This window comes from Uliginosibacterium sangjuense, from assembly GCF_059132465.1.
This window is the reverse complement of the sequence record NZ_CP101132.1, coordinates 2605153-2662823: the sequence shown is the minus strand read 5'-3', so window position 1 is coordinate 2662823 and position 57671 is coordinate 2605153. Positions and strand designations below refer to the sequence as shown.

The 57671-nt window shown below is 65.2% G+C and carries 45 protein-coding genes (1 of these 45 running past the window's edge); 26 read left to right on the top strand and 19 right to left on the bottom strand.

The features are described 5' to 3' along the window. Window positions 1-167: 167 nt before the first annotated feature. From NMB43_RS12355 to NMB43_RS12330, 6 genes are all read right to left on the bottom strand, one after another. Window positions 168-1337 carry an ABC transporter permease gene (locus NMB43_RS12355; RefSeq protein WP_494348465.1) on the bottom strand — a complete coding sequence of 390 codons (1170 nt, stop codon included), beginning with the start codon at window positions 1335-1337 and terminating at the stop codon, window positions 168-170. A gap of 154 nt (window positions 1338-1491) precedes the next feature. Beyond that, entirely contained in the window at window positions 1492-2655 is a 1164-nt protein-coding gene (locus tag NMB43_RS12350; RefSeq protein ID WP_494348464.1) for an ABC transporter permease, read from the bottom strand. A gap of 96 nt (window positions 2656-2751) precedes the next feature. Beyond that, window positions 2752-3402 (bottom strand): class I SAM-dependent methyltransferase, encoded by a 651-nt coding sequence (locus tag NMB43_RS12345; RefSeq protein ID WP_494348463.1) that lies wholly within the window; start codon window positions 3400-3402, stop codon window positions 2752-2754. Window positions 3403-3486: 84 nt separating this feature from the next. Next, window positions 3487-4869 carry a class II fumarate hydratase gene (fumC, locus tag NMB43_RS12340; RefSeq protein ID WP_494348462.1) on the bottom strand — a complete coding sequence of 461 codons (1383 nt, stop codon included), beginning with the start codon at window positions 4867-4869 and terminating at the stop codon, window positions 3487-3489. Window positions 4870-4886: 17 nt separating this feature from the next. Further along, the gene (locus NMB43_RS12335; protein ID WP_494348461.1) at window positions 4887-5660 is read right to left on the bottom strand and encodes an ABC transporter ATP-binding protein; all 774 of its coding nucleotides are present in this window, start codon (window positions 5658-5660) and stop codon (window positions 4887-4889) included. Next, window positions 5657-6850, bottom strand: coding sequence for an efflux RND transporter periplasmic adaptor subunit (locus NMB43_RS12330; protein WP_494348460.1), 1194 nt, complete (start codon window positions 6848-6850; stop codon window positions 5657-5659). The genes NMB43_RS12335 and NMB43_RS12330 overlap by 4 nt, the downstream gene beginning before the upstream one ends. Before the next feature lie 82 nt (window positions 6851-6932). On the opposite strand from NMB43_RS12330, the gene NMB43_RS12325 reads away from it, so the two are divergent. Both NMB43_RS12325 and NMB43_RS12320 read left to right on the top strand, forming a co-directional pair. Then, entirely contained in the window at window positions 6933-7880 is a 948-nt protein-coding gene (locus NMB43_RS12325; RefSeq protein WP_494348459.1) for an alpha/beta hydrolase, read from the top strand. A gap of 129 nt (window positions 7881-8009) precedes the next feature. Further along, a complete protein-coding gene (locus NMB43_RS12320; protein WP_494348458.1) occupies window positions 8010-10304 on the top strand; it encodes an ATP-binding protein in 2295 nt (764 codons plus the stop codon). On the opposite strand, the gene cobA is transcribed toward NMB43_RS12320, so the two are convergent. Beyond that, window positions 10298-11068 (bottom strand): uroporphyrinogen-III C-methyltransferase, encoded by a 771-nt coding sequence (gene cobA / locus NMB43_RS12315; RefSeq protein ID WP_494348457.1) that lies wholly within the window; start codon window positions 11066-11068, stop codon window positions 10298-10300. The genes NMB43_RS12320 and cobA overlap by 7 nt on opposite strands. Window positions 11069-11160: 92 nt before the next feature. Between cobA and NMB43_RS12310 the strand changes: the two genes are divergently transcribed. The 17 genes from NMB43_RS12310 (at window position 11161) to pbpG (ending at window position 38159) form a co-directional block, all read left to right on the top strand. After that, window positions 11161-13053: a potassium transporter Kup gene (locus NMB43_RS12310; RefSeq protein WP_494348456.1), complete on the top strand. Its 1893-nt coding sequence runs from the start codon at window positions 11161-11163 to the stop codon at window positions 13051-13053. A 342-nt stretch (window positions 13054-13395) separates the two neighbouring features. Next, entirely contained in the window at window positions 13396-14778 is a 1383-nt protein-coding gene (locus NMB43_RS12305; protein WP_494348455.1) for a TIGR03013 family XrtA/PEP-CTERM system glycosyltransferase, read from the top strand. A 130-nt stretch (window positions 14779-14908) separates the two neighbouring features. Further along, a complete protein-coding gene (prsK, locus tag NMB43_RS12300) occupies window positions 14909-16981 on the top strand; it encodes an XrtA/PEP-CTERM system histidine kinase PrsK (protein WP_494348454.1) in 2073 nt (690 codons plus the stop codon). A gap of 8 nt (window positions 16982-16989) precedes the next feature. Then, complete coding sequence (gene prsR, locus NMB43_RS12295; RefSeq protein ID WP_494348453.1) at window positions 16990-18384, top strand: PEP-CTERM-box response regulator transcription factor; 1395 nt, start codon at window positions 16990-16992, stop codon at window positions 18382-18384. Between the two features lie 44 nt (window positions 18385-18428). Next, complete coding sequence (gene prsT, locus NMB43_RS12290) at window positions 18429-21212, top strand: XrtA/PEP-CTERM system TPR-repeat protein PrsT (RefSeq protein WP_494348452.1); 2784 nt, start codon at window positions 18429-18431, stop codon at window positions 21210-21212. A 21-nt stretch (window positions 21213-21233) separates the two neighbouring features. Further along, window positions 21234-22514, top strand: coding sequence for a nucleotide sugar dehydrogenase (locus NMB43_RS12285; protein ID WP_494348451.1), 1281 nt, complete (start codon window positions 21234-21236; stop codon window positions 22512-22514). Window positions 22515-22529: 15 nt separating this feature from the next. Continuing rightward, window positions 22530-23447 (top strand): transglycosylase SLT domain-containing protein, encoded by a 918-nt coding sequence (locus tag NMB43_RS12280; protein WP_494348450.1) that lies wholly within the window; start codon window positions 22530-22532, stop codon window positions 23445-23447. Between the two features lie 3 nt (window positions 23448-23450). Further along, the gene (locus tag NMB43_RS12275; protein WP_494348449.1) at window positions 23451-24233 is read left to right on the top strand and encodes a S1 family peptidase; all 783 of its coding nucleotides are present in this window, start codon (window positions 23451-23453) and stop codon (window positions 24231-24233) included. Further along, complete coding sequence (locus NMB43_RS12270) at window positions 24230-25762, top strand: NAD(P)H-hydrate dehydratase (RefSeq protein WP_494348448.1); 1533 nt, start codon at window positions 24230-24232, stop codon at window positions 25760-25762. Before NMB43_RS12275 ends, NMB43_RS12270 begins: the two co-directional genes overlap by 4 nt. After that, window positions 25746-26297, top strand: a complete 552-nt coding sequence (gene ampD, locus NMB43_RS12265) for a 1,6-anhydro-N-acetylmuramyl-L-alanine amidase AmpD (RefSeq protein WP_494348447.1) — start codon at window positions 25746-25748, stop codon at window positions 26295-26297. Before NMB43_RS12270 ends, ampD begins: the two co-directional genes overlap by 17 nt. A gap of 234 nt (window positions 26298-26531) precedes the next feature. Next, window positions 26532-29396: a ribonucleoside-diphosphate reductase subunit alpha gene (locus NMB43_RS12260; protein ID WP_494348446.1), complete on the top strand. Its 2865-nt coding sequence runs from the start codon at window positions 26532-26534 to the stop codon at window positions 29394-29396. A 373-nt stretch (window positions 29397-29769) separates the two neighbouring features. Next, window positions 29770-30915, top strand: a complete 1146-nt coding sequence (locus tag NMB43_RS12255) for a ribonucleotide-diphosphate reductase subunit beta (protein ID WP_494348445.1) — start codon at window positions 29770-29772, stop codon at window positions 30913-30915. 192 nt (window positions 30916-31107) lie between these two features. Continuing rightward, on the top strand, window positions 31108-32043 hold the full coding sequence (locus NMB43_RS12250; RefSeq protein ID WP_494348444.1) for a hypothetical protein: 936 nt from the start codon (window positions 31108-31110) through the stop codon (window positions 32041-32043). A gap of 507 nt (window positions 32044-32550) precedes the next feature. After that, complete coding sequence (locus NMB43_RS12245; RefSeq protein ID WP_494348443.1) at window positions 32551-33324, top strand: transglycosylase SLT domain-containing protein; 774 nt, start codon at window positions 32551-32553, stop codon at window positions 33322-33324. Window positions 33325-33537: 213 nt separating this feature from the next. Continuing rightward, complete coding sequence (locus tag NMB43_RS12240; protein ID WP_494348442.1) at window positions 33538-35814, top strand: NADP-dependent malic enzyme; 2277 nt, start codon at window positions 33538-33540, stop codon at window positions 35812-35814. Window positions 35815-35872: 58 nt separating this feature from the next. After that, entirely contained in the window at window positions 35873-37063 is a 1191-nt protein-coding gene (locus NMB43_RS12235; RefSeq protein ID WP_494348441.1) for a patatin-like phospholipase family protein, read from the top strand. A gap of 73 nt (window positions 37064-37136) precedes the next feature. After that, the gene (gene pbpG, locus NMB43_RS12230) at window positions 37137-38159 is read left to right on the top strand and encodes a D-alanyl-D-alanine endopeptidase (protein ID WP_494348440.1); all 1023 of its coding nucleotides are present in this window, start codon (window positions 37137-37139) and stop codon (window positions 38157-38159) included. A gap of 53 nt (window positions 38160-38212) precedes the next feature. Here pbpG and NMB43_RS12225 read toward each other — a convergent pair whose 3' ends face one another. After that, complete coding sequence (locus NMB43_RS12225) at window positions 38213-38938, bottom strand: IclR family transcriptional regulator (RefSeq protein ID WP_494352143.1); 726 nt, start codon at window positions 38936-38938, stop codon at window positions 38213-38215. A 169-nt stretch (window positions 38939-39107) separates the two neighbouring features. Then, window positions 39108-39860, bottom strand: coding sequence for a spermine/spermidine synthase domain-containing protein (locus tag NMB43_RS12220; protein ID WP_494348439.1), 753 nt, complete (start codon window positions 39858-39860; stop codon window positions 39108-39110). A gap of 154 nt (window positions 39861-40014) precedes the next feature. Here NMB43_RS12220 and mobB point away from each other — a divergent pair, with 154 nt between their 5' ends. From mobB to moaE, 4 genes are read left to right on the top strand one after another with little or no spacing between them, the layout of a single operon-like run. Further along, window positions 40015-40536 carry a molybdopterin-guanine dinucleotide biosynthesis protein B gene (gene mobB, locus NMB43_RS12215; RefSeq protein WP_494348438.1) on the top strand — a complete coding sequence of 174 codons (522 nt, stop codon included), beginning with the start codon at window positions 40015-40017 and terminating at the stop codon, window positions 40534-40536. Then, the gene (locus tag NMB43_RS12210; protein WP_494348437.1) at window positions 40530-41714 is read left to right on the top strand and encodes a molybdopterin molybdotransferase MoeA; all 1185 of its coding nucleotides are present in this window, start codon (window positions 40530-40532) and stop codon (window positions 41712-41714) included. Before mobB ends, NMB43_RS12210 begins: the two co-directional genes overlap by 7 nt. A gap of 3 nt (window positions 41715-41717) precedes the next feature. Beyond that, a complete protein-coding gene (gene moaD, locus NMB43_RS12205; RefSeq protein WP_494348436.1) occupies window positions 41718-41972 on the top strand; it encodes a molybdopterin converting factor subunit 1 in 255 nt (84 codons plus the stop codon). 1 nt (window position 41973) lies between these two features. Continuing rightward, entirely contained in the window at window positions 41974-42420 is a 447-nt protein-coding gene (gene moaE / locus NMB43_RS12200) for a molybdopterin synthase catalytic subunit MoaE (protein WP_494348435.1), read from the top strand. A 4-nt stretch (window positions 42421-42424) separates the two neighbouring features. Here the strand turns inward: moaE and NMB43_RS12195 are convergent, their stop codons facing one another. Next, complete coding sequence (locus NMB43_RS12195; RefSeq protein ID WP_494348434.1) at window positions 42425-42973, bottom strand: type II secretion system protein; 549 nt, start codon at window positions 42971-42973, stop codon at window positions 42425-42427. Further along, complete coding sequence (locus tag NMB43_RS12190; protein ID WP_494348433.1) at window positions 42967-43488, bottom strand: type II secretion system protein; 522 nt, start codon at window positions 43486-43488, stop codon at window positions 42967-42969. Before NMB43_RS12190 ends, NMB43_RS12195 begins: the two co-directional genes overlap by 7 nt. Before the next feature lie 190 nt (window positions 43489-43678). Here NMB43_RS12190 and NMB43_RS12185 point away from each other — a divergent pair, with 190 nt between their 5' ends. Both NMB43_RS12185 and NMB43_RS12180 read left to right on the top strand, forming a co-directional pair. Continuing rightward, window positions 43679-45883 carry a WD40/YVTN/BNR-like repeat-containing protein gene (locus NMB43_RS12185; protein ID WP_494348432.1) on the top strand — a complete coding sequence of 735 codons (2205 nt, stop codon included), beginning with the start codon at window positions 43679-43681 and terminating at the stop codon, window positions 45881-45883. 128 nt (window positions 45884-46011) lie between these two features. Next, a complete protein-coding gene (locus NMB43_RS12180) occupies window positions 46012-48387 on the top strand; it encodes a heparinase II/III domain-containing protein (protein ID WP_494348431.1) in 2376 nt (791 codons plus the stop codon). Window positions 48388-48531: 144 nt separating this feature from the next. On the opposite strand, the gene NMB43_RS12175 is transcribed toward NMB43_RS12180, so the two are convergent. From NMB43_RS12175 to uxuA, 6 genes are all read right to left on the bottom strand, one after another. Continuing rightward, complete coding sequence (locus NMB43_RS12175) at window positions 48532-49923, bottom strand: pectate lyase family protein (RefSeq protein WP_494348430.1); 1392 nt, start codon at window positions 49921-49923, stop codon at window positions 48532-48534. Between the two features lie 179 nt (window positions 49924-50102). Then, the gene (locus NMB43_RS12170; protein ID WP_494348429.1) at window positions 50103-51092 is read right to left on the bottom strand and encodes a serine/threonine protein kinase; all 990 of its coding nucleotides are present in this window, start codon (window positions 51090-51092) and stop codon (window positions 50103-50105) included. Between the two features lie 171 nt (window positions 51093-51263). Continuing rightward, window positions 51264-51542 (bottom strand): hypothetical protein, encoded by a 279-nt coding sequence (locus NMB43_RS12165; RefSeq protein WP_494348428.1) that lies wholly within the window; start codon window positions 51540-51542, stop codon window positions 51264-51266. 125 nt (window positions 51543-51667) lie between these two features. Beyond that, window positions 51668-53068 carry a glucuronate isomerase gene (uxaC, locus tag NMB43_RS12160; protein ID WP_494348427.1) on the bottom strand — a complete coding sequence of 467 codons (1401 nt, stop codon included), beginning with the start codon at window positions 53066-53068 and terminating at the stop codon, window positions 51668-51670. Between the two features lie 85 nt (window positions 53069-53153). Then, window positions 53154-54008 carry an SDR family oxidoreductase gene (locus tag NMB43_RS12155; RefSeq protein WP_494348426.1) on the bottom strand — a complete coding sequence of 285 codons (855 nt, stop codon included), beginning with the start codon at window positions 54006-54008 and terminating at the stop codon, window positions 53154-53156. Next, the gene (uxuA, locus tag NMB43_RS12150; protein ID WP_494348425.1) at window positions 54005-55078 is read right to left on the bottom strand and encodes a mannonate dehydratase; all 1074 of its coding nucleotides are present in this window, start codon (window positions 55076-55078) and stop codon (window positions 54005-54007) included. Before uxuA ends, NMB43_RS12155 begins: the two co-directional genes overlap by 4 nt. Before the next feature lie 137 nt (window positions 55079-55215). On the opposite strand from uxuA, the gene NMB43_RS12145 reads away from it, so the two are divergent. Next, window positions 55216-55920, top strand: coding sequence for a GntR family transcriptional regulator (locus tag NMB43_RS12145; RefSeq protein ID WP_494348424.1), 705 nt, complete (start codon window positions 55216-55218; stop codon window positions 55918-55920). A gap of 84 nt (window positions 55921-56004) precedes the next feature. Here NMB43_RS12145 and NMB43_RS12140 read toward each other — a convergent pair whose 3' ends face one another. Beyond that, window positions 56005-56856 carry a flagellin N-terminal helical domain-containing protein gene (locus tag NMB43_RS12140; protein WP_494348423.1) on the bottom strand — a complete coding sequence of 284 codons (852 nt, stop codon included), beginning with the start codon at window positions 56854-56856 and terminating at the stop codon, window positions 56005-56007. Window positions 56857-56963: 107 nt separating this feature from the next. Next, window positions 56964-57671: the 3' portion of a flagellin N-terminal helical domain-containing protein gene (locus NMB43_RS12135; RefSeq protein WP_494348422.1), read on the bottom strand. Its footprint extends 123 nt past the window's final position; the window shows 708 of its 831 coding nt (coding positions 124-831); the start codon falls outside the window, past its right edge; it ends in the stop codon at window positions 56964-56966.

The following is a 57671-nucleotide window of genomic DNA, read 5'->3' as shown; positions in this document are numbered from 1 at the left end:
GGATCACTGCCTGCGCAGGGATGACGACATTGGACGCGTTCGTCGCGCACATCGTCATTCCCGCGCAAGCGGGAATCCAGCGCCGTGGCCGTTGAGCATGGGATGCGAAGTCTGAATTCGCGCGTGCGCGGGGACGACGGTGCAGGAGGCGCTGCGTGCGTGCTGTTTCAAGCCGAGCGTACCGCCGTCACGATGTTGAGTCGGGCTGCGCGCCAGGCTGGCAGCACGCCGCCCAGCAAACCCATGAACAGCGAGAAGATCAGGCTGGAGACGACGATGTCGCCGGTCAGCTTGAAGCTGAAGGCCAGCTCGGAGAAGGTCTGCCAGTTCATCGTCGATACCGACACGGTCTGCATCAGCGAGGCGCAGGCCAGGCCCACGATGCCGCCCAGCAGGGCCAGCAGCATTGATTCGGCGAGGAAGGCGAGCAGGATGTTGCCGCGCGAGAAACCGATGGCGCGTAGGGTGCCGATCTCGGCTGTGCGGCTGGCGACTGCCGCGTACATGGTGATCATGGCGCCGATCACCGCGCCGATCGAGAAGATGATCGACAGCACCATGCCCAGTATCTTGATGAAGCCCGCCAGCATCTTCGACTGGTCGGCGTAGAACTGCGTCTCGCGCTTGGCTTCCACGTTGAGGCGGCGGTCGGCCTTGATGCGCGTGGTCAACGCTTCGAGCCCGTCGCTGCGCGCGAGGCGGAACACCATCGAGGAATAGATCGTGCGGCGGAAGCTCTGCATCATCTGCTCCGCGTCGCCCCATATCTCGGAGTTGAAGGCGGTCTTGCCCGCTTCGAACTGGCCTACGACCAGCCAGTCGCGGCGCGCGAAGCGCAGCGTCTGGCCCAGCGCGACACCCTCGAAATCGCGGGCCAGGCTGGCGCCGACGATGATCTCGTTGCTGCCAGGGCGGAACATGCGGCCGGCCGTGAGCGTCACCTGTGGGCGCAGCGCGACACCCAGCTCGCGCGTGCCACGGATCGTGATGTTCGACGGGCCGCCGGTCGACTTCTTGATCAGCGAGATCAGCACCAGGCATTCCTTGCTCAGCATGGGCTGCCCGTCCTCGCCGCGCGCGATGTCGGGCAAGGTCTCCAGCACGCCCGCCTGGTCGGTGTCGATCGCGCTTTGCACCTCGGTCTCTGAGCCGGCGCGGATGACCACCACGTTGTCTTCCCGACCGGTCTCGACCAGCGTGGACTTCAGCCCCGCCTCCAGCATCAGCACGGTGGCGAACACGAACACCACCAGGCCCATGCCGCCCGCGGTCAGCGCGGTGGTCAAGCGGCGCGTCAGCAGGTTGCGCCAGATGTAGTTGAGGGGGATTTTGTTCATGGACGTACCCCAAAACCTGTCGTCCCTGCGCAGGCAGGGACCCAGCGACTTTCACCACCCACGCAAAACCTCAACGACACTGGATTCCTGCCCCCGATCGGGTCGAGGGCAGGCTCTGCGCAGGAATGACGGAGCTGGTGTGATGTAAGTGCGCTCATTGCACCTGCCTCAGCCCTTCGACGATCTTCACCGTGGCCGCGCGGCGGGCGGGCAGGGCCGCTGCGACGAGGCCGATCACCAGGGCCGCCAGCCACTGCTGCTGGACGGTGTCTGGCGCCACGTTGAACACTGGGAAGATGTTGTCGAGCTGGCTGCCCACGCCGCGTGCGAGCGGGCCGGTCAGCGCGATGGCCAGCCCACCGGCGACGAGTGCCAGCGTCAAGGATTCGGCGAACACCAGCGCGCTGCCAACCCAGGGGCGGAAGCCCACCGCCTTGAGCGTGGCGTACTCGCGCGTGCGCTCGCGTGCTGACATGGCCATGGTGTTGGCCATCACCGCCATGATGATAAGGATGATCACGTAGGAGACCAACTGGATCGCCTGCACGATGGTCTCGGTCATCGCCACGAAGCTCAACTGAAATGCCTTCTCGGTCTCGGTCAGCGTTTCCGCCAGTGAATTGCGGAAGGTGTTGTCGACGCGCTCCGAGATGGCGGCGGCCTCGCGTCCCTCGGCGATGCCGACGACGTAGACACCGATCTGGTTCTCGTAACCCGGAAAGAGCTGCTTCGCGCGTTCGTTCAGATAATTCCAGTGGAAGAAGAACTGGTTTTCGTCGGTGTTGGGTCGCGCGCCGGTGTAGATGCCACGCAGCACGAACTCGTAGTCGCCGGCGAAGATAGTGCCGCGGATCGGGATCACGTCGCCCACTTTCCAGCCGTAGCGCTGGGCCAATTTGCGCCCGGCCACGGCACCACGCCGGTCGCGTACGAAAGCGAGCCTGGCCTCCTCGTCGAGGCGAAACTCCGGATACAGCCGCAGGTAACTCTCCGGCTCGATGGCGAACTGGGGGAAGAAATTGCTCTGGTCGATGTAGATGCCGCCAAACCAGTTGGCCCAGGACACATCCGTCACGCCTTGCACGCCCCGGATGCGCTCGGCGTAAGCCAGCGGCATGGTGAAGGTCAGCGAGATCGCGTTTCGGGTGATCAGGCGCTTGTCCGAGGCCGCGTCCGCACCGGCATACCAGGCTGACACCACCGTCTTCAGCAGCCCGAAAGCCAGCACCGCCACCACGATGCCGGCCAGCGTCAGCGTGCTGCGCAGCTTGTGGCGCAGCGGGTTGCGCAGGGCGAAGCGGAGGATGAGACTCAGCATGGATGCGGGATGAGATAGGCCGGATGAAGCGTAGCGGAATCCGGGGGCAAACGGGGCGGACAGGGCGTGAGTCGCGCAGCCCGGCGCTGGCGTGCTTTAGTTGAGTTGTGCGCGGACCAGGATCTGCATGTGGCGCATGTCGCGGGTGAAATGCGGCATCAGGCGAAAGGCGAGCCGGCGTAGCAGCTTGTCCTTCTCCCACCAGTCCTCGTGGATGCCGTGCGTGTCCAGCACCTGATAACCACAATTGCGGAACAGATCGACGATGCTCTTTTCGGTGAAGAAGCGCAGGTGCGTGCGGTCGCGGATGCCGACGTCCTCGTAGTGCCAGTCCTTCTGCAGGATCAGGTGTTCCAGGTTCTTGATATTGCGCACGTTCGGCACACAGCAGTTGATGCGCCCGCCGGGCTTGAGGAGGCGTTTGCACAGCTCGAGCGCGGCTACAGGGTCGGCCATGTGCTCCAGTGAATCGTTGAAGGTGATGAGGTCGAAGTAGGCCGGTGGCAAGGGGTTGTCCGGGCGGAACACGTCGTGGATGACGTGGTCGAGGCGGGTTTGCGCAATCTGCGCGGCCTCGTCGTCCGGTTCGACGCCCCACACCTCGCAGGGACGCAGCTCCTTCAAGGCCATGCCGAAGGTGCCGTAGTTGCAGCCGACGTCCAGGACCGTCACGGCGTCCTCGGGCACGAGGCTGATCAGATCCAATCGCTTGGTGTCACCGTAGTCCGGGCGTGCCCTGTTCAGCATCCGAGTCTCCCTGTCAGTGGGCATTGCTTGTGCCTGTCACTATAGTGTGTGACTTGCGCTGTTTCGGTGCTCCATCGGGTGGGGTCAGCCCACCATTTTGCCCGCCACCACCCAGCGGTCGAAATCCTCCGCGCTCACATAACCCAGTGCCAGCGCAGCCTCGCGCAGCGTGCTGCCTTCCTGGTGTGCCTTCTTGGCGATCTGCGCGGCCTTGTCGTAGCCGATGTGGGGGTTCAGCGCGGTCACCAGCATCAGCGAGCGGGCGACCAGTTCCTCGATGCGCGTGCGGTTGGGCGCGATGCCGACCGCGCAGTGCTCGTTGAAGCTCGTCATGCCGTCGGCCAGCAGGCGCACGCTCTGCAGGAAGTTGTGGGCGATCATCGGGCGGAACACGTTGAGTTCGAAGTTTCCCGAGGCGCCGCCGATGTTGATGGCGACGTCGTTGCCCATGACTTGCGCGGCGAGCATGGTGAGGGCCTCGCTCTGCGTCGGGTTCACCTTGCCGGGCATGATGGAGGAGCCCGGCTCGTTCTCCGGGATGCTGATCTCGCCGATGCCGCTGCGCGGGCCGCTGGCGAGCCAGCGTACGTCATTGGCGATCTTCATCAGACTGGCGGCGAGCGTCTTGAGCGCACCATGGGCGTGCACCAGGGCGTCGCAGGCGGCCATGGCCTCGAACTTGTTGGGCGCGGTGACGAAGGGCAGACCGGTCAGGCGTGCCAGCTCGGCCGCCACCTGTTCGGCATAGCCCTTGGGCGCGTTCAAACCGGTGCCGACGGCGGTGCCGCCCAGCGCGAGTTCGCACAGGTGGGGCAGGGCCGCGCGTACATGGCGCTCGCCTTGGGTGAGCTGGGCGACCCAGCCGGAAATCTCCTGCCCCAGCGTGAGCGGTGTGGCGTCCTGCAGGTGGGTGCGGCCGATCTTCACGATGTCGTCGAAGTCGCGTGCTTTCTGTTCCAGCGTGCCGCGCAGCTTGGCGAGGGCCGGCAGCAGGCGCTGCGTCAGCGCATCGACGGCCGCCACGTGCATGGCGGTCGGGAACACGTCGTTGCTCGACTGGCTGCGATTGACGTCGTCATTCGGATGCACTAGGCGGCCTTCGCCGCGTGGGCCACCCAACAGCTCGCTGGCACGGTTGGCCAGCACCTCGTTGACGTTCATGTTGGTCTGCGTGCCGGAGCCGGTTTGCCACACCACCAGCGGGAACTCGTCCGGATGCTGGCCGGCGATCACCTCGTCGGCGGCGGCGATGATGGCCTCGGTCTTCTGCGCCTCGAGCAGGCCCAGGGCGTGGTTCACCCGGGCCGAGGCGCGCTTGACCTGGGCCAGCGCGCGGATGATCTCGCGCGGCTGCTGCTCGCCCGAGATGTCGAAGTTGTGCAGCGAGCGCTGCGTCTGCGCACCCCAAAGGCGGTCAGAAGGGACTTCGATGGGGCCGAAGCTGTCGTGTTCGGTACGCGTGCTCATGCTGCCCTCCGTGTGGCTCAGGCTCGGTTTGTGCCGGTTCCGGTGGTGCTCCCGTTGATCACCATCGCCGACAGTTCGCCCTTTTCGAGGTGGCGCACCGCATGCGCGGCGTCGGCCGCCTTCTGGTCGTGGGTGACCATGACGATGGTCTTGCCCAGTTCGCGGTTGAGGCGCTGCAGCAGGTGCAGCACTTCCTCGCCGGACTTGCGGTCGAGGTCGCCGGTGGGTTCGTCGGCGACGATCACCGTGGGGTCGCTGACGATGGCGCGCGCAATGGCCACGCGCTGCAACTGGCCGCCGGAAAGCTCGCTGGGGTAGTGCTTCACGCGATCCGCCAGGCCCACCAGCGACAGCGCGGTGAAGGCGCGCTCGCGGCGCTCGCTGCGCGACAGGCGGGTCAGTTGCAGTGGCAGCTCGACGTTCTCCAGCGCGCTGAGCACCGGCATCAGGTTGTAGAACTGGAAGATGAAGCCGATGTTGGCAGCGCGCCAGTCGGCCAGCCCGGCGTCGTCGAGCTGGGCGATGTCCACGCCGTCGACGACGATGGCACCGGCATTCGGCTGGTCCAGGCCGGCGATCAGGTTCAGCAGGGTGGACTTGCCCGAGCCCGACGGGCCCATGAGGGCGAGGAAGTCGCCGCGCGCGATGTCGAAGTCGATGTCGCTGAGCACCGGCACGACCTCGCCGCCGCGTACGTAGTGTTTGCTCACGTGCTGGACGCGGATGACGGCGTCTGCAACGCGCGGGGGCTCGCCTGCGCCAGGAGCGAGCGTGGTCGCGGCGTCGCTCACGACTTCTTCTCCACCACCTTGGCGCCATCCTTGAGCTTGTCGTCCGGTTTGAGGACGACGATGTCGTCGTTCTTGAGGCCACTCTTCACTTCGATCAGATCGCCCAGCTTGCCGCCGGTCTCGATCTTGCGCGCCTGGGCGAGGCCGTTCTCCACGACGAACACGGTGTCGCCGCGCAGCGCATCGCCGTGCACCGCGAGGCGCGGCTGGCGCTCGTCCGGCCTCAGCGCGCGCTCCAGGAAGGCGACCTTGGCGCTCATGTCGGGCAGTACGCGCGGGTCGCGCTCGTCGAAGCGGATCTTGAACTTGACCGTAGCCTTGCTGCGGTCGACGGTGGGCACGATGCGCGCCACGCGGCCGGCCAGGCGCAGCTCGGGCAGGGCGTCGAGCTGGATCTCGCAGGGCTGGTCCAGCTTGGCCTTGGCGAGATTGGTCTCCGACACGTCGGCCTCGACTTCCAGCGTCTCCAGGTCGGCCATGGTCACCACCGCCCCCTTCGAGGCGGTACTGGCGGCGAAGGGCGCGACCACGTCCCCCACGTCGGCCTGCTTGGTCAGCACGACGCCGGCGAAGGGGGCGCGGATGATGGTGTTGTCCATCGCCACGCGCGCCTCGGTCAGACCGGCTTCGGTCGCACGCACCAGCGCGGCCTGCGCGGCGACGTTGGCGACAGCCTGGCGGGCGCGGTTCTGTGCGGCGTCGACGGCCGACTGCGCGACGAAGCCCTGTGCCTTGAGGTCGCTCTGGCGCTTCAGGTTGAACTCGGCGTCCACCAGCTCGGCCTCGGCCTGTTTCTGGCGCGCCTTGGCGGCTTCCATATTGGCCACCGCTTGGGCGATCTGCGCCTTGATGTCGGAGTTCTCCAGCCTCGCCAACACCTCGCCGGCCTTGACCCGGCTGCCTTCGCGCACGCCGATCCATTCCAGGCGGCCGGTGCCCTTGGAGGCGACCGAGGCCTTGGTGTCGGCCACCACATAGCCGGTAGCGTTGACCAGGGTGATCGCCTGTGCCGGCCAGGCTTGTGTGACGCGCGCGGTCTGCACTTCCTGTGGCTTGCCTTGCAGGCCCAGGATGCCAAGCCCGCCCAGCAGGACGAGACCGGCGGCCAGCCAGGCGAGGGTGCGTCTGCGCCGGCGCGGGGCGACGGGCTTGCGGTCGATGCGGAGGGAGTCGAGCGGGTTCTGGTCCATGCGGTATCCTCGGAATGCCACGGGGATTCTAGCCGTCCCGCTCCCCGCTGGCGTGATCCTGCCTTGATTGTCACCGAAACACATGCCCGTCGATTCCCGTACCCGCGCGCTGCTGGACATGCTCAACCGCATCGAGGCGCCGCGCCTGCATGATCAGCCGCTCGACATCGCGCGCCACAATTACCAGAAGCTGATGTTCGCCTATCGGGGGGAAGCACCGCCCGGAGTAGAGTCTGTCGAACTGAGTCTGCCGCGTCGCGAGCTGGAAGGTGGCCCACTGGCGGCGCGCCTGTACCGCCCCGAAGACGCCACAAGCGAGTTACCGGTGCTGTTGTGGTTGCATGGCGGCGGGTGGACGTTGGGGGATCTGGCCGGTTATGACGTTCTGTGCCGGATGCTCGCCAAGGGAGCGGACTGCGCCGTGCTGGCGCTGGACTATCGCTTGGCGCCGGAGCATCCCTTCCCGGCGGCACTGGACGACACCTGGTTCGCCCTGCGCTGGCTGGCACGCCATGCCCGCACGCATGGCCTGGACGGCGAGTGCCTGGCCATTGGCGGTGACTCCGCTGGCGGCAATCTCGCCGCAGTGGCGGCGCACCTGGCGCGCGATGCCGGCGCGCCGCCACTGCGCCTGCAACTGCTGGTCTATCCGGCGACCGATCAGGACAGCACGCGCCTGAGTCACGAGACCTATGGCGAAGGCTACTTCCTCGATCGCGACGCGATTGCCTGGTTCCACCGCAACTACCTGCCGGCCGAGGCCGACCGCCTCGACTGGCGTGCTTCGCCGCTGCGCGCCCCGCGCTTCGAGAGCCTGGCGCCGGCCCTGGTGATCACCGCCGAATGCGATCCGCTGACCGATGACGCCTGTGCCTACGCCTCGCGCCTGCGCGAGGCCGGCGTGGTCGTCGACTACAGCGAGTACGAAGGCTGCATACATGGTTTCTTCTCGATGCCGCGCCTGCTGCCGGCGGCCCAGCGCGCCATCGATGAAGCCTGCGCCGCCCTGCGCGAGGCCTTCGCGCACTGAGCCGGCAGCTTGCTGCGCTGCAGGATTGAGCGGCCGGCGCGCAAGCCTCAGCATTACGGTGCCATCCACCTGCAACGGCTGGCCGCCCGTGCGATCATCGGGTGACTACACCTCAGGGGGCGCGTGGCGGTGGGCAAGTTGAACTGGGACGGCGTGGCACGCATCTGGCGGCGCAGCTTCCGTGTGAGGCTGGTGGCGGCCATGATGATGGCCGTCTCGCTGGTGGTGCTGCTCTACAGTGCCTTCGTCTTCCTGCGTTACGCACAGATCTACGAAGGCGAGGCGCGTGGTCGTGCCGCACGTCTCGCGAATGTCCTGGCTGAGTCGCTGGCGCATCCGATGTACGAGTTCAACACGCTGGCGGTGCAGGCCGGGGTGCGTGCCCTGGCCTCGCACGAGGATGTGCGGCGGGTCACGGTGACCGATCCGGAGGGGCGCGTGATGGCCGAGTTCGCCCGTCCCTCCACGGCCGAGCGCAGCTTGCTCGAGATCAAGCGCGAGATTGTCTACGAGGTGCCGGAGCGTTCGTTGAGCGTGGGCTGGATGGAGCTCAGCTATGGCCGCGACGTGATCGACTCGCAGATCTTCGCGGTGCTCAAGGAGGTCGTGCTGGGAGCCGGGCTGATGGCCCTGGGCACGCTTCTCGTGGCGCTGTGGGTGGTGCGTTCCCTGACCCGTCCGATCGACCGCATCGTGGCGGGCCTCGACGAACTGGCTGCCGGCAAGACCAGTGGCGAACTGCCGCCGCTGGGCCGGAAGGACGAGTTCGGCCGCATCTTCACCGCCATGCATCGTTTCCGCGCCGCCATCATCGAGCGCCAACAGGGCGAGCAGCGCTACCGCGAGGAACTGGAGCTCACCGTGGCCCAGCGCACCGCCCAACTTGCCGAGGCGAAGGAGGCAGCGGAGACGGCCAACCGTGCCAAGAGTGCCTTCGTGGCCAACATGAGCCACGAGATCCGCACCCCGCTCAACGCGGTGCTGGGCCTGGCCAAGAGCATCGTGCGCGAGGACCACGGCCGCAAGTCAGGCCAGTCGGCCGCGCGCATTCTCGAAGCGGGCGAGCACCTGCTGGGGGTGATCAACGATGTGCTGGATTTCTCCCGCCTGGAGGCGGGCAAGCTCCTGGTGGAGCGTCGTCCTTTCGAACTGAGCGTGACCCTGACCCGTGCGCTGGACATGCTGCGCGACCGGGCGCGTGCCAAGGGCCTGCGCCTGCGTCTGCAACTGGGCTCTGGCCTGCCGGAGTGGGTGGTGGGGGATGCATTGCGGGTGGAGCAGATCCTGATCAACCTGCTGTCCAATGCGGTCAAGTTCTCCGACCGTGGTGAGGTCAGCCTGGGCGTGAGCTGGCGCTACGGCGTCTGTGAGTTCCGCGTGGCGGACACCGGCATCGGCATGGACGCGGACCAGGTCCGGCGCCTTTTCCGCCCGTTCGAGCAGGCAGACGGCTCGACCACGCGGCGCTTCGGGGGCTCCGGCCTGGGCCTGGCAATCAGCCAGAGCCTGGCTCAGCAGATGGGGGGCGACATCGAGGCCGAAAGCGTGCCCGGCCACGGCAGCGTATTCACGCTGCGCCTGCCCCTGGCGCTGACGGACGCACCGGCGCAGCCATTCGCGGAGCACGAGCCGGTGGCCGGCCCCGCCTTGCCGGGTCTGCGCGTGCTGGCGGCCGAGGATGTCGAGCTCAACCGCATCGTGCTGGAAGACATCCTGCTGGCACAGGGCGCCTCAGTGGTGTTCGCCGAGAATGGCCAGGTCGCACTCGATCTATTGGCCACGCGTGGCAGCGAGGCTTTCGACGTCTTGCTGACCGACGTGCAGATGCCGCACATGGATGGCTATGAATTGGCGCGCGCGGTGACGGCCCGCTACCCGCGGCTGCCCGTTTTCGGAGTGACCGCGCATGCGATGCGCGACGAGCGCGAGCGCTGTCTCGCCGCCGGCATGCTGGCGCACCTGACCAAGCCCATCGATGAGGCCTTGCTGATCGCGACCCTGCGCCCCTTCTGCAGCGGCCAGACGCAACTGCAGGCGCCGCAGGCGGCGGAGAGCGACGCCTCCGCGCCGCCCATCATCCTGCTCGACTGGGTGGCCCTGGCGGCGCGCTACAACGGGCGCAGCGCCTTCGTCGAGCGTTTGCTGGAGACCTTCCAGCGGACCCATGCGGGCTCACCGCAGCGCCTGCGCGAACTGGTGCAGGCTGGCGCGCTGGAGGAGGCCAAGCTCATCGCCCACTCGATGAAAGGAATCGCCGGCAGCCTGGAGGCGGGCCCCCTGGCCCAGGCCGCCACCCTGGCCGATCTGGCGGCGCGCGAGAACCGGGCGGACGCCCCACAACGCTTGCTGGCCCTGGCCGACGCACTGGAAACCGTGCTCCTCCTGTTGCGTGAGCGCGCCAGCACCGGCGCCGAGGTTCAGTGAGCGGCGTGCTCGAACCAGTTCAGGCGTGAGCGCAACGCGGCCACCGCGCCAATGATCAACAGGGCGGGCGGGCGCATGCCGGCCTCTTCCAGGCGCTGCGGCAGGGTCGCGATGGTGGCTTCCACGGTGCGCTGATCGCCCCGCGTGGCCTTGCGCACGCAGGCCGCCGGGGTGTCCGGGTCCATGCCGTGGGCGATCAACTGGCGGCTGATCTCGCCCGCCGCCAGTACCCCCATGTAGATGACCACGGTCTGGCGCGGGCGCGCCAGCGCCGTCCAGTCCAGGTCGCAGCTGTCGTCCTTCAAGTGGCCGGTGACGAAGATGACCGACTGCGCATGGTCACGGTGGGTCAGCGGGATGCCCGCATAGGCGGCCGCGCCGCTGGCGGCGGTGACGCCCGGCACGACCTCGAAGGGAATGTCATGGGCGACCAGTTCCTCCACTTCCTCGCCGCCACGCCCGAAGATGTAGGGATCACCCCCTTTCAGGCGCAACACCTTCTTGCCTTGCTGGGCCAGGCGCACCAGCAGGCGGTTGATCTCTTCCTGTGGCAGGGTGTGCTTGCCGGCCTCCTTGCCCACGTAGATACGCTCGGCGTCGGGACGGGCCAGGGTCAGGATGTCTTCGCCGACCAGGCTGTCGAACACGATGCAGTCTGCTTCGGCGAGCAGGCGGGCGGCACGCAGGGTCAGCAGCTCGCGTTCGCCGGGACCGCTGCCGACCAGCACAACGCTGCCCGGCAGGAATGGCTTCAATGGGTGCATCAAGGGAGAGTGGGCTGTTCTCTGAAGGAATAAAAGTCTAGCATTCGCGCCCTGGCGCTTGGTGCGGCGCAAGATCGATTCCGGGGACGAAGATGCAGGACAACACCTCATTGGGGGGGCAGGGTGGCGGCCGGCTGCTGGCGGTGACCGTCGCGGCAGTCGGCGTGGTGTATGGCGATATCGGCACCAGTCCGCTGTACACCATGAAGGAGGTGTTCGGTGGCCATGGCATCCCGCCGACACCGGACAACGTGCTGGGCATCCTGTCCCTGGTGTTCTGGGCCCTGACCCTGATCGTCTCGCTGAAGTACGTGGTCTTCATCATGCGCGCCGACAACAACGGCGAGGGCGGCATCATGGCCCTGACCGCGCTGGCCCACCGCGCCGCGGCCAAGGCCACGCCGCGTCAGATGTGGCTGATGACGGCGCTGGGCATGTTCGGTGCCGCCCTGTTCTACGGCGACGGCGTGATCACGCCGGCGATGTCGGTGCTGTCGGCGGTGGAGGGCCTGGAAGTGGCCACGCCGGCGCTCAAGCCCTATGTGCTACCGCTCACCATCGTGGTGATCTTCGTACTCTTCTTCCTGCAGAGTCGCGGTACGGCCAGCGTGGGTGCCTTGTTCGGGCCGATCATGATCACCTGGTTCCTGACCTTGGGTACGCTGGGCCTGGTCGAGGCGGTCAAACACCCTTATGTGCTGGCGGCGATCAATCCCCTTTACGGCGCCCAGTTCTTCATCGAGCACAAACTCCATGGCTTCCTGGCGCTCGGCTCGGTGGTGCTGGCCGTCACCGGCGGCGAAGCCCTGTACGCCGACATGGGGCACTTCGGCCGGCGTCCGATCAAACTGGCCTGGTTCGCGCTGGTGCTGCCCTGCATCTACATGAATTACCTGGGCCAGGGGGCCTTGCTGCTGTCCGACCCGGCGGCGGTACGCAATCCCTTCTACCTGTTGGCGCCGGACTGGGCGCTGTACCCGATGGTCGGGCTGTCGACCCTGGCCACCATCATCGCCTCCCAGGCAGTGATCTCGGGCGCCTTCTCGCTCACCCGCCAGGCCATGCAACTGGGTTACTGCCCGCGCATCGCCTATGTCCACACCTCGGCGCGGGAGATCGGCCAGATCTACGTGCCGGGCATCAACTGGGCCCTCCTGCTGTCGGTGGTTGCGCTGGTGCTGGGCTTCAAGTCATCGAGCAACCTCGCCTCGGCCTACGGCATCGCGGTAACGCTCACCATGATGATCGACACCGTGCTGGCCTTCGTCGTGGTGCGCGAGCTGTGGCGCTGGTCGCGGACCAAGAGCTGGGGCTTCCTGATCGGCTTCCTGATCGTCGATCTCGCTTTCGTGCTGGCCTGCTCGGTCAAGATCATCGACGGTGGCTGGTTCCCGCTGGCGCTGGGCGGCTTCATCTTCCTGCTCTTGTCGACCTGGCAACGTGGGCGTGCGCTGCTGGCCGAGCGCACCCGCGTCGAAACCATGCCGCTGGACCTCTTCATCCAGTCCCTGTTCCACTCGCCGCCACACCGCGTCGATGGCGTCGGCATCTTCATGACCACCTCGCTGGGGGGGGTGCCGCGTGCGCTGCTGCACAACCTCCTGCATAACAAGGTGCTCCACGAGAAGGTCGTGCTGCTCAAGGTGCAGATGGAGGATGTGCCGGTGGTGCCCGAGATCGACCGGGTGGAACTGGATGAGCTCGACTACGGCTTCTATCGCCTGATCGTGCGCTATGGCTTCAAGGACGAGCCGGACGTGCCGCTGGCCCTGCAGCGCTGCGCCGAGTTCGGCCTGCAGATCGAGATGATGGAGACAACCTTCTTCCTCGGCCGCGAACGATTGATTCCGCATATCAAGCCGGGCATGGCCTTGTGGCGCGAGCGCCTGTTCATCTTCATGTTCCGCAATGCCAGCAGCGCAGCGGATTTCTTCAAGATCCCCGCCAACCGCGCAGTCGAGTTCGGCACTCAGGTCGAGATCTGACACGACAGGCGGCGGGCCAGGAAAGCCTGCCCCTGTGGGCAAACTGCCCGCTTGGGTACGGGCTCCCGACGTTTTCGTGATGCCTGTCACGGCATCATTCGACCGCCTGACGTATGTTCCCACCCACTCAGATGCGGCGCTGCAATGTGCTGGATCAAGATTCAGGTGGCCACTGGCACCAGGCGTGTGACATACGCCACGGAGAGCCCGCCGGCCAAGGAAGTGGCGGCAGTATTCCTCGCAGTCCGTGACATATGCCCTCCATCGGGCTGCATGGTCACGACAGGTTAAAGATGGGGCTTCATAGTGCATTGCGCAATGAAGTGCCTTGTGGAGGGCAGGATGCTCAGAATCTTCAATCACTATTTCCCGTCCAGTGCTGTATTCCAGGTCATGGTCGATGCGATCGTCCTGTTCCTGGCAATCATGTTGGCGGCCAGTCGCCTGAGTACGGCTGACGCCCAGGGGTGGGAGACCGTGGTGCCGTCGGCGCTGGTGTTCGCCGTGCTGATGGTGGTGCTGAGCAGCGCGCTGGGCATCTACAGCCTGCGCAAGGACTCGATGCGCGACACCCTGGCACGGATTGTCCTGGCCATCCTGTTCGCAGTGCCGGTTGCCTGGGCCGTCTTCCGTGTGTTGCCCTGGGGAGGTGAGCAGACGGCCGAGCTGGATACCATCGTCATTCTGTTGCTGGGTGGCGTGCTTTTCGTGCGCGGCGTGACCAGCCGTGTCCGTGCCGGTTCCATCTTCAGCCGTCGCATCCTGGTCATCGGCACCGGGCGCGAAGCGGCCGCCGTCGAGCATGCGCTGACCCACCCCGCGCACCCCGGCCTCTCCATCGTGGGTTTCTTCCCGGTGGCGGGCTTCGATGAATCCCTTGTTCATCCCTCGCGCGTGCTGGCCGCCCGCCGCTCCCTGCTGGAGACGGTACGCGACCTCGGCGTTGACGAGATCATCGTGGCAGTGCGCGAGCGCCGCGGCGGTACGCTGCCGCTGGCCGAACTGCTCGACTGCAAGCTGTCCGGCATCAAGGTGCTGGACCTGTCCTGTTTCTTCGAGCGGGTACGGGGCCAGGTGCGTGTTGACTCCCTGCGGGCGAGCTGGCTGATCTACGGCGAGGGCTTCCGCCAGGGCACCCTGCGCACCATGGTCAAGCGGGTGTTCGATGTGGTGGCCGCGTCGACCATTCTGCTGCTGGCCTCTCCTCTGATGCTCTTCGCGGTGATCGCGATCGCGCTGGAAGATGGCTTCCCGGTGTTGTACCGACAGGAGCGCGTGGGGCAGGGCGGGCGCATCTTCCACGTGGTCAAGTTCCGCTCCATGCGCCGTGACGCCGAGAAAGATGGCAAGCCCCGCTGGGCAACCGCCAACGACAACCGGATCACGCGCATCGGCCGCCTGCTGCGCAAGACGCGCATCGACGAGTTGCCGCAGCTCTTCAGCGTGCTCAAGGGCGACATGAGCCTGGTCGGGCCGCGCCCCGAGCGTCCTTTCTTCGTCGACCAGCTCACCAATGAAATCCCGTTCTACGGGGTGCGCCACTCGGTCAAACCGGGCCTGACGGGCTGGGCCCAGGTGCGCTATCAGTACGGCGCCTCGGTCGATGACGCCGTGCAAAAGCTGCAATACGATCTTTACTACGTGAAGAACCACACTTTGTTCCTCGACCTGCTGGTGCTGGCGGAGACCGTGCGGGTAGTGGTGACGGGCGAGGGCGCACACTGAGTCGCCGGAGTGAACTTGCCGGCCTGGGCCGGAGTTCCGGGGCACGCCCACAAACCGTGGTGACGTGCCCCGGCCACATTGGGCGTCGCGCGACGCCGTGCGCATGCGGCGACAGCCTGATGCTTGAGCGATGAACGACAACAACCTCCTGCAGATCTACCAGTGGGCCTTCGGCTTCGCCGCTGCAGGCTTCCTGCTGTTTGCGGTCTACCTGGGCTTTGGCTGGCGCGGTGGTCGCATGGGCGGGCGCTTGCTGTTGGCGGTCGCCTTGTCGGCGGCGTGGACAGCGTTCGAAGCCGCCGCCGCCTGGTTCGACATGCCCGCCTTCAAGGTACTGGCGTACTTCGCAGACGTGCTGCGTCTGGCCGCCTGGGCGTACTTTCTGTTCGCGCTGCTGGGTATCGTGAGCCCGGAGGGAGAGGCCAGCCGGCAGCGCTTGAACACGCTGCGCCTGAGCGGCTCCCTGGTGTTCGTGCTGGCCTTGCTGGCTCCGTTCGCTTCTGCCCTGGCGGTGGTACCTGCACGCTGGGGCGTCTTCCCCATGCTGTTCGCCAGCGTGTGGCTCTTGGTCGAGCTGGAGCAGGTCTATCGCAACTTCCCGGCGGGCTCGCGCTGGGGCGTGAAGCCGCTGGTGTTCGGCCTGGCGGCCAGTATCGCGTTCGACCTGTACCTATATGCAGAGGGCTTTCTGTTCGGCCGCGTCGATGGCGAGATTGCTTCCATCCGCGGCATCGTGCATGCCATGGCCATTCCGCTGATTGCCATGTCGGCCGTGCGCAGCCGCGACTGGACCTTCCGCATCACCGTGTCGCGTGACCTGGTGTTCCACACGGCGGCCTTGGCCGCTTGCGGCGGCTATCTCCTGCTGGTGGCCGCTGCGGGCTACTACGTGCGCTGGTTCGGCGGCAGTTGGGGCAAAGCCCTGCAGGCGGTGCTCCTGTTCAGCGCCTTGCTGCTGCTGGCCTTCGTCCTGTTCTCCGGCTCCTTCCGTGCACGCCTGCGCGTGCTGCTGAACAAGCATCTGTTTGCCTATCGCTACGATTATCGGCGCGCCTGGCTGGAGTTCACCCACGCGCTGAGCTACACCGGCTCGGGTCAGACCCTCGAGCAGAGTGTCATCAGCGCCCTCGCCAACCTGGTGGAGAGCCCTGCCGGGGCTCTGTGGCTGCGCGATGCCGATGGCAAGTACCGTCCGCGTAGCCAGCTCAACCAGCGCGGCGCTACGGGTGAGGAGCCGGCGGATGGTGCGTTCTGCCGCTTCCTGCATGAGCGTGCCTGGATCATCAACCTCGAGCAGTGGCGCAGCCGCCCCGGCTACTACGAAGGCCTGACGCTGCCGCATTGGCTGTCCGACACGCCGGACGCGTGGCTGATTGTGCCGCTGCTGTCTGGCCAGGAACTGGTCGGTTTCGTGGTCCTGGCGACTGCGCGCGTGCCCATCGATGTGAACTGGGAGGTGCTCGATCTGCTCAAGACGGCAGGGCGCCAGGCGGCCAGCTACCTGGCGCAGGCCGAGGCCATTGCGGCCCTGGTCGAGGCGCAGAAGTTCGACTCCTTCAACCGCATGTCGGCCTTCGTGGTGCACGATCTGAAGAACCTCGTCGCGCAACTCGCGCTGATGATCAAGAACGCCGACCGCCACAAGGACAACCCCGAATTCCAGGCCGACATGCTCAGCACGGTCCAGCATGTCACCGAGCGCATGCGGAGCCTGATGACCCAGTTGCAGAACAAGCAGCCGATCGAGCAGAAGCGGCCGCTGGACTTGGGTGAGTTGGTCTCTCAGTTGATGGTGGGGCGTCAGGCCGGCCCAGCCCGCCTGTCGGCCGAACTGGCGCCGGGTGTCATGGTGTCGGCCCACCCCGAGCGCCTGGAGCGGATCATCGGGCATGTGCTGCAAAACGCCGTCGAGGCCAGTCCCGAGCATGGTAATGTTGCCCTCGCAGTGCGCCGGGGCGAGGGTGTGGCGGAGGTGACGGTTCAGGACGAAGGTTGTGGCATGACGCCGGAATTCGTTCGCGAGCGCCTGTTCCGCCCGTTCCAGACGACCAAACCGCACGGCATGGGGATCGGGGCCTACGAAGTGCAGCAGTATGTGCAGGAGCTGGGCGGCAAAGTGCTGGTCGACAGCGAGCCCGGGCGCGGCACGTGTATCTCGATCCAGCTTCCCCTGATGGTGCGGGCGACCCCTTCCATGGCTTGAGAACGAGCATGTCAGCAGAGAGCAGTCAGGACAAAGCGCGGGTGCTGTTGATCGTCGAAGACGATCCAGCCCTGCAGAAGCAGATGAAGTGGGCGTTCGACGGCTACGAGGTGGTGCTGGCCTCCGACCGCGAGAGCGCGATCGCCCAGTTGCGCCGCTATGAACCAGGGGTCGTCACCATGGACCTGGGCTTGCCGCCCATGCCTGACGATGTGAGCGAGGGCTTCGCCCTGCTGGGCGAAATGCTGTCGATGGCGCCCGATACCAAGGTCATCGTGTTGACCGGCCAGCACGACCGGGAGAACGCGGTACGCGCAGTCGGGGCAGGGGCCTACGATTTCTTCGGCAAACCCTTCGAAGCCGACATGCTGCAGCTCACCATCGACCGGGCTTTCCGCCTGTTCGACCTGCAGCGCGAAAACCAGCGCCTGCAGCAGGCGCAGGCCGGTGGTGCACTGGGCGGGCTCATTACGCGCGACGCCGGCATGCTGCGCATCTGCCGCACCATCGAGAAGGTGGCTGCCACCAGCGCCACCGTGATGCTGCTGGGCGAGAGCGGGACCGGCAAGGAAGTGCTGGCACGTGGCGTGCACGAACGCTCCACCCGCAAGAGCGACCGCTTCATCGCGATCAACTGCGCGGCGATTCCTGAGAACTTGCTCGAGAGCGAGCTATTCGGCTACGAGCGCGGCGCCTTCACCGGCGCGGTGAAGCAGACGCCCGGCAAGTTCGAGCTGGCGCACAAGGGCACCTTGTTTCTCGATGAGATCGGCGATTTGCCGATGGCCTTGCAGGCCAAGCTACTGCGCTTCCTGCAGCAGCGCACCGTGGAGCGCATCGGTGGGCGAGAGGAAATCCCGGTCGATGTGCGCGTGGTGTGCGCCACTCACCAGGACCTGCGCGCCAAGATCAAGGATGGCTCCTTCCGCGAGGATCTCTACTATCGCCTGGCGGAGATCGTTGTCGACATCCCGCCGCTGCGTGATCGCGAGGGTGACGCGGTGCTGCTGTCGCACGCCTTCGTCCAGCGTTTCGCACAGGAACTCAAGCGCGGCAGCATGACACTGACGGAAGACGCCATCGTCGCGATCGAAAACCACCCCTGGCCTGGCAACGTGCGTGAGCTGGAGAACTGCATCAAGCGCGCCGTGATCATGGCCGACGGTAACCGCATCGTGGCTGACGACATCGGGCTGGGTAGCGTCGCGCCGGAGGGCGAGGAGCTCGCCTTCAACCTGCGCGTGGTGCGCGAGGAAGCCGAGCGCCGGGCCGTGGTGAAAGTGCTGGCGCGGGTCAACGGCAATATTGCGCGGGCGGCCGAGTTGCTGGGCGTGAGCCGTCCCACCCTTTACGACCTGATGAACCGTTTCGGTATCCGCAAGGACCCGGCCAGCACTGCTTGAGCGGCCGCGTTCTGCCTGCAACCCTGTTCCTGTCGAGAGAGCCCATGTCCCAATCATCCCGGTTTGCGCGCCTGCTCCTGCTGGGCGCGGTGAGCGCGTCAGTCGTCCTGGCTGGTTGTAGCAGTGATGATCCGACCAAGTCCCTGGCCGCAGCCCAGGCTGCTTTCGACAAACGCGACTGGGCGACGGCCGCCATCGAGGCCAAGAGTGCGGTGCAGAAGGCGCCCGACTCCATGCCGGCGCGCTTGTTGCTGGGCCGCATTCTCCTTGAGCAGGGCGATCTGGCCGGGGCCGAGGCCGAGCTGCGCAAGATCTACGCGCCCGGCAGCAACGACGCCGAGGTGTTGCCGTCCCTGGCACGCGCGGCGCGCGAAGTCGGTGGCCCGGCCAAGTTTATGGAAGAGTTCGGCGGCAAGCAGATCAACGACGCGCGTGCCCAGGCCGAGCTGAATGTCGAGATCGGGCGCGCCCAGCTTGCGCTGGGCAAGGCGGACGACGCGCTGCAACGCTTCGACCAGGCCCTGGCGGTCATCGCCGACCAGCCGGATGCGCTGCTCGGCAAGGCCATGCTGCGCATCATGGCCAACGACCAGGCCGGTGCCCAGGCGCTGGCGGAGCAGGCCTTGGCCAAGCATCCTCAGCACCTGCCCTCCTTGTTGATGAAGGCAGAGATCCTGCTTGCCAAAGGCGAACGCGAGCCCGCCTTGCAAACGCTGGAAGCGGCCAAAAAAGCGCGCCCCGAAGACCCCCGTGCGTCGGCGCGGGAAGTCAGTCTCTATCTCTCGGAGGGCAAGCTGAACGAGGCCGAGGCCGCGCTCAAGGCGCTGCGTGCGGCGGCACCGAACACAGTTCAGGCGGCCTACCTGGAGTCCTCCCTAGCGCTGCGCAAGGGTGATTATCGTGCGGCCCGCGATGCTGCCAACAAGATTCTGCGTGGCCAACCCAATCATGTACAGGCGCTGATGCTGGCTGCGGTCGCCTCATTGCGGCTGGGTGAGCACCTGCAGGCGCAGGCCATGCTGGAGAAGGTGATCGGTCAGGCGCGCGAATGGCCCATGCCGCGCAAGCTGCTCGCCGAGTCGTACCTGAACGTGCGCAATCCGGGCAAGGCCCTGGAGGTGGTTGAGCCCTTGCTGAGGGCCCCCGAGTCGGATGCCGAGACGTTGTCGCTGGCGGGCTTGGCCCATCTCGCGCAGGGTGATTACCAGAAGGCCTCGGATTCCTTCGAGCGTGTGCTCAAGCTCAAGCCGGACAATGCTGTCGCGCGTACCCAACTGGGGCTGACCCGCATGGCTTCCGGCGACGAGGTGCGCGCGATGCAGGACCTCGAAACCGCCGCCAAGCTCGACAGCACCCGCTTCCAGGCCGAGCTGGCGATCGTGGCCGCCCACCTGCGCAAGGGCGATACGGCCAAGGCCTTGGCCGCGGTGGGCGAACTCGAGAAGAAGATGCCCGACAGCGTGCAGACCTATCTCATCAAGGCGCAGACCCTGGTGGCGGCCAAGCGTCCGGCCGACGCCCGCGTCGCACTCGACAAGGCCTTGCAGATCGAGCCCAACAACCTGGGCGCGATCTCCATGCTGGCCGGCCTGGACATGCAAGAGAAAAAACCGGCGGACGCTCGCCAACGCTTCGAGCGCCTCATCGCGGCTGACTCCAAGAACGTCGGGGCTTATTTGCAACTGGCGCAACTGCAGGCCGGTACCGGGGCGACTGCGAAAGAGGTCCAGCAGACGCTGGAGAAGGCCGTCAATGCCGATCCCTCGCGTTCAGAGGCGCGCTTGGCCTTGATCAATCTGTTGTTGCGTCAGGGCGATACGAAGGCTGCGCTAGGCGTCGCACAACAAGCCCAGGCGGCCAATCCTGATAGTCCGGAAGTCCTGCGCCTGCTGGGTGCGACCCAGCGTGCTGCAGGTGATGCGGCGCAGGCAGTGGCCGCTCTCAACAAACTGCACGGGTTGCAGCCCAACGATCCGGCGGTGCTGTTGCAGCTTGCTGATGCGCAGCGCGCAGCCGGCGACAAGGAGGCCAGCGAGCGCAGCTTGCGTCGGGCGCTGGAGATCAAGCCTGACTACGCCGAGGCCAGTCGTGCGCTGGCAGCAGTCTTGATGACCGAACGTCAGTTCGATGCAGCCTTGCGGGTGGCACGTGATGCTCAAAAGGCCAATACGCAGAGTTCGTTCGGCTTTGTTCTCGAAGCCGATGTGCAGATGGAAAACAAGCAATGGCCTGATGCCGTGGCCGCCCTGCAACAGGCGCAGAAGCGTGGCAAGCAGCCGGTCATCGTGATCGGACTGGCCAACACCTATGCACAGATGGGCAAGACGGCCGAAGCGAAGCAGACCGTCGACGACTGGATCAAACAGAACCCGAAGGATGTCGCTGTGCGCAATTACCTCGCCGAGCGGGCGCTCGCAGGTAAGAATTACGCTCAGGCGCTGGAGATGTACAAGACCATCCAGTCGATCGCGCCGAACCAGCCGCAGATTCTCAACAACCTGGCCTGGGTGGCGAACCGGCAGGGCGACCCCAAGGCCTTGGAATACGCCGAGGCCGCGCTGAAGGCCGCGCCCAAGGTGCCGGCGGTGCAGGAGACGGTGGGCACGGTGCTGATCGAGCGCGGCCAGGTCGAGCGCGGTGTCGCACTGCTCAAGGAGGCGGCCGCCGGCGCGCCGAAGGTGCCGCAGATCCAGTTTGGCCTGGCCCGCGGCCTGGCCCGCAGTGGCGACAAGGACGGCGCCCGCAAGGCTGCTGCGGCGGCGGCCGAACTGGCGGCCGACAATGCCGCCTTGCGCAAAGAAATTGATGAGTTCAGCAAGACCCTATAACAGAAGACAGGTATTCGATTCATGACCACCATCGCCGTCATCGGGCTGGGCTATGTGGGCCTGCCGCTCGCAGTCGAGTTTGGGAAGAAGTTCAAGACCTACGGGTTCGATCTGTCCGAGGCCAAGGTCGCTGCCTATCGTGAGCACTACGACCCGACCGGGGAAGTCTCGAGCGAAGACTTGCGCGCCGCGACGCAACTGACCTGCTCCAGTTCGCCCGAGGTGCTGCGCGAGGCCGACGTGATCATCGTGGCCGTGCCGACGCCAGTGGACGACGCGCACCAGCCTGACTTCACCCCGCTGGTGAAAAGCTCCGAGAGCCTGGGCAAGTACCTCAAGCGCGGCGCCATCGTGGTGTACGAGTCCACGGTCTACCCGGGGGCCACCGAAGAGGTCTGTATCCCGGTCATCGAGCGCGTGTCCGGCATGAAGTGGAAGCAGGATTTCTTCGTCGGCTACAGCCCCGAGCGCATCAACCCTGGTGACAAGGAACGCACTGTCACCAAGATCACCAAGGTCGTCTCGGGCGACACGCCGGAGACGCTGGCCAAGGTGGCCGAGGTGTATGGCGCGATCATCACCGCGGGCGTCTACCCGGCCAGCAGCATCAAGGTGGCCGAGGCAGCCAAGGTCATCGAGAACACCCAGCGCGACCTCAACATCGCGCTGATGAACGAATTGGCCATCATCTTCCACAAGGTCGGCATCGACACCCTGGAGGTGCTTAAGGCGGCGGGAACCAAGTGGAACTTCCTGCCTTTCCGCCCGGGCCTGGTGGGTGGTCATTGCATCGGTGTCGATCCGTATTACCTGACCCACAAGGCCGAGATGCTGGGCTACAACCCACAGGTCATCCTGGCCGGTCGACGCATCAATGACAGCATGGGCAAGTACGTGGCCGAGCAGACGATCAAGCAGATGATCGCCAGCGACCAACCCATCAAGGGTGCCAACGTGATCGTGCTGGGCATGACCTTCAAGGAGAACTGCCCCGATCTGCGCAACAGCAAGGTCATCGAGGTGGTGCGCGAACTCCAGTCCTATGGCGTCAACGTACTGATCCATGACCCCATCGCCGATTCCGCCGAATGCCAGCACGAGTACGGCGTCGGCTTGACGCCGTGGGAGAAGCTGCCGCAGGCCGCGGCCATCGTGGCCTGCGTGGCGCACAAGGAATATGCCGACATGGGCGTGCCCGCGCTGCTCGGCAAGTTGCAGCACGGCGGGGTGTTTTCCGACGTCAAGAGCTGCTACGACCCGGCGGCAATCAGGGCCGGTGGCGCCACGCTCTGGCGCCTGTGATCGCATGCTGAAGCCATGGCACGTGGAAGCTGGTTACGCCGCGTCTTGCCATGGCTGTCCGCAGCCGCCATCTCCTGTTGTTGGGCGCAGACACCGCTGACGCGCGGGCTGATCGAGCAGGCGCGTGCGCTGGAAGCGGGGGAAGGCGCGCCGCAGGCGCTGAGCCTTTACTGCGAAGCCGCCCGCCTGGGCGACCCGGAGGCGATGTACAGCCTGGGCTGGATGTACGCCAACGGGCGAGGGACGCCGGTCAGCGCGAGTCATGCCTCCACCCTGTTCGCGATGGCGAGCGAGCGGGGGGTGGCAGCGGCGGCCCAGGCGCAGCGCCTGGTGGGCGAATCCTCGGGGCTCCTGCCTGCATGCATGTCGCAGCCCGTAGCGGGTGCGAGTGGTGGTCCATCTGCCAGTGTTCCGGTAGCGGAAGGTGAGGCCTTCGATCCCGCAGTGGCCGATCTCGATGGCTACATCGCCGGCTTGCCGGCCGACAAGCGCCGCTATGCCGACCTCATCCGTCTCCTGGCGCCGCAATACAAGATCCAGCCGCGCCTGGCCCTGGCTGTTGCAGTAACCGAGTCGAACCTTGATCCCTTGGCTCGCTCACCGCGCGGTGCCGAAGGTCTGATGCAACTGATGCCAGACACGGCGCGTCGCTTCGGTGTCAAACGCATCCTCGAGCCGGGGCAGAACATCCGCGGCGGGCTGGCCTATCTACGCTGGCTGCTTGCCTATTACAAAGGCGATGTCCTGCTTAGCGTGGCCGCCTACAATGCCGGGGAGGGGGCCGTTGACCGCTTTCGCGGCATCCCGCCTTTCATGGAGACGGTGGGCTATGTCAAGCGCATTCGCCGCATCTACACGCCGGCGCAGCATCCCTACGAAGCCGGGGTGGTCGAGCCATCGCCCTTGGTATCGCGCAACCTGGCGCGGAACTGAGGCATGAGGTGCGGGCGCCGGACCGCGCTGCAAGCCCTGCTGGCGCTCGCCGGACAAGGCCTGCCGGGGGTGAGCTGGGGGGCTGGACTGGCAGACACGGTGGCGCGCGTGAAAGCCTCCCTGGTGGCGGTAGGTTCCTTCCAGCGCACCCGCAATCCCGCGTTTCAGCCAGCGGGAACCGGCTTTGCGGTCGGCGATGGCTTGACCATCGTGACCAACGCGCATGTCGTGGCCAGCGCGCTCAACGAGCAGGCGCTGGAGGTGCGTGCCGTCGCCCGCTCCGAGCGCGGAAGCGCCACCGTGCGCGAGGTGCGCCTGGTGGCGCTCGACGCCGCGCACGACATCGCCATTCTGCGCCTCACCGGGGGGGCGCCCTATCCAGTGCTGGAACTGGGGGATCCCGCGGGTGAGGTCCGCGAAGGCCAGGACATCGCGCTCTCTGGCTACCCGCTGAGTTCCGTGCTGGGCATCTATCCCGTGACCCATCGTGGCATCGTGGCGGCGCAGGTGCCCATCGTGATCCCTGCCGAGCGCGCGCGGCAATTGGATCCACGCCTGGTGCGCCAACTCGGGGGCGGCGCCTTCCAGATCCTCCAGCTTGATGTGACCGCCTATCCCGGCAACAGCGGAAGCCCGGTCTACGATCCCGACAGCGGACAGGTTCTGGGGGTCGTCAACAGCGTTTTCGTGAAAGGGAGCAAGGAGAGCGCATTGAGCGCGCCGACCGGTATCACCTACGCGATTCCCGTGCGTCATGTGGTCGAGTTGCTGAAGGACTTGCGATGAGTCTGGCCGGCCCCATCCTGAGCGTTGCCGCGCTGCGTGCGCTGGAGGCCGTCGCCGGCCCGGGCGCCGAGCCTTCACTCATGGAGCGCGCGGGCGAGGCGGCTGCCTTGCAGGCACTCGATATCCTGGGCGAGCGCCGGGGCTGCGTGCTGGTCCTGGCCGGGCCCGGCAACAATGGTGGCGATGGTTTCGTGCTGGCGCGCCACCTGGTCGCAGCCGGGCGCGAGGTGGTGGTGGCCTGCTGCGTGCCCCCGGCCGAGTTGCGCGGAGAGGCTGCGCAAGCCTGTCAGCGCTGGCTTGACGCAGGTGGCAGCGTGGTGCGGGACTTTGTGGGCGGGCAATGGGCGCTGGCCGTGGATGCCTTGCTGGGCATCGGTGCCAGCCGTGAGCTGGGCGGGCGCATCGCGGAGTGGGTGGGGCGGATCAATCAGCTCACCTGCCCGGTGTTGGCACTGGATCTGCCCAGCGGTATCGAGGCGGATACCGGTCGGGTGCTGGGCGTGGCAGTCCGGGCCACGCATACCGCCAGCTTCCTGGCGCTCAAACCCGGCCTGCTGACGCTGGATGGGCCGGATCATGGCGGGGAGATCCGGTGTCACAGCCTGGGCCTGCGGGATGTCGAGTTCCCGCGTGAGAGCGGGGGCGTTGGTACGCTCAACGGATTGCCCGCCTTTGCCTCGGCCCTGCAGCCTCGCAGGCGTAATTCACACAAGGGCAGCTTTGGCGAGGCTGGCGTGCTGGGTGGGGCGCCGGGCATGCTGGGTGCTGCATTGCTGGCAGGACGAGCGGCGCTGAAGCTGGGGGCGGGGCGCGTCTATGTCGGCCTGCTCGATCCCCACGGACCGCCGGTCGATCCCCTGCAGCCTGAACTGATGATGCGTGCGCCGGGCGAGCTGCTCCTGTTGTGCAAGGCGCTCGTAGTGGGGCCGGGACTGGGGCAGGGTGAAGCGGCGCAACTGCAGTTGCGCCGGGCCTTGGGCTTCGTCGGCCCGCTGGTGCTGGATGCCGATGCGCTGAACCTGGTGGCGGAGCATTCCGGCCTGCATGCCGCCCTCGCACAGCGCGACGGCCTGACCATCCTCACGCCCCATCCCGCCGAGGCGGCGCGCCTGCTGCGGTGTAGCGTGGCGAGCGTGCAGGAGGATCGCCTGCGGGCAGCGCAGGACATGGCGCGACAACTGCACTGCCACGTCCTGTTGAAGGGGGCCGGCTCCATCATCGTCGACCCGGACGGCGCCTGGTCCATCAACCCGAGTGGCAATCCGGCACTGGCCACCGCCGGCAGCGGCGACGTGCTGGGCGGCATCCTGGTGGCCTTGCTTGCCCAGGGCTGGCCGGTGCCTGTGGCGCTGCGCGGCGCGGCCTACCTGCACGGGGCCGCTGCCGATGCCCTGGTGGCTCGGGGTGTGGGGCCGATCGGCGTCAGTGCGGGAGAACTGATCGAACCGGCGCGGTGCCTGCTCAACCAGTGGACGAGGGCATCGCATGCGCCAGCCGGCATAATGGCGAGCGATGAGCATCCATATTGATCCCAGCGGCTGGACCCCTGCTGCGCAGCACATCGTGTCGCCCAACCATGATGCGCGCCCGGATGGCGCAGCGATTGAACTGGTGGTGATCCATGCCATCAGCCTGCCGCCGGACCAGTTCGGTGGGCCGGGCATCGAACAGCTCTTCACCAACACCTTGCCGGCTGACGCTCATCCGTATTACGCCGGCGTCCACCAATTGCGCGTGTCGGCGCATTTCCTGATCCGGCGCGATGGCCAGTTGCTCCAGTTCGTGCCTACGCTGGCGCGCGCCTGGCATGCCGGTGTGTCGAGCTGGCAGGGGCGCGAGCGCTGCAACGACTTCTCGGTCGGCATCGAACTTGAAGGCTGTGACAGTCTGGCTTTCAGGGCAGAACAGTACGAACGCCTGGCTGATCTCACCCTGGCGCTGCAGGCGCGTCATCCGATCCGAGATGTGGTCGGGCACTCCGACATCGCGCCGGGGCGCAAGTCCGACCCCGGCCCCTGCTTCGAGTGGGCGCGGCTGCGCGCACTCCTCGCCAGCCGCGCCTGATCCTCTCCCGCTTTGTACAGCTTGCGGCCTGGTCCGGTTTACCGGGGCGGGCTGCTGCCTCGTCTGTCTGCTGACCAAGGGGCAGATCGGAAATCCTTCTTGTCACATGCGGACGACACCACTAGAATTAGTCGCAACGAACATCCGAGCTACTACATCTAGTAGGTCGATATACAACAGGGAGGCCGGGAAAACCCCAGCCACCCGCTCCCGATGCAACCCAAGGAGAGATTCATGCAGATTGCGAGCACCGCGACCCCTTCCACTAGCCAATTCACGGCACCCTCCGATTCCGGCGGGGCTGCGCAAGGTGGGATGACGGAGTACGCCGGCTACCAGATCATCCGTCGCAATGGCGCGGTGGTGCCTTTCGAGCCGGCCAAGATCGCGGTGGCGATGACCAAGGCCTTCCTCGCCGTCGAAGGCTCCCATGGTGCGGTGTCGGCGCGCGTGCGCGACGTCGTTGCGCAGTTGACCGATGGCGTGGTCAAGGCACTGCTGCGCCGCCAACCGCACGGCGGTACCTTCCATATTGAAGACATCCAGGATCAGGTGGAGTTGGCCCTGATGCGGTCTGGCGAGCACGATGTGGCGCGTGCCTACGTGCTGTACCGCGAGAAGCGCGCCGCCGAGCGCGCGGCCAAGGCGCCCTCGGCGACGGCCGAGACGCAGCCGGTCCTCAATGTCCAGGATGGCAGTGCGCGCCGTCCGCTCGACATGCGTGCGCTGCTTGCGCTGGTGGAAGCCGCCTGTGTGGGCCTGGGTGATCACGTCAACGCGCAGATCATCATCGACGCTGCGCTGCGCAACCTGTACGACGGCGTGCCGGTGGAGGAGGTGCGCAAGGCGCTGATCCTGGCCGCCCGCACTCTGATCGAGAAGGACCCGGACTACAACTACGTCACCGCCCGCCTGCAATTGCACGTGATCCGCGCCGAGGTGCTGGGCGAGGAGGTCGGTCAGGCCGAGATGACGACGCGCTACGCCGAGTACTTCCCACGCTACATCAAGCTGGGCATCGAGGCCGAGTTGCTCGACCCCAAGCTGGCGCAGTACGACCTGGAGCGTCTGGCGGCCGCCATCGACGCCTCGCGCGACCTGCAGTTCGGCTATCTCGGCCTGCAGACGCTGTACGACCGCTACTTCCTGCATGTTGAAGAGCGCCGCATCGAGCTGCCGCAGGTCTTCTTCATGCGCGTCGCCATGGGTCTCGCGCTGGGTGAGATCGACCGTGAAGCGCGCGCCATCGAGTTCTACAACGTGCTGTCGAAGTTCGACTTCATGAGCTCGACGCCAACGCTGTTCAACGCGGGCACCTTGCACTCCCAGCTCTCGTCCTGCTACCTGACCACGGTGGACGACAGCCTGGACGACATCTATGGCGCGATCAAAGAGAACGCCATGCTGCAGAAGTTTGCCGGCGGCCTCGGCAACGACTGGACGCCGGTGCGCGCGCTGGGCGCCCGCATCAAGGGCACCAATGGCAAGAGCCAGGGCGTGATCCCCTTCCTGAAGGTGGTCAACGACACCGCCGTGGCGGTGAACCAGGGCGGCAAGCGCAAGGGGGCTGTGTGCGCCTACCTTGAAACCTGGCACCTGGACATCGAAGAGTTCCTGGATCTGCGCAAGAACACTGGCGACGAGCGCCGCCGCACTCATGACATGAACACCGCGAACTGGATTCCGGACCTGTTCATGAAGCGCTGCATGGAAGCCGCCGAGTGGACCCTGTTCTCGCCGTCCGACGTGCCCGACCTGCACGATCTGTGGGGCAAGGCTTTCGAGGAGGCCTACGTCGAGTACGAACGCAAGGCCGACCGCGGCGAGATCAAGCTGTTCCGGCGCATGCCGGCGCTGCAACTGTGGCGCAAGATGCTGACTATGCTGTTCGAGACGGGGCACCCCTGGATCACCTTCAAGGATCCCTGCAATATCCGCTCGCCGCAGCAGCACGTTGGCGTGGTGCACAGCTCCAACCTGTGCACCGAAATCACGCTGAACACCTCGGATACCGAGATTGCCGTGTGCAACCTGGGTTCGGTGAACCTGCTAGCGCACCTGGGCAAGGACGGCGAACTGGACCACGACAAGCTGAAGAAGACCATCCGCGTCGCCATGCGCATGCTCGACAACGTGGTAGACATCAACTACTACGCCGTCGGCAAGGCACGTAACTCCAACCTCAAGCACCGTCCGGTCGGCCTCGGCATCATGGGCTTCCAGGACTGCCTGCACGCCAAGCGCATCTCCTATGCGTCGCAAGAGGCAGTGGAGTTCGCCGACCGTTCAATGGAAGCCGTCTGCTACTTCGCCTACTGGGCCTCCACCGACCTTGCCGAAGAGCGTGGCCGCTACAGCTCCTTCAAGGGCTCTCTGTGGGACCGTGGCATCCTGCCGCTGGACACTCTCAAGCTGCTGGAGCAGGAGCGTGGCGGTTACCTCGAGGTCGACACCACCGCGCGCCTGGACTGGGATGCACTGCGTCGTCGCATCGGCGAAGTCGGCATGCGCAACTCCAACTGCGTGGCCATCGCGCCGACCGCGACCATCTCCAACATCATCGGGGTGGACGCCTGCATCGAGCCGACCTTCCAGAACCTGTACGTGAAGTCCAACCTCTCTGGCGAATTCACCATCGCCAACGAGAGCCTGGTGCGCGACCTCAAGAAGCTGGGGCTGTGGGACGAAGTCATGGTCGCCGACCTCAAGTACTTCGATGGCTCGCTGGCCAAGATCGACCGTGTGCCGCAAGAGCTGCGCGAGCTCTATGCGACGGCTTTCGAGATTGAACCGAAGTGGCTGGTCGAGGCCGCATCGCGTCGCTCCAAGTGGATCGACCAGGCGCAGAGCCTGAACATCTACATGGCCGGCGCCTCAGGCCGCAAGCTCGACGAGACCTACAAGCTGGCTTGGTTGCGCGGTCTCAAGACCACCTACTACCTGCGCGCCATGGGCGCGACCTCGGCCGAGAAGTCGACAGGCCGTGGTGGCGAGCTCAACGCTGTGCCGGTGAGCGGTGGAGTGGCTGCGGCCGGCGCCGTGAGTGAGGAGCCCAAGTTCTGCTCCATCGACAACCCCGAGTGCGAAGCTTGCCAGTAGCCGAGTGACCGCGTGCCGCTGTGGCGGCACGCGGGTATCGCAAGAGTGACGACCCGTTGAGTGGCGCATTGGTGAGTGCGCTTGCCGAGCTAGCGAGCGCTCGCACCCCGATGAGCTGAACGACGAGTCGTGAAGGACATTCCGCTCGTCGGGATGTGTCGCAAATTTGCAAGTCGACTCGTGAAAAGTGTTGCGCCGCAACGGTTTGCGGGGTGTCCTTCGGAGATCCGCATGAATAGTGGCTTTGCGGGGAGTCTGTCTGAATGACAATGGCATCGAGCTCTCGAAACCCGCTCTACAGCAGGCAATTCAGCGAGTCGAAGACGTAGAAATTCTTTGCAATAGAGTGCAGAATCAACTAAAGGATAATGGCATGCTGAACTTTGAAGACGACCTCAACGTTCTGGGTTCCAACACCGCGCAGGCTAGGCTGCAGGCACAGGTGTCGCTGTCTCAACAAACCCAGGAACGCGCTGCTCACGAAGCGAGCGATGACGAGTTCCGCCGTATCAATGTCGCTGACAAGCGCATCATCAACGGCGCGACCGACGTCAACCAGTTGGTGCCCTTCAAGTACAAGTGGGCCTGGGAGAAGTACCTCTCCACCTGTGCTAACCACTGGATGCCGCAAGAGATCAACATGTCTCGCGACATCGCGCTGTGGAAGGACCCGAACGGTCTCACCGAAGATGAGCGCCGCATCGTCAAGCGCAATCTGGGTTTTTTCGTGACCGCCGATTCGTTGGCTGCCAACAACATCGTGCTGGGTACCTATCGCCACATCACGGCGCCCGAATGCCGCCAGTTCCTGCTGCGTCAGGCCTTCGAGGAAGCGATCCACACCCATGCCTACCAGTACATCGTCGAGTCCCTGGGGCTGGACGAAGGCGAGATCTTCAACGCCTATCACGAGGTGCCCAGCATCCGTGCCAAGGATGAGTTCCTGATCCCCTTCATCGACGTCCTGACCGATCCGAACTTCAAGACCGGCACGCCGGAGACCGACCAGCAGCTTCTGCGTTCGCTGATCGTCTTTGCCTGCATCATGGAAGGCATCTTCTTCTATGTCGGTTTTGCTCAGATTCTTGCCCTGGGCCGCCAGAACAAGATGACGGGGGCGGCCGAGCAGTATCAGTACATCCTGCGCGACGAGTCGATGCACTGCAATTTCGGCATCGACCTCATCAACACCATCAAGCTCGAGAACCCGCAACTCTGGACGCCGGAGTTCCGCGACGAGATCCGTGGGTTGATCCAGCAAGGGGTAGAACTCGAGTATCGCTATGCCGAGGACACCATGCCGCGTGGCGTGCTAGGTCTCAACGCTGCGATGTTCAAGGAATACCTGCGCTTCATCGCGAACCGTCGTTGCCAGCAGATCGGTATCGATGCCATCTATCCTGGTGCCGAAAACCCCTTCCCGTGGATGAGCGAAATGCTCGACCTCAAGAAGGAGCGCAATTTCTTCGAGACCCGGGTGATCGAATATCAGACAGGCGGGACGCTCAGTTGGGACTGACCTTATCTATCGAATCTTTTTGCGCGGCACTGCTTGCCCCTTCAAGGGGGCACGGCAGTGCCGTTGTCATATCCGCGACAGCTTTTCCCAGCGCCGCGTTATCACGCGGCTTCGCGCCTTTCGTGCCAGATCGGGCGAAGGCGTTTTTGTGTAGCGCCGACCAACCAGTAGGCGATTGAAGGAGGTGTGAAGATGGCAACAGCGAAGTCGACTGATAAAGTCAAGAAGGCGGCCGCGAAGCCGGTGGCCAAAGCCGCCGCCAAGCCGGCAGCCAAGCCCGCGGTGAAGAAGGCCGCTGCCAAGCCGGCGGCTAAGCCCGCCGCAAAGAAGGCTGCCGCCAAACCGGCTGCCAAGCCAGCCGCAAAGAAAGCTGCTGCGAAGCCGGCTGCCAAGCCTGCGGTGAAGAAGGCTGCTGCGAAGCCGGCTGCCAAGCCTGCTGCGAAGAAGGCCGCCGCCAAGCCGGCCGCCAAGCCCGCAGTGAAGAAGGCGGCTGCCAAGCCCGCCGCCAAGAAGGCTGCTGCGAAGCCGGCTGCCAAGCCTGCTGCGAAGAAGGCCGCCGCCAAGCCGGCCGCCAAGCCCGCAGTGAAGAAGGCGGCTGCCAAGCCCGCCGCTAAGAAGGCCGCTGCGAAGCCGGCCGCCAAGCCTGCTGCGAAGAAGGCTGCCGCCAAGCCGGCCGCTAAGCCCGCAGTGAAGAAGGCGGCTGCCAAGCCCGCCGCTAAGAAGGCCGCTGCGAAGCCGGCCGCCAAGCCTGCTGCGAAGAAAGCTGCCGCCAAGCCGGCCGCTAAGCCCGCAGTGAAGAAGGCCGCCGCGAAGCCGGCCGCCAAGCCTGTGGTTAAGAAGGCCGCAGCCAAGCCCGCCGCGAAGAAGGTTGCCGCCAAACCGGCCGCCAAGCCCGCGGTGAAGAAGGCGGCACCCAAGGCAGAAGCAAAAAAAGTTGAGGCCAAGCCGGTCGAAGCAGCTGCTGCTGCCAAGCCGGCTGAAGCGGCGCCCGTAGCAAAGCCCGCTTCCGCTCCCGCAGCCGCTCCGGCACCTGAGGCGAAACCGTCCACGGCGGCAACGCCTGGCATCAAGTCTGCGTTGAACCCCAACGCTGCTTGGCCGTTCCCCTCTGGGTCGCGTCCGTCCTGATCGGCTGACGACGCTGGCTAGCAGGCCACGGCCCCGCAAAGGCGGGGTTGTGGCCTTTTTTCTTTCGCTCCGCGGGCGACAACTTTCCACTTGGGCTGGAAAGCCTCTTCTAGTCTGCCATTTCAGGCAATGTCAATGGCATTTGCGGCGGAGTGCCTTGCGTTTGGCCAGGCTTGACAAAGACCATTCAAATCAATAGAATACGATCGTGTTCGTACAGGTGCGGACACACTTTGCGAGCAAGTCATGACGTGACGGTTCGTAAACCCCGGAAGGCCTTGTGCCGGTCCGGCCGATCAGTGATGTGAGAGACCGCTCCCTGACCAATGTTCGCGGCGCTCTCCTATATGGTGTTCAACGTAGTGCGCGCTTGAGCCGCACATCAAATCTGGATGGCAGCTTTGGGCATGCTGGAGCATGCCGCTGTCGGTTGCGGAAGTTTCCTCGATTCGACCCCAGCAGGGTGTTCGTGCGCGACCGGGTTGTCTGTATATCAAGGAGGAGTCCATGAGCTACGTCGCGCGATGTGCGCAGATCGCACGCCATGTGGGTAGTTTTGTTCTGCACTTCGCACACGGCGGAATCGTCATGGCGGGGGTGCTGATCATCGCATTGATGGGTTACCAGGTTTCCTTGCATGGGACTGCTGGGCTCGATCCCGCACGTCTGTTCGTTTTCGATCATGCGGAAGAGCCGGTGGGTGGCGAGTTTCTCAAGCCGGAAATGGCGCTGACGGCCGAGGGAAAGCTGTCGCCCGAAATGATGCGCGTGGCACAGCATGTGTCACGTCGTTTCAAAGTGTCTACGCTGGTGGTGGAGCCCTTGTTGCTGACCGCGATCCGAGAGGGGCAGGCCAACAATGTCGACCCTCTGCTGATCGTTGCCGTGGCCTCGATCGAGTCCAGCTTCAATCCGTTGGCGGAGAGCGTGCTGGGCGCACAGGGGCTCATGCAGATAATTCCGCGCTTTCATTCTGACAAGATTTCAGGTGATAAGGGGCACATGGCGCTGTTCGACCCGGTGGAGAACATCCGTGTCGGTTCGCGCATCCTGCGCGACTACGTGCGCGCCCGAGGTTCGCTGGAACTGGGCTTGCAGCAGTACGGCGGAGCCCCGAATGATGCAGACATGATCTATGCCAACAAGGTGCTGGCCGAATGGGCGCGCCTGCAGCAGGTCATGAAGTTTGGAACGCCCAAGGCTGTCGCCAAGGAATCCACTGACGACAAGCCGCGCCCGCCGGCTGCCGCAGAAGTGGACGGTACCGAGCCGGCAGGCTGACGGCACATATTCCGGTGTGCATTCTGCACTGCGGAAAACACCAGTTCTCCAGGGCCGTCTGCGGCGTAGAATCGGCGCATCGCACACGTTTCGCGCCCGCGTGGATATAAGCAATCATTTCGCGATTTTCGTTCTGACCAGGGCGTTGCCCGGGTGGTCGCCACTGGTACAGCCCAGCTTCCGGCGAACGACCCGCTTGTCTCCGAGGCCCCCATGGACGAGAACATTCGCGCGGCTGCGCTGGACTATCATCGGCAGCCCTCTCCCGGAAAAATTTCCGTCACACCGACCAAGGCGCTGACCAATCAGCGGGACCTGTCCCTTGCCTATTCACCCGGGGTGGCCGCCGCCTGCGATGCGATCGTGGCGGACCCGGGTGAAGCACGTAACCTCACTGCGCGCGGCAACCTGATCGGGGTGGTGACCAATGGAACCGCGGTGTTGGGGCTGGGCCCGATCGGTCCCTTGGCGGCCAAGCCAGTGATGGAGGGCAAGGGCGTCCTGTTCAAGAAGTTCGCCGGCATCGATGTGTTCGATATCGAGCTCGACGAGCGCGATCCGGACAAGCTGATCGACATCATTGCCGCGCTGGAGCCCACGTTCGGCGGCATCAATCTCGAAGACATCAAGGCGCCCGAGTGCTTCTACATCGAGCGTCAGTTGCGTTCACGCATGAAGATCCCGGTGTTCCACGATGACCAGCATGGCACGGCCATCGTGGTGGGGGCGGCGCTGCTCAACGGCTTGCACCTGATCGGCAAGCCGCTGGACCAGATCAAGCTCGTGACCTCGGGGGCCGGCGCGGCGGCGCTGGCCTGTCTTGATCTGCTGGTGAAGCTGGGGGTGCCGGTGGCCAATATATGGGTGACCGACATCAAGGGCGTGGTGTACGAGGGGCGAGTCGAGGAAATGGACCCGATCAAGGCCCAGTATGCCAAGCCGACCTCGGCGCGCAGCCTGGGCGAGATCATCGAGGGTGCGGACGTCTTTCTGGGGCTATCGGCTGCTGGGGTGCTCAAGTCCGAGATGGTTGCGAAGATGGCCCCCAATCCACTGATCCTTGCGCTGGCGAATCCGGTGCCGGAAATACTCCCGGACGAGGTGCTGAAGGTGCGGCAGGATGCCATCGTGGCGACGGGCCGCTCCGATTACCCGAACCAGGTCAACAACGTCTTGTGCTTTCCGTTCATCTTTCGCGGAGCGCTGGATGTGGGGGCGACGACCATCTCGGACGAGATGCAACTGGCGGCGGTGCGTGCCATCGCTGAACTGGCCCGTGCTGAGTGCTCGGACGTGGTGGCCATGGCCTATGGCTCGCAAGTTGCACCTTTCGGCCGGGAGTACATCATTCCCAAGCCTTTTGATCCGCGCCTGATCGTCAAGATCGCGCCCGCTGTGGCCAGAGCTGCGATGGACTCCGGCGTAGCGACGCGTCCCATCACGGATTGGGATGCCTACACTCAGCAACTCAATAATTTTGTCTGGCATTCCGGGCTGATCATGAAGCCGGTTTTCTCGGCGGCGAAACGTGCGCCCAAGCGCATCGTGCTGGCCGAGGGAGAGTCGGAGCGCGTGCTGCGGGCTGCGCAGACCTTGATCGACGAAGGTCTGGCGCACCCCATCCTGATCGGGCGACCCGACATCGTGCGCATGTACATCGAACGCTTCGGCCTGCGCATGCGTCCGGACGTGGACTTCGAATTGATCAACCAGGACAGTGATCCGCGCTTCCGCGAGTTCTGGATGCACTACCACGGGCTCATGGAGCGACGCGGCGTGTCGGTCGAATACGCCAAGCGCGAAGTGCGTCGGCGCACCACGCTGATCGGTGCGCTGATGGTCAAGTTCGGCTACGCCGATGGCATGATCTGCGGCACTTATGGACGCCACGGCCAGCACCTGAAGATCATCGACGACGTGCTGGGTCGGCGCGAGGGGGTGGCCAACTGCTACACCATGAACCTGCTGGTGCTGCCCAATCGAACGATCGCGCTGTGCGATACCTATGTGAACTATGACCCCACGGTCGAACAGGTGTTCGAGATGACCTGTCTCGCCGCCGAGGAACTCCAGCGTTTCGGTGTAGTGCCGCGCATTGCATTGTTGTCGCACTCCAGCTTCGGCAGCGACGATTCGCCCACCGCGCTCAAGATGCGCCAAGCCCTGCAACTCCTCCACAGCCGACGGCCCGACCTGGCGGTGGAAGGCGAGATGCACGGCGATGCGGCGCTGGACAAGGACATCCGTCTGCAGGTCTTTCCCAATGCGCGCATGGCTGAAGATGCCAACCTGCTGATCTTCCCCACCCTGGACGCAGCCAACATCACGTTCAACCTGCTCAAGACGGCAGCGGGCGAGGGGATGACCGTGGGCCCCATCCTGCTGGGATCGGCCAAGCCGGTGCATATCCTGACACCCACGGCGACGGTGCGTCGAATCGTCAACATGACCGCGCTGACGGTCGTCGAAGCGGGGCAGGGCGGCCGCTGAATGCCCTCAAGGCGCCCGTCTCCCGGCCCGTTAAAAGGCTGAAGAGCGAGGAGGGCACATGAGGGAAGACAGGGCCGCGTTGATCCTGACCGGCGGTGGTGCGCGTGCTGCCTATCAGGTTGGGGTGCTGCTGGCGATTCGCGAAATCTGGGGGCGCCGCGAGGGCTCGCCGTTCAAGATTCTGTGTGGCACCTCAGCCGGCGCGGTCAATGCGGTGGCCCTGGCCTGCTTCGCCGGCAACTTTCGCGAAGGGGTACGCCGGCTCGCCTGGATCTGGCGCAACTTCACCGTGCATCACGTCTATCGCGCCGATTCGCTGGCCGTGCTCAAGTCGGTGCTGTCCTGGGCCTCGGCCCTGCTGATGGGCTGGCTGTTCCGGCGCGCGCCGCGCTCGCTGCTGGACAATACGCCGCTGCGCGAACTGTTGCAGCATCACCTGGATTTTGCCCACATCGGCCAACACATCCGGGACGGCAATCTGTACGCGGTGAGCGTGACCTGTTCGGGCTACGCCAGCGGAGAAAGCCTGACCTTCTTCGAAGCGGCCGAAGGCGTTCAGGCTTGGCGCCGAGCGCAGCGGGTGGGGTTGGCGCATCGCATCACGGTCGATCATCTGATGGCGTCGAGCGCCATCCCCTTCGTGTTTCCGGCAGTCAAGATCCATCGCGAGTTCTTCGGTGATGGCTCGATGCGTCAACTGGCCCCCATCAGCCCGGCGGTGCACCTGGGGGCCGATCGCATCCTGGTGATCGGCAATGGGCGGGCGCAGGGCGAGACGCGGCGCGTGCGCAGCGACCGCTACCCCTCGCCGGCGCAGATTGCCGGGCATGTGCTGTCCAGCGTGCTCCAGGACGGACTTGCCATTGACCTGGAGCGTATGGAGCGCATCAATGACACCTGGGGGCGAATCCCGGCAGATGTGCGAGAGGGTGCAGGCGTTCAGTTGAAACCCATCGAAACCCTGGTGATCTCGCCCAGCGACCGTCTCGACTTCATCGCCGCACGGCACGCGCGTAGCCTGCCCTGGGCCTTGCGTGGCGTGTTGCGAGGCATCGGCGCCTACGGTCGGTCAGGCTCCAGCATATTGTCCTATCTGCTGTTCGAGAAGCCTTATACCCGCGAGTTGATGGATCTCGGATATCACGATGCCATGGCGCGGCGGGGCGACATCGAACGCTTCTTGAGACTTGAGGCCGAACCGATAAATGTCGCTCGTCGGAGCGCGGCTGACATTTACGAAACGTCTTGAACAATGGCTTCCATTTACTTGATTGGTTGCTACAATCTCCTCAAAGCAACCTTGGCTGGGCGGATGTAACGAGATGGTGAAGAAGAACTTGCTGATTGGTGTGCTGAGTGTTTGCATGACACTGGGTTTCGCCACGGCTGATGCATCCGGCAGAAACACCAAGGCGGCCAGCCAGAAGGCCAAGTCCTCGCAGGCTGTGAGCAGGAAGGCCGTGGCGGCCAAACCTGTGGCGAGAAAAGCTACTCCCGTCAAACTGAGTCGACGTGCCGCGCCGGCCGAGCCCGATTTTGATCGCGAGGGCAACCCGCTGATCCGCTCTTCCGCTTTCGTGGTTCAAGACCTAAGTTCCGGCGAAGTCCTGCTGGAGAAAAACGCCACTACGGCGGCGCCGATCGCCTCCATCAGCAAGCTGATGACCGCCATGGTCGTGCTGGACGCTCAGTTGGACCTCAACGAAGCCCTGCGTATTTCCGACGACGATGTCGATCGCCTCAAGGGCACCAGTTCGCGCCTTCCTGTGGGTACCACGCTGACGCGTGAAGAGATGTTGCGTCTGGCGTTGATGGCGTCGGAGAACCGGGCTGCTTCTGCGCTGGCCAGGCACTATCCGGGCGGTCAAGCGGCTTTCATCGAGGCGATGAACGCCAAGAGCCAGCAACTCGGGCTGCATGACACCCGCTTTGAGGACAGCACTGGCCTCAACAAGCACAACATCTCATCGCCGCGTGATCTGGCGCTGATGGTGGCGGCGGCTTCGCGCTATCCCTTGATCCGCGAGTTCACGACCGCGACCGACTACTCGGTCAGCGTGCGCGGGCGGGAGCAGGCCTTCCACAACACCAACGCGCTGGTGAAGAGCCCTGACTGGCAGATCAGCGTGTCCAAGACCGGCTACATCAGCGAGGCCGGCAAATGTCTCGTGATGCAGGCCTGGTTCAACAACAAGCCGGTGGCCATCGTGCTGCTCGACTCCTGGGGCAAGTTCACCCGTCTGGGGGACGCCAACCGCATCAAGCGCTGGATGGACACGGCGCTGAGCCAGCAGCGCCAGGCGGCGGTGCTGCAGTTGCTCAATGGCGGTGGTCCGCTGATGTGACAAGGGGCCCGTCGGGCCCCTTTCCTTGTCTCGGTGCTGCTCTTCGCGAGCCCTCAGACCCGACGCACGAAACCCAGGCTGCGCGAGATTTCCATGGCGGTCTCCTTGACCACGCTGGCCCAGTCCGGGTTGAAGCGCTCGGCCGGCGTGGACAGCGACAGGCCGGCCACCAGCTTGCCGGAATCATCGCGGATGCCGGCGGCGATACAGCGCACGCCCAATTCCACTTCTTCCATGTCGTAGGCCAGTTGATGGCGACGCACACGGTCCAGATCCTTCTCAAGAGCGGTGACCGTGGTCAGCGAGTTGGGGGTGGCGCCCGGCAGGCCGGTGCGCACCGCGTAGTCGCGCACTTGCTGGCCACCGTCCTCAGCCAGGAACAGCTTGCCGGTGGCGGTGGTGTGCAAGGGGGCGCGGGCGCCCACGATATGCACGACCCGCACGGCAGAACGGCCGCTGGAGGTGCGCTCGACGTAGACGATCTCGTCACCGTCGCGCATGCCGAGATTGACGCTCTCGCCGGTACGTCCGTGCAGCTTGAGCATGGCCGACATGGCGGCCTCGCGCACCGAGATGCGGGATTTCACGACATTGCCCAGCTCCAGCAGGCGGATGCCCAGGCGATAGGCGCCCTGGTCGCTGCGTTCGACGAAGCCGCGCGCCACCAGGGCGTTGAGGATGCGGTGCGCGGTGGACGGATGCAGTTCTGTGTCCAGCGCCAGTTGCTTGAGGGTGGCCGGGCCATCATGCTCGGCCAGCACGTCGATCAGGTTCATCATGCGTTCGATGACCTGGATGGAGCTGCGGGAGTCCTTGCTCTCGGCAGCTTCTGGTGCTTCTTCAAGGATTTGGCGGCGTGTGACCATGCGGCGCATCTTACCCGATAAGATTCAATTTCGCATGATGAAACGCGCCGCAGGTGCCTGCACGCCAGCGAAGCCGGAATCTTCAGAAACGCAGCATGGAGCCAGGCAGATTGCCGGACTCGCTGAGACGATCCAGCGTGTCGCGCAAGCTAAGCCCGGTGCGCGCTTGCAGCGAATCGGCGCGTTCGCGCATCAGTGCCAGCGGCACCTCTACTGCGGCGCCACGCGCACCAAAAGCAATCACATTGCCGCTTTCACATGATGGAAAGGCGAAGCTGCGCTGCTCGAATGCTTCGTGCAGGCGCTGCAGCGAGGGGCCGTAGCGACGGGTGCGGCCGAACAGGTTGGCGGCCAGCAGGCCGGACTCGGACAGGCGTGTCCAACAGGCGGTGTAGAAGGGCGTCGAGTCGAGGGCTCCGACCTTGGCGTCGGCGTCGTAGCCGTCGACCAGGATGTAGTCGTAGTGGTGGCGGTCCTGCGGCACGAATTCGGCGCCATCACCGATGACAATGCGGAAGCGTTCGTCTTCCTGCGGCAGCTTGAAGAACTGGCGGGCTGCGGCCACTACGGCCGGCTCGATCTCGACCACCGTGATCCGCGCCTGGGGCAGGCGCCAATAGCAGAACTTGGCCAGCGAGGCTGCCCCCAGGCCTATGATCAGGATATGACGCGGCCAGGCTTCCTCGGCATGCATCAGCAGCCCGGCCATCATGTCGCGGGTGTAGCTCAGCTCCAGGTCGATCGGTCGGCGGATTCGCATCGCGCCCTGCACCCATTCGGAACCGAAATGCAGGTAACGCACGCCGGCCTCTTCACTGACGTCGATCTGGGTCATGCGGGGCTTCTTGGACGAATGGAGAGGGCGCCATGGTAGCAGTTGGCCTGCGCAGCCTCGTGGCGTGACGTCAAGCCCTGGCGATCAAGGCGGAGGGCGGCCGGAAGCGCACTACAATGCGCGCTCGCCGTGCGCGGCCATGCTGGAGCAGGAGATGAGAGTATTCGGATTCGCCGGCTATTCCGGCGCGGGCAAGACCACCTTGATCGAGAAGCTGATCCCCTTGCTGCGTGCGCGCGGCCTGCGTGTTTCGCTGATCAAGCACACCCATCATGGTTTCGATATCGACAAACCGGGCAAGGATTCCTATCGCTTCCGCGAAGCGGGGGCGGGCGAGGTCATGCTGGCCGGCGCCCAGCGCTGGGCGCTGATGCGGGAACTGCGCGACGAACCGCAGCCCAGCCTGGCGCAATTGGTCGACAAGCTGTCGCCCTGTGATCTGGTGCTGGTGGAAGGCTTCAAGTCGGCGGAGTTGCCCAAGATCGAGGTCCATCGCCCGGCCACGGGGCACCCCATGATTCTCGACGCCTATCCCAACGTGGTGGCGGTGGCGAGCGACGTACCGCTGCAACTCGGCGTGCCGGTGCTGGATCTCAATGACGTGGGGGGGGTGGCGCATTTCGTCTTGAGGCACGTGGGTCTCGAGGCGCCAGGACAGGAGCTTCAGGCATGTTGAGTTACGAGGATGCGCTGGCACGGATGCTGGCCCGCGCACAGCCAATGGTGCGCCGCGAGCGTGTCGACACCCTGGCCGCGACGGGTCGCGTGCTGGCCGAAGCGTTGATCGCGCCGGTCAACGTACCGCCGGCTGACAATTCGGCCATGGATGGCTACCTGCTGCGGGCCCAGGATGTGCCCGCCGCCGGTACGCGCCTGTCGGTCAGCCAGCGCATTCCTGCCGGTAGCCAACCGCAACCCCTGCAAGCGGGCACTGCCGCGCGCATCTTTACCGGCGCGATCATCCCGCCCGGCGGTGATGCCGTAGTCATGCAGGAGCGTTGCGAGGCAGATGGCGACTATGTGCGCATCGACGTCCAGCCCAGTCCGGGAGACAACATCCGCCGAGCGGGCGAAGACATTGCGCTGGGGACAGAGGTGCTCGCACCGGGTCTGCGCCTGCGTGCGGCCCATGCCGGCCTGGTGGCATCGCTCGGCGTGCCCTCTTTGGAGGTCTTTGCCCGTCTGCGCGTGGCGGTGTTCTTCACAGGCGATGAGCTGGTCATGCCGGGCGAGCCCCTGCGTGAAGGGGCGATCTACAACTCCAATCGCTATGTGCTGCATGGCCTGCTGAGGGAGCTGGGCTGCGTGGTGAGCGATCTTGGCACCGTGCCGGACGATCTGCAGATTACGCGCGAGACCTTGCGCCGCGCGGCCGAGGGGCATGACCTGATCATCACCTGCGGTGGCGTGTCGGTCGGCGAGGAGGACCATGTCAAGGCGGCACTGCAGGCCGAGGGCGAACTGGATGCCTGGAAGGTGAACATCAAACCGGGCAAACCGTTGGCCATGGGACGGGTCGGCAATACGCCCTTCGTGGGCTTGCCGGGCAACCCGGTGTCCTCCTTCGCCACCTTCCAGGTCTTGGTCAAACCCTACCTCCGCCGCCTGCAAGGCATGACTGACGTGATACCGAGACCGCTGCGCCTGCGGGCGGACTTCGCGGTGCAAAAACGCGATCCGCGGCGCGACTTCCTGCGCGTGCGGCGCAACGCGGCGGGCGGCCTGGATCTGTTCCCGAAGCAGGGTAGCGGCGTGCTGACCTCTTGCGCGTGGGGTGATGGTCTGGTCTGCAATCCACCGGATACCGCGATCCAGCCCGGCGATCTGGTCGACTACCTGCCTTTCGAGGACTGATCGATGCGCGTGACCATCCTGTATTTCGCTTCGCTGCGAGAGACCCTGGGGCGCGAGCGGGAGGAGCTTGACCTGCCATCCGAAGTCCGCACGCTGGGCGAGCTGCGCGCCTGGCTGCATGCACGTGGTGGTGAATGGAGCGTGCTGGCCCCTGGGCGCAACGTGCGTGCTGCACGCAACCAGGAGATGGCCGGGCCGGACACTGCGCTGTGCAGCGGTGACGAGCTGGCCTTCTTCCCGCCGGTGACCGGAGGCTGAGATGAGCGTGCGCGTGCAGTACGAGGACTTCGACCCAGGCGTGGAACTGGACGCGCTGGGTGCGGAGGGCGGCGCCGAGCAGGTCGGCGCGCTCGCCAGTTTTGTCGGCCTCGTGCGGGGAGGCGGCATCCGCGCGATGAGCCTGGAGCACTACCCCGGCATGACCGAGCGCGCCCTGCAGGCCATCGAGGCCGAGGCGCGCCAGCGCTGGCACCTGCATGCGGTGCGGGTGATCCATCGTGTCGGCCGCCTGCTGCCGGGCGAGCGCATCGTATTCGTCGGCGTGGCCGGCGCGCATCGCGGTGAAGCCTTCGCCGCCTGCGAATTCATCATGGATTATCTGAAGACGCGCGCGCCGTTCTGGAAGAAGGAAGAGACGGCCGAGGGCGCACGCTGGGTCGATGCGCGTGAGAGCGACGACGCAGCGGCAGCGCGCTGGGGCGACTGAGGGCTTACTGGTTGTCGGCCGGACGGTCGGTGAGCATGGGTTGCGGCGGCAACTCGCAACCCAGGTTCTGGCACACCACGCCATACACGAACACCCAGTCCGAGAAGCGCTTCTTGCCTTCGAAGTGGAACACCTCGTCGGGGAAGTTGGCGATGCGGATCGGTGTCGACTTCGACTTGCTGTAGACCCCCAGGATGCCATTGCCATCGGCCGAGCGGATCAGGCCCCAGTCGGTGCTGCCTGTCATCGGATCGAGATACAGCTTGCGCAGATGGCGCTTGGGGTTGGGGAAGCGCGGGTCACGCAGCAAGTCCTCCAGCCGACGCGGCGCGGCGGCCGGCGTGCCGGCCGGTGTGGACTCGAAGTAGCTGCGGATCGCCGCCTTGAACTGCAGGCCGACGAAGATCAGCTCATCCTCGGCCTTGCGCCGCTCAAGGATGGCACCGGTCTGCAGCGTCACGGCCGCGGTCAGCGAGATCAGCGCGATCACCAGCAACAAGCCCAGGTAGGTGAAACCGGCATGAGGCGACCGGCTGCCGGCCGCGCTCACCATTTGCGGTAGGGCACGCCGTTCAGGCCGACCAGGCGCGAGCGCGAGTAGACGTCGTACACATCCTCGCCTTCCTTGGGGTCGTCGGCCTCGCTGGCATAGGCACGTAGCCCCCAGGTCTCGGCATCCGGCAAGGTCGGGTCGTCTGCGAAGGGGTCGCGTGGAATGCGTCGCAGGAAAAATATCTTGCGCCCCTGTGCATTGCGTTGGTCCACCGCGCCCTTGACCAGGTCGTCCAGGGTCTTGGGATAGCCGCTGGTGCCAATCGACACTGCGATGATGCCCTGGTCGGCCGCGAGCTTGTAGGCATCCAGCCCGCGACGGATCTCGCGCAGGCTTTCGCGTAACTGGTTCTCCTTGACCCGTTGTACCGACACCTGCGCGATCGGCACTGCGATGCTGGCCAGCACGCCCAGGATGGCGAGCGTGATCAGCAGCTCGATCAGGCTGAAGCCGCGTGGGCGGGGGGTGTGCGGATGCATGGAAGAAAGACGGCTCACGATGCGGCGGCGCGGCATGGGTCGGGCTCGCATTGTGCCGCGAGTCCGCCGCCAGCGTCCATGCGCAGCGCGACAATCGCCGCGCGTCCGGCGCTAAGTCACAGCCCGCGGGCCGAGGGTTTGCGAGGGCGGCGAGCGCTCGCATATAGTTGCGCGCTGGGCGTGCTCGCGGCGCGTGGACGCCAGGTAGAAAGAGACGAGGGCACGCATGCCCCGCAGACAAGGAGACATGATGCAGCAGCAGTTCCGAGACAGGCTGGCCGGTGCCGGCCTGCGCGCACTCCTGGCGCTGGGCGCCGTGCTGGTGCTGGCCGCCTGCCAGCAGAAGCCCGCCGCCGAGGTGGCTGTGGCCGAGTTGGGCAGCGAGCCGCCGGCCTACCGTGCGATCGTGACCAATCCGAACCTCTTTGCGGCCGCGGCGGCGGGTGAGGGCGGCCTCGTCCTCGCCGCCGGGACCGATGGCGCCTTGTGGCGCTCGGAGGATGGCGGGCAGAAGTGGAGCATCGCCGATTCGGTGACCTCAGACCAGTTCGCCGACATCGCGCGGGTGCCCGGCCAGTCGCGTGTCGTGGCCATCGGCGGCAACGGCCTGATCGCCGTGTCCGACGATCTTGGCAAGCAATGGCGCGTGGTGCCCAGCGGGGTGCAGACGGCCTTGCGTGCGCTGTATGTCGATCCCGACGGCAAGTTGCTCCTGGCCGGTGGCGTCGGCGGCACCCTTCTGCGCTCGGACGACGGCGGCACGAGCTGGCAGGCCGTGGCCTCCGGCACCCAGGCCTATCTCGGGCGCATCGTGGCTGATCCCAAGCGCAACACCCTGCTGGCCGCGGGTGAGCACGGCACCCTGCTGATCTCGGCCGACCGTGGCCAGAGTTGGCATGCGCTCCCGGTGAACGCGGATGTGGCGATGACCGATGCGCAGTACGACGAAGTGCATGGGCAGTATCTCGTGGGCGTCGCCAACGGCCAGGTCCTGCGCTCGGGCGATGGCGGCGTGGCCTGGACGGCGGGTAGCACCGGACTGACGAACTACATCACCCGGCTCTACGTCGATGCCAAGACCAAACGCATCTTCGCGCTCACCAGCCAGGGCGAAGTGGCACAGTCGGCCGATGGTGGCGAGACCTGGACGCATACCGTCGTACCCAGCAAGACCTATCTCGCGCGCATCCTGCGTGTTGACGACAAGGGCTTGGTGATCGTCGGCGACCAGGGGACTTTCCTGCGCTCGGAAGACGAGGGCAAGAGCTGGACGCGGGTCGAGGTCCCCTGGACCAAGAGTGTCGAAACCCTGGTGCAGGATGCGCACAGCGGCGCGCTGGTGGCGCTCGGCACCACCGCGCAGATCGCGCGTTCCACCGATGGTGGCAAGAGCTGGAGCAAGGTCAGCAGTGGTCTCACGGACTATGTGCATGGCGTGACCACCGATCCGGCCAGTGGTGACTTGGTCGCGGTGGGGGCCAACCGTCTCGTGGCACGGTCGACGGATGGTGGGCGCACCTGGCAGGGCGGCGAGCTGGCCCAACTGAAAGAGGCGACCTATCTCTTTCAGGTCAGTCATGAGCCGCGCCTGAGCGGCTTGTTCGCGGCGGGCGGCCGCAGCACCTGGATGCGTTCGGCCGATGGCGGGCGCAACTGGACTTCCGACAACCCGGATGGGCCCAGCTACCAGGGCTACGTCGTGCATCCTGGCACCGGCAACGTGGTGCTGTACGGCGACAGCGGCACCCTGGCCGTGCTGGTGCCGGGCACAGCCCAGGCCCGCAAGCTGGAGAGCGGCTGGGAGAGCGCGATCTGGCGCGGCGCCATCAACCCGGGCAATGGCGAGGTCTGGGTGGTCGGCGACGACGGGCTCGTCGCGCGCTCCAGCGACGCCGGCCTGACTTGGCAGCGCCTGGCCTCGGGCAGTGATGCCAAGCTCTACATGGTCTGGTTCGACGCCAGCGGCAAGACCGTCGTGGTGATCGGCTCCAAGGGCACGATCCTGCGCTCGACCGATGGTGGCGCCAGCTTCGTCACGGTGCAGAGCGGGGTGGCGCATGGCCTCAATTCCATCCTGGCCGATCCCAAGAGCGGCGCACTGCTGATCGCCGGCGACAAAGGCACGATCCTGCGGTCCGACAATGCGGGGGAGAGCTGGACAAGCGTGCCCTCCGGCACCGAGGAACTGCTGCGCGCCCTGTCGCTCGAGCCAGGCAGCCAGGCCCTGATGCTCACCGGCCGCGGCGGCGTCGTGCTGCGCTCGGTCGATGGCGGCAAGAGCTGGACGCGCCTGCTCACCGGCACCCAGACCCGCATCAAGGCACTCGCCCCGCATACCACCACCGGCAACCTGATCGCGTATGGGGACCGCGTGGTGTTGCTGGAGCGTGTCCCCGCCGCGGGCCAGGGCGGCAAGCCGGCGGGGCAGTAACGCGGGCCAGTGCTGGCCGACACCTTCGCGTTGTGACACCTGTGTTCGCTTCGAGGGCGGTACCGGTCAAACCCGGTACCGCCCTCGTTCTGTAGAGTGGCGACTTCCCTCGTCACCAAGGACGATCCATGTCGCGCTTGTCTCTGTTCCTCTTCTCCTGCGTTGTCTTGTGGGCCGCGCCGCTGCATGCGCAGAGCGAGGCCGATCTGGTGAGCATGCGCGTGGCGGCGCTCTCGGCGCGCATGCCGCAGACGCATCCACGCCTCTTGCTGCAGCCGCAGGACCTGCCCGCGCTGCGCCGCTTCGTGGCCGAGGCGCCCGGCGGCAGCGAGCTGGCGAGCTTGCTGGGCAAGCTCGTGCAGCCCGTGCCGGCGATGATCGCCGAGCCGCAGCCGGTGCCAGCCGGCGGCAAGAAGGACGCCCGCGCCACCGAGATCTGGCGCACCGGCTACTCCCAGGCCAACCTCGCGGGCTTCACCGCGTGGCGCCAGGCCTTCCTGTTCCTGGCGCAGGAGGATGCGGCGGCCGGCCGCGAGGCGGCGCGCTGGCTGCTGCAGATCGCCAGTTGGGACGTGAATGGGGGCGTCAACATCCGCAACAACGACGAGGCCTTCATCCAGTCGCTGCGGCCGATGATCTTCGCCTACGACTGGGCCTACGAGGCGCTCACACCGCAGGAGCGCGAGACGGTGCGCGCTGCGATCCGCCTGCGCCTCGACATTTTGTGGCGCGACATCTCGCGCAAGTTCTCGCTCACTGAGCGCACGCTGCCGGACAGTTCGCTGAGCCACCCGATGCGCTTCATCTCGACCCTGGGGCAGGGCGCGCAGGCGCTGTGGGGTGATAGCCCCGGCGTCGAGAAATACTTGGCTTGGGCCTACGAGTACTACCTGCGCCAGTTCCCGGTGTGGGGCGGCGACGACGGCGGCTGGGCGGAGGGCCTGGATTACTGGGGCACCGGGCTCACCCAGCACCTGCGCTTTCTCGAAGGGATGAAGCAACTGGGTTTCGACGAACCGCTCGCCCGCCCCTTCTTCCGTCACAACGGCTACTTCGCGCTGTACAACCTGCAGCCCTACGACACCTCATCCTTCGGTGACCTTACCAACATCACCCGGCCCACGCCCAACCGCGCGCTGCTGGTCGCCAAGTACGCCCAGCTCAACCGCGACGGCTATCTCATGCGCTATGCCCGTGGGCTGTCGGAGCGCCTGCCAGACGGCAACAGCTATTACGAATTCAACGCGCTCGATTCCCTGCTGCACCTGTTCCGCGCCGCACAGGACAAGGTGGCCGAGCGCCCGCTCAGCGAACTGTCTGGTGCACGCCATTTCCGCGACATCGGCTGGGTCGCCATGCACGGCGCCTTGGGCGACAAGGAGCGGGATGTCATGCTGGCCTTCAAGAGCAGCCCGTTCGGCTCGGCCAGCCATTCGCACTCCGACCAGAATGCCTTCGTGCTGATGGCCTACGGCCAGCCGCTGGCGATCAGCTCCGGCTACCGCGACTGGTACGACAGCGCACACCACCTCGGCTGGTCGCGCACGACGCAGGCCAAGAACGCGATCCTCTTCTGCGAACAAGGCCAGCCCACCAAGGACGCCACGGCCAGCGGCCGGATTACGCGCTTCTTCAGCGGCCCGCGCTACGACTTCACCAGTGGCGACGCGACGGCGGCCTATCGTCGCCAGGCCGAGCGCGCGCTGCGCCACATCCTGTTCGTCGACCGCCGCTACTTCGTGATGCTGGATGAGCTGGCCGCGCATGAGTTCAAGACCTTCCAGTGGTTGCTGCATGCGCGCGAACGCATGGCGCTGGACGACAAGACGGCCAGCATCACCAGCAGCAAGGGCGCGGCGCAACTGCGCGTGCAGTTCCTGGCGCCCGAGGCCACTGCCTTGCGCCTGTCGCAGACCGACCAGTTCGCCGTGCCGCCCGACGCGGCTTTCGTGAAACGCATGCCCAATGAATGGCATGCGCGCGCCGAGACGACGAGCAGCAGCAAGACGCAGGACTTTCTCAGTGTGCTGATGCCCTCACGCCTGGGCGAAGCAGTACCGAACGCCACGCGCCTGCCGGCCAGCCGTGGCTATGCCTTGCAGGTGGAGCAGGGCGCGCTGCGCGACCTGGTGTTGCTGGGCGGCGAGCATGCGGGTGGCGCGGCGGCGGGCGATGCGCAACTCGACGGGCTGGCGGCGGTGGTGACGCAGCATGCGGATGGCAAGACCTGGCAGCGCTTCGTGCTGGTCGATGGCAAGCAATTGCGGGCTGCCGATCTGGGTGTCGAGGCCACGGCAAACCTGAGCATGGAAGGCGGGCAGGACGCTGAGGGCATCGTTTTGCAGATCGAGGCACCGACCGCCGCGCGCCTGAGTCTGCGCCTGCTGGCTGCGCCCCGTGTGGTGCACGGCCTGGCCGACGGGGCTTGGCAGTTCGACGTGCAGCGCGGCGTGCTGAGCCTGCAGGTCGCGACGGGGACGACCCGGGTGCGCGTGACGCGCTGAGGCGGTACATCCGGTACCGGTCGTCATTCCTGCGCAGGCGGGCATCCAGCGTCTTTCAGTCCGTACCGGAAGCGCTGTGCCCCGGACCCAAAACAAAAAGCCCGACCACGAGGTCGGGCTTTTCGCATGCGTGCGGCGAGGCGATCAGATCTTGCCCACGCCGGCGCCGTTCTTCACGATGGTCGGCACGTTGGCGGCCGGGTCCAGGGTGTAGCTGTAGTAGCTCTTCGGGTCGAAGCCCTGGCCGTTCTGCACCAGGCAATCCGAGGCACGGCATTCGCCGGTGTTCAGGTTGCTGCTGTTCCAGGTGACCTTCTTGCCGTTCCAGTACGTGATGATGCGCTTGATGCCGTCGAGGTTGTTGCCGTCGGCATGGATGTCGCACTCGACGCCGGCACCGATGAAGTAATCGGTGATGCCGTTGCCGAAGTTGTTGAACACATGGGCCTGGCCGAAGCGCACACGCGGGTGGCGGGTGTTGCTGTGGTCGAACCAGTTGTGGTGGTAGGTCGCGTGCAGGTAACCGCGGTCCTGGGCGCCGTTGTCGTCGCTATGCCCCAGCAGCATCGACTTGTCGGTGCCGATGAAGCGGTTCCATGACACGGTGACCCAGTCGGCGCCGCGCTTCACGTCCACCGAGCCGTCATAGCTCGTGTAGAAGGTGTTGTGGTCGACCCACACGTGGTGCGAGTAGCACTGGATGTTGATGCTGTCGTCCGCCGAGTTCTTGAACGAGAGATTGCGGATGATCACGTTCTCGGTCGGTGTGAACGTGCCCTTGTCGGCCAGGTCGCAGGAGTCGCCCTCGTTCGGCGGGACGAAGCCGCTGACGTTGAAGCCGAAACCGCTGATGGTGGCCGTCGAGCCGATGCCCTGGATCGTCTTGTTGGAGCCGACACGGATCATCGGGCCGGCGCCGCTGATGGTGCCGGAAACCAGCACGGTGCGCGGCGTGTTGTCGGCCACGGCGGCGACCAGCGCGGCGTAGGTCGTCACCGTGACGGTGCTGCCACCGGCGCCACCGTTGGTGCCGTTGCGGCCGGCCTTGTTGAGCGAGGCGAAGCCGATCACGCCCGGTGCGTTGCCCTGCTGTCCGCCGCTGGAAGACGAACTCGACGAGGAACTGGAGGACGAACTCGACGAGGACGAGCTGCTGGACGAAGAGCTCGACGAAGAGGAACTGCTCGACGAGCTGGAGGAGCTGGACGAGGAGCTGCTGCTCGACGAGGAGGAAGAGGACGATGAGGACGATGAGGACGACGACGAGGAACTGGCGACAGGACCCACCGAACACCAGGCCGAGCTGCTAAAGCTGTTGCTCGGGAACGCCGAGCCGGTGCATGCGAAGTTGCCGGTCTTGACGGCGTAGACGAAGGACCCGGACTTGCCCAGGGCAACGTTGCGCGTGCCGGTCATGGAACAGGTGGCGCCGGTGTTCTGCGCGCACTTGGTGTAGCCGGACGGATAGTCGGTGGCAGCCTGCGCGCCACCGACGAGCAGGCCGATGACGGCGCCCGCGGCGAGTTTGCGGATCATGGTGATGTCTCCAATGTGATTATTTTGATGTGAGCGATGGCGCGGCACGCCTCGTCCCGTTTCATGCTGGGTGGCGCAGCGCGCAGGGTCAAGCTGCGTGGCAACAGGATTCACCAAAACCGTGGAATACGTTGCAGATGGCGGCGCCAGAGGCACCAGGCAGGGCGTGGGCGCCCGGGTCAGGCGGGGTAGAGCGGGGGTTCCGACATCAGCGCGATCTGCTCGCGCAGTTCCAGTACGCGGTCCTGCCAGTAGCGTGGCGTGTTGAACCAGGGAAAGGCGGCCGGGAAGGCCGGGTCGTCCCAGCGCCGCGCGAGCCAGGCCGAGTAATGGATCAGGCGCAGCGTGCGCAACGCCTCCACGAGATGCAGCTCGCTGCGGTCGAATTCGCGAAACTGCTCGTAGCCTTCCAGCACCTTGCCGAGCTGTAGCTCCATCGCTTCGCGCTCGCCCGAGAGCAACAGCCACAAGTCTTGCACCGCCGGCCCCATGCGGGCGTCATCGAAGTCGACGAAGTGCGGGCCGGCATCGGTCCACATCACGTTGCTGGCATGACAGTCGCCATGCAGGCGCAGGCGACGGACCGGGCCGGCACGCTCGAAGCAGGCTGCTACGCCGTCGAGTGCCTGGTCGATGACGGCGCGCCAGGCCGGAAGCAACTCGCGCGGGATGAAGTCGTGTGCCAGCAACCAGTCGCGTGGCTCAATGCCGAAGCTCTGCGGGTCCAATGTCGGCCGTGCGGCGAAGCGTGTCTGTGCGCCCACGTTGTGGATGCGCGCGATGAAGCGCCCCATCCAGCGCAGCGTGTCGGCATCGTCCAGCTCTGGTGGACGTCCGCCCCGGCGCGGGTACAGCGCGAAGCGGAAGGCGCCGTGCCGATGCAGGCTGCGGCTCTCAAACAACAGCGGCGCCACGACCGGAATCTCGCGCTCGACCAGTTCCGCACAGAACGCGTGTTCCTCGCCGATGGCCTCGTCCGACCAGCGCCCGGCGCGATAGAACTTCACCACCAGCGGCGCCTCGTCCTCGATGCCGACCTGGTAGACGCGGTTCTCGTAGCTGTTGAGCGCCAGCAGGCGGCCATCGCAGCGCAGGCCCAGGCTTTCGATGGCATCCAGCGCAGCATCGGGGCTCAACTCGGCAAAGGGCGTGGTGGAGGATGTGCTCACGGCTGGGCTCGGAAAGGGTGCGTCGCAGCATAACGCAAACGGCGCTGCGGTACGGTGTTGTGGTCTGGCGGCATGCGTGGCGGATGAAACGCAAACTACAAGCCCTCTCGGGGGGGGAGGGCTTCTGGGGACGTAAGGCGTGGCCGCGATGGAGCCGCTAACCCGCCTGCGCTAAGAATGATTGCGAAGCCATTCCGCAAGGGCTTCAGGCGTAGAAATTACCTCTGCGTGGTTTTCTAGGTTTTTCGGTGTTTCGCTGACAAGATAACCCGTTGGCTTTTTGGTCTTGGCTGACACGACCCATGCATTCTGTTTGGTCTTCGGCTGGCCTGACATAACAGAGCGGGGGAGTCGTCCAACGAGTCCGCCAACTGCGCCATAGGTTGCTCTTTGAGAGTGTTTTTCCAGAGCAACGACTATGTTTGTGAGTCTGTATTCCTGTTTACTCATAACAAGCACTCCGGGTTTAAGACTGAGAGAGTCTTCGATCTAGATTCTGAATGACAAAAGCCCCCTTGCGGGGGCTTTGCATTTTCTGGCGCTACCTGGACCGGCAAGCCGGCCCGGGCGCTACATCACAGACCGAAGTACCGATCCGCGTTCTTGTAGCAGATGCCTTCGACGATGGTCTGCAACTGCTTCCAGTCCTGCGGGTATTCGCCGTTCTCGACCCAGCCGCCGAGCATGTTGCACAGGATGCGGCGGAAGTATTCGTGGCGGGTGTAGGAGAGGAAGGAGCGCGAATCCGTCAGCATGCCGACGAAGGCGCCCAGGTTGCCCAGTTGCGACAGGGCGGTGAGCTGGCGCGTCATGCCGTCCTTCTGGTCGAGGAACCACCAACCGGAGCCGAACTGCATCTTGCCGATGACCTTGCCGTCCTGGAAGTTGCCGAGCATGGTGGCCAGCACTTCGTTGTGGATGGGGTTCAGGTTGTACAGGATGGTCTTGGGCAGTTGGTCGTCCTGGTCCAGCGCGTCGAGGTAGCGGGCGATCTTGGCCGAGATGAGGTCGTCGGAGATCGAGTCCCAGCCAGTGTCCGGGCCCAGCTTCTTGAACATGCGGGTGTTGTTGTTGCGCTGTGCGCCGATGTGCAGTTGCATGGCCCAGCCGCGCTTGGCGTACTCGCGACCCAGGTGCAGCATGACAGCGGTCTTGAACTTGTCGGCATCGTCCTTGGTGATGATGCCGTTGTTCATGGCGCGCGACAGGATGGCCGACAGTTCGGTCTCCGAAGCGGGCGAGAAGAAGGCGAGGTCGATGGCGTGGTCGGAGACCTTGCAGCCGTGGGCGGCGAAGTAGTCCAGGCGCTTGTCCAGCGCCTTGGTCAGTGCGCCGAAGCTGTTGATCTGCACGTCGGCCACGGCGGAGAGCTTGCGGATGTAGTCCTGGAAACCGTCGCGGTCGATGTTGAAGGACTTGTCCGGGCGGAAGGTGGGCAGCACCTTGACCTGGAAGCCGTCGGCGGCGATGGCCTTGTGGTGGGCCAGGTCGTCCACCGGATCGTCGGTGGTGCAGATGGCTTTGACGTTGGAGCCGACCATGAGGCCGCGCGCCGACTTCTCGGGCGTGCCGATCTGGGCGTTACAGGCGGCCCACAGTTCGCTGGCGGTCTCGCCGCTGACCAGGGTCTTGACGCCGAAGTAGCGTTGCAGCTCCAGGTGGCTCCAGTGGTACAGCGGGTTGCCGATGCCCATGGGCAGCACTTCGCAGAACTTGCGGAACTTGGCTTCGTCCGGCTGATCGCCGGTCATGTAGTCCTCGGTGACGCCGGAAGAGCGCATGAAGCGCCACTTGTAGTGGTCGCCGCCGAGCCAGATTTCGGTGATGTTCTTGAACTGCTTGTTCTGCGCGATCTGATCCGGCGGCAGGTGGCAGTGGTAGTCGATGATGGGCTGGGGTGCCGCGAACTCGTGGTAGAGCTTCTGCGCGGTGGGGGTTTCGAGCAGGAAGTGCTCGTCCATGAAAGCCTTGGCCATGCTTGTCTCCAGGTGCGAAAAAATGTCAGGCTAATTCTAGATCCTGACCGCAATAGCACACAATGTGTCTGACAACTTTGTTTGATCAAACACCGGAGTAGGCGGAGAAGCCGCCATCCACGGCGATGATCGAACCGGTCACGAAACCGGACGCCTTGGGTTCGACCAGCCACAGCAGCGCGCCAATGAGCTCCTCGGCTTCGCCGAAACGCTTCATCGGCGTCTGGGCGATGACCTTCTGCGCACGCGGCGTGTAGCCACCATCTTTCTGTAGCATCAGATCGCGGTTCTGCTCAGTAATGAAGAACCCGGGGGCAATGGCATTGACGCGAATGCCGGACTGGCCCAGGTGTACCGCGAGCCACTGCGTGAAGTTGCTTACCGCCGCCTTGGCGCCGCTGTAGGCGGCAACCTTGGTGAGCGGGCGGTAGGCACTCATCGATGAGATGTTGATGATGCTGCAGCCTGCGCGGCCCACCATGTGGCGCGCGAAAACCTGAGAGGGCAGCAGGGTGCCCATCAGGTTGAGGTCGAACACGAACTTGAAGCCTTCCATGTCGAGGTCGAAGAAGCTCGAACTGGCCGCGTCCTTGCCCGCGGTCTCGGCATCGAAGTACTCCTGCCCGGTGACGCCCTTCGGGTGGTTGCCACCCGCTCCATTGATCAGGATGTCGCACGGCCCGTAAGTGCTGGCGATCTCCTCTGCAGCCGCCTCCAGCGCCTGGCGGTTGAGCACGTCGCAGGACATGCCCTTGGCGACGCCACCCTCGGCGACGATGGCCTCGGCCAGACGGTCGGCCTTGGCCTTGTCGCGGCCGATGATGACCACCTTGGCGCCGCACGCGGCGAGCGCCTTGCACATGGCGGCACCGAGAATGCCGGCGCCGCCGGTGACGACTGCTACTTTGTTGTTCAGATCAATGGAGAAGGGCAGGCTCATGCGGGAGTCGTTTCCTTGGCGGGTTTGGGAGGAACGAACTTGGTGATCGCCTCCCAAAGTCCGTTCAGGTAAACGGCCCCCAGCGCACGGTCATACAGGCCATAGCCGGGCTTGCCGGTTTCGCCCCAGATCATGCGGCCGTGGTCGGGCCGGACGTAACCCTCAAAGCCTACCTCATGATAGGCCCGCAGGATGCGCGCCATATCAAGCGAGCCTTCGCATGACAGGTGGGCGGACTCGAAGAAAGTGCCGTCCTCTTCCACCGCGACATTGCGCAGGTGGCCGAAGGGGATGCGGTTCATGCCGCCGAATTCACGCACCAGGGACTCGATGTTGTTGCACAGGTCGGCACCCAGCGAGCCGGAGCACAGGGTCAGGCCGTTAGCGGGCGAGTCGACGATCTTCACCAGGCGCATCAGGTCGTCGCGGTTCTTGACGATGCGCGGCAGGCCGAAGATGGGGCGTGGCGGATCATCCGGATGCATACCCATGCGGATGTTGGCTTCCTCGGCGACCGGGATGATCTTCTTCAGGAAGTATTCGAGGTTGCCCCACAGCGTTTCTTCGCTGACGGCCTTGTACTCGTCCAGCACCTTCTTCAGCTCTTCAGGCTTGTAGCTGGCATCCCAGCCGGGCAGCGAGATGCCCTTCTCCGGATCGATTTCAGCCACTTGGGCGGCGTCGAAGGCGAGGGTGAAGGAACCGTCCGGTAATTGCTTGGCCATCTCGGTACGCGTCCAGTCGAAGACCGGCATGAAGTTGTAGCAGACGACCTTTACGCCGACGGCAGCACAGTTGCGGATGTTCTGGCAGAAGTTGTCGATCAGGCGGTCGCGGGTGGGCTTGCCGAGCTTGATGTCTTCATGCACGGGGATGCTTTCAACCACGTCGAACTTCAGACCGGCGCCCTCGATGCGATCGCGCAAGGCCTGCAGTTTTTCAAGCGGCCAGACTTCGCCGACGGGCACGTCGTAGATGGCGGACACGATGCCATACATGCCGGGAATCTGGCGGATGTACTCAAGCTTGACGGGATCGGATTCGCCGTACCAGCGGAAGGTCATTTTCATGCGTGACTCCTTGTCATCAAAGGGATGGTGACTTGTATGGTAGTCTTGTATGGCAGTTTGTCAAGAATCTTGTCAAGAGCGGCTTCGCGTATAGTCTGGGCGTCATTTGAACACCGAGCGTGACAGGGACGGAGAACATGGGTTTACGAGACAACAATAGCCCAGCAACAACAGAAGAAGGCTTTCCGAATGGTGCCATCGGCACCAGTCTGCACGAGCGTCTGCGTGACGCCATCGTGTCCGGCGGCTTGCACCCGGGGCAGGCCTTGTCCGAGAGTGAGATTGCGGCGCGCTATTCGGTGAGCCGGCAACCGGTGCGCGAAGCCTTTATCCGCCTGGCCCAGGAGGGGTTGGTGGCGGTGCTGCCGCAGCGCGGCACTTTCGTGCTGAAGATTTCGATCAAGGAAGTGATGGATGCGCGCTTCGTGCGTGAGGCCATCGAGGAGGCCCTGGTCCGCGAGGCCGCGGCGCAGCGCCCGTCGGGCTTGGTGGACAGCCTGCGTGAGCTGGTCGATGCGCAGAGCAAGGTGGCGGCGGGTGACAACGCGAGCTTCCTGGCGCTGGACGAGGCGTTCCATCGGCAGATTGCGAATTCCCTGGGGCGCCAGCGTGTGTGGCGAGTGGTCGACCAAGCCAAGGCGCAGATGGACCGCGTGCGCTTCCTCAGTTACGAGGCGGCGACGCCACCGGGGCGCCTGATCGAGCAGCACAGTGCGATCATCGACGCCATCGAGGCGGGTGACCCGCAGGCCGCGTCCGATGCGCTGAAGCGGCACATGAGCGAGATCCTGACTTCCCTGCCCGTGCTCGCCGAGCGCTTTCCCGGCATGTTCCAGAACTGACTTCCTGCCACTCCACTGGATGGGGGATGCCGGCGCGCCCCGAAGGGCACGCCGGCACGGCAGCAGGTGGAGGACTACCGCCGTTTAACCTTGCAGCAACTGCAGCACTTGCTGGGGCAGGGCATTCGCCTGCGCCAGCATGGCCGTGCCTGCCTGTTGCAGGATCTGGGAACGCGACAGATTGGCTGTTTCCTGCGCGAAGTCGGCATCGACGATGCGCCCGCGCGCGGCGGCCTGGTTCTCCACCGCGATCTGCAGCGAGGAGATCACCGCCTGGGTGCGGTTCATCGCCGCACCGAAGCCGGCGCGCGTGGTGGTGATCGTGTTGATCGCCGCGTCCAGCGCGGTGATCGCAGCCAGTGCGCTGGAGCCGGTCGAGCCGGAAATGTTGATCGTGGCGGTGTCGATGCCCAGCCCGCCCACGCTGGAGGCGCCGCGCAGGTTGGCGGTCGCCACCGTGATCTGGTCGTTGGACGTGGTGCCGGCACCGACCTGGAAGGTGAAGGTTGGGGCGGTCGTGCCCAGCAACTCCACGCTGTTGAACTTGGTGGCCAGGGCCAGGCGATCCACTTCGTTGGCCAGGGCCGAAAACTCCACCTGCAGGTTGGCGCGGTCGCCCGAGTTCAGCGTGCCGTTGGCAGCTTGCACGGCCAGCTCGCGCATGCGCTGGATGTTGTCCGAGATCTGCTGTGCGCCGCCGTCGGCCACCTGCATCAGGGAGATCGCATCGTTGGCGTTGCGGATGGCGACGTTGAAGCCGCGCACCTGGGAGTTGATGCGCTCCGAGATGGCGAGGCCGGCCGCGTCGTCCTTGGCGCTGTTGATGCGCAGGCCTGAAGACAGGCGCTGCAGCGAGGTGGCCAGGGAGTCGTTGGTGCCCGAGAGATTTCTCTGGGCGTTCAACGACGGCACGTTGGTGTTGATGGTCATTGCCATGATTCATTTCCTCCACGGAAGTGCGGTACTGCTGCCGTACCCAGACGTCATGCCTGGCGCGGCCCGGCAAGCCCCGCACGCCCGCCGGAAACTGAAGTGGTGATGCCTTAGCCTTGCAGCAGTTGAAGCACCTGCTGGGGCATCGCGTTCGCCTGTGCCAACATGGCCGTACCGGCCTGCTGCAGGATCTGCGAGCGCGACAGATTGGCCGTTTCCTTCGCGAAGTCGGCATCGACAATACGTCCGCGTGCGGCCGCCTGGTTCTCCACCGCGATCTGCAGCGAGGAGATCACTGCCTGGGTGCGGTTCATCGCCGCACCGAAGCCGGCGCGCGTGGTAGTGATCGTGTTGATCGCCGAATCCAGCGAGGTGATCGCGGCCTGCGCCAGCGTGGCCATCGTGATGTCGATGGTGCTGCCGATGCCGACCACCGAGGCCAGCAGGTTGGCCGAGGTCACCGAGATTTGGTCGTTCGCCGTGGTGCCGGCGCCGACCTGGAAGGTGAAACTGGCGGCGGAATCGCTCAGCAGCGCGACGCTGTTGAACTTGGTCGCCGCTGCCAGGCGCGAGACTTCGTTTTGCAGCGCGGCGAACTCCACCTGCAGGTTGGCGCGGTCGCCCGAATTCAGCGTGCCGTTGGCGGCCTGAACGGCCAGCTCGCGCATGCGCTGGATGTTGTCCGAGATCTGCTGTGCGCCACCGTCGGCCACCTGCATCAGCGAGATGGCGTCGTTGGCGTTGCGGATGGCGACGTTGAAGCCGCGCACCTGGGAGTTGATGCGCTCCGAGATGGCGAGGCCGGCCGCGTCGTCCTT

Coding starts and splice junctions, on each gene's coding strand:
- NMB43_RS12175 (WP_494348430.1), bottom strand. CDS start 49,923: ATGATCCGCAAACTCGCCGCGGGCGCCGTCATCGGCCTGCTCGTCGGT.
- NMB43_RS12260 (WP_494348446.1), top strand. CDS start 26,532: ATGCAGATTGCGAGCACCGCGACCCCTTCCACTAGCCAATTCACGGCA.
- NMB43_RS12245 (WP_494348443.1), top strand. CDS start 32,551: ATGAGCTACGTCGCGCGATGTGCGCAGATCGCACGCCATGTGGGTAGT.
- NMB43_RS12305 (WP_494348455.1), top strand. CDS start 13,396: ATGCTCAGAATCTTCAATCACTATTTCCCGTCCAGTGCTGTATTCCAG.
- mobB (WP_494348438.1), top strand. CDS start 40,015: ATGAGAGTATTCGGATTCGCCGGCTATTCCGGCGCGGGCAAGACCACC.
- NMB43_RS12285 (WP_494348451.1), top strand. CDS start 21,234: ATGACCACCATCGCCGTCATCGGGCTGGGCTATGTGGGCCTGCCGCTC.
- NMB43_RS12165 (WP_494348428.1), bottom strand. CDS start 51,542: ATGAGTAAACAGGAATACAGACTCACAAACATAGTCGTTGCTCTGGAA.
- moaD (WP_494348436.1), top strand. CDS start 41,718: ATGCGCGTGACCATCCTGTATTTCGCTTCGCTGCGAGAGACCCTGGGG.
- NMB43_RS12225 (WP_494352143.1), bottom strand. CDS start 38,938: ATGATGAACCTGATCGACGTGCTGGCCGAGCATGATGGCCCGGCCACC.
- NMB43_RS12325 (WP_494348459.1), top strand. CDS start 6,933: ATGCCCGTCGATTCCCGTACCCGCGCGCTGCTGGACATGCTCAACCGC.
- fumC (WP_494348462.1), bottom strand. CDS start 4,869: ATGAGCACGCGTACCGAACACGACAGCTTCGGCCCCATCGAAGTCCCT.
- ampD (WP_494348447.1), top strand. CDS start 25,746: ATGAGCATCCATATTGATCCCAGCGGCTGGACCCCTGCTGCGCAGCAC.
- pbpG (WP_494348440.1), top strand. CDS start 37,137: ATGGTGAAGAAGAACTTGCTGATTGGTGTGCTGAGTGTTTGCATGACA.
- NMB43_RS12255 (WP_494348445.1), top strand. CDS start 29,770: ATGCTGAACTTTGAAGACGACCTCAACGTTCTGGGTTCCAACACCGCG.
- prsR (WP_494348453.1), top strand. CDS start 16,990: ATGTCAGCAGAGAGCAGTCAGGACAAAGCGCGGGTGCTGTTGATCGTC.
- NMB43_RS12190 (WP_494348433.1), bottom strand. CDS start 43,488: ATGCCGCGCCGCCGCATCGTGAGCCGTCTTTCTTCCATGCATCCGCAC.
- NMB43_RS12235 (WP_494348441.1), top strand. CDS start 35,873: ATGAGGGAAGACAGGGCCGCGTTGATCCTGACCGGCGGTGGTGCGCGT.
- NMB43_RS12355 (WP_494348465.1), bottom strand. CDS start 1,337: ATGAACAAAATCCCCCTCAACTACATCTGGCGCAACCTGCTGACGCGC.
- prsK (WP_494348454.1), top strand. CDS start 14,909: ATGAACGACAACAACCTCCTGCAGATCTACCAGTGGGCCTTCGGCTTC.
- NMB43_RS12220 (WP_494348439.1), bottom strand. CDS start 39,860: ATGACCCAGATCGACGTCAGTGAAGAGGCCGGCGTGCGTTACCTGCAT.
- NMB43_RS12140 (WP_494348423.1), bottom strand. CDS start 56,856: ATGGCAATGACCATCAACACCAACGTGCCGTCGTTGAACGCCCAGAGA.
- NMB43_RS12185 (WP_494348432.1), top strand. CDS start 43,679: ATGCCCCGCAGACAAGGAGACATGATGCAGCAGCAGTTCCGAGACAGG.
- NMB43_RS12180 (WP_494348431.1), top strand. CDS start 46,012: ATGTCGCGCTTGTCTCTGTTCCTCTTCTCCTGCGTTGTCTTGTGGGCC.
- NMB43_RS12240 (WP_494348442.1), top strand. CDS start 33,538: ATGGACGAGAACATTCGCGCGGCTGCGCTGGACTATCATCGGCAGCCC.
- NMB43_RS12155 (WP_494348426.1), bottom strand. CDS start 54,008: ATGAGCCTGCCCTTCTCCATTGATCTGAACAACAAAGTAGCAGTCGTC.
- NMB43_RS12310 (WP_494348456.1), top strand. CDS start 11,161: ATGCAGGACAACACCTCATTGGGGGGGCAGGGTGGCGGCCGGCTGCTG.
- cobA (WP_494348457.1), bottom strand. CDS start 11,068: ATGCACCCATTGAAGCCATTCCTGCCGGGCAGCGTTGTGCTGGTCGGC.
- moaE (WP_494348435.1), top strand. CDS start 41,974: ATGAGCGTGCGCGTGCAGTACGAGGACTTCGACCCAGGCGTGGAACTG.
- NMB43_RS12250 (WP_494348444.1), top strand. CDS start 31,108: ATGGCAACAGCGAAGTCGACTGATAAAGTCAAGAAGGCGGCCGCGAAG.
- NMB43_RS12270 (WP_494348448.1), top strand. CDS start 24,230: ATGAGTCTGGCCGGCCCCATCCTGAGCGTTGCCGCGCTGCGTGCGCTG.
- NMB43_RS12145 (WP_494348424.1), top strand. CDS start 55,216: ATGGGTTTACGAGACAACAATAGCCCAGCAACAACAGAAGAAGGCTTT.
- NMB43_RS12330 (WP_494348460.1), bottom strand. CDS start 6,850: ATGGACCAGAACCCGCTCGACTCCCTCCGCATCGACCGCAAGCCCGTC.
- uxaC (WP_494348427.1), bottom strand. CDS start 53,068: ATGGCCAAGGCTTTCATGGACGAGCACTTCCTGCTCGAAACCCCCACC.
- NMB43_RS12345 (WP_494348463.1), bottom strand. CDS start 3,402: ATGCTGAACAGGGCACGCCCGGACTACGGTGACACCAAGCGATTGGAT.
- NMB43_RS12195 (WP_494348434.1), bottom strand. CDS start 42,973: ATGGTGAGCGCGGCCGGCAGCCGGTCGCCTCATGCCGGTTTCACCTAC.
- NMB43_RS12350 (WP_494348464.1), bottom strand. CDS start 2,655: ATGCTGAGTCTCATCCTCCGCTTCGCCCTGCGCAACCCGCTGCGCCAC.
- NMB43_RS12275 (WP_494348449.1), top strand. CDS start 23,451: ATGAGGTGCGGGCGCCGGACCGCGCTGCAAGCCCTGCTGGCGCTCGCC.
- NMB43_RS12280 (WP_494348450.1), top strand. CDS start 22,530: ATGGCACGTGGAAGCTGGTTACGCCGCGTCTTGCCATGGCTGTCCGCA.
- prsT (WP_494348452.1), top strand. CDS start 18,429: ATGTCCCAATCATCCCGGTTTGCGCGCCTGCTCCTGCTGGGCGCGGTG.
- NMB43_RS12210 (WP_494348437.1), top strand. CDS start 40,530: ATGTTGAGTTACGAGGATGCGCTGGCACGGATGCTGGCCCGCGCACAG.
- uxuA (WP_494348425.1), bottom strand. CDS start 55,078: ATGAAAATGACCTTCCGCTGGTACGGCGAATCCGATCCCGTCAAGCTT.